This is a genomic window from Rothia sp. P5764 (assembly GCF_048512965.1).
GTDB lineage: Bacteria > Actinomycetota > Actinomycetes > Actinomycetales > Micrococcaceae > Rothia.
The window spans coordinates 460,277-517,947 of sequence record NZ_JBLXXQ010000001.1 but is presented as its reverse complement, the minus strand read 5'-3'; the positions used below and the strand labels follow the sequence as shown (position 1 = coordinate 517,947).

The window sequence follows — 57,671 nt, the reverse complement described above, 5'->3', positions numbered from 1 at the left end:
TTGACCGAAGACCCCGGAGCCAACCTTGCCACCCCGCTGAGCACACGCGAAACCGACCTGGCACCTTCGGGCTTATGCCAGTCACTCACGACAGACAGCCTGCCCAGCAGAAGAATGTCTCGGGTATCTTCCCAATCCTCCAGCGGGGCCGTGAGCCGGTTAAAGTGATCCCACCAAAACTGGCGGCGCTCGCGGCGGTGGTAGCCGGTCGCGGCGGCCACCATCGCGATAGCTTGCCTGGTGCCCTCTAACTGGGTGCCTTCTACCTGGCCCCCAGAATCAACAGCCTGTACAAACCGGCGGAGTTCGCGCTCTTCTGCGCTTTCATCTTCAGCTCGCCCAGCCTGCACCAGGAGGTCATTAACATCAACCAGGGGAGCAGGTTGGGCTAGCTCCTGATCAACGGAGCGGCCCGCCAGTCCAAGGAGCCAGGCCCGCAACTGGAGTAGAGAGAGGCCGGTGCGGTAGGAATCACGAGACAGAGCGGCCTCCATCGCTGATACCCGCTCAACCTGACCATCGGCCTGCGCCTGACAGTAGTCGGCATAGACGGTAGCGGGTATGTCGAGTTTCTCTTCTAGTCCGCTCAGGTAGAGCGGTTCCAGCGCTGCCAGGTCGGATGTCCCGGTGCTGACCCGCATAGCCCGCCGCATGACCTCGGACAGATCCACCAGCACGTTCTCCCGTTGGAGGTCGGTCAGGTAAGCCTCCCCGGAACCGTGCAGGGACACGAGTTCTTGGAGGGTAGCCAAGGTAGAAGCGCCAAAATAGTAGACCCTCAGCCCGGGGTGGAGCTGACGCTGGTGGTGAATCATGCTGAGGGCATCGGTCAGCAGACGGTTTTCCGCTGACCTGCTCTGCGCCCAGAAATGACTAAAACTGGGTTGCTCACCGGGATCTTCTGGCAGATGAACTGCCGCAAAAGAATAGGTGAGCCCCCACATCAGCACCGGGTTTGTAGCCTGCTCGTCGCGCCAGAAAGGATCGCTACGGAGGGATATAAAGAGATCTCCTGCGCTGGCACGGGGAAGCAGCCGCAGAGCCTGGCGAGGGAGAAGCTTGTAGGTGACCTCATCTTCGACACCATTACGGCGGAAAGTGGCTCGACCATCGGGTTGGGCTACCCCCGTTTGAAGAGCCGCCTGCTCCGCATAGCGGCGCACAAAGCCGGGGAGCTGCTTATTACCGGCCAAAGTCGCCAGCTCATCGATGGTGGTGATACCGCACCTTTCATAGATGACTTGCCGAGTGCGGGGGTTCATACCGGCGGTCAGGAGCATATCTCGGTGAAGACGCACCATTTCTAAGCAAATATCGCACCGCCCGCACCGGCTCAGAGCTGGCCCCAACCCTTGAGTCTGCCAGCTCACCGGAGCCTGGCCCTCTAGTCGATGGGCGGCGGTGAGGGACTGAAAGCGCTCTCGCTTCTCCTCAAAGACAGGGGTTATAGTTGCCAGCTCGTGCAGAGATTCAACACCGTTGCCCAGAATCAAGGAAACCTGAGGGTCAAGGCTTATACCCTCACGGTGGAGCTGGTCTGCATAGGCAGCTAGCTGAAGGAGGGCGGGCACACGGGCAGTACGAGCCAGTTTGCTATCAACTACACGATAGGTACCGTTTTCTTGTTTAACCAGAAAGTCTGCTCGCCCGTGGAACTCCCCATCAAAGAAAGAAGCCTGGAAGACCACATCTGCACCTGCATGCAGGGCCATGAGGGTCTCATCTCGCTTGGCCTGCAGATCTTGCCTGCTGTAGCTGGTGGGTGGCTCAACCTGGTAGACACCGCTCCCTGTCAGCTCGTTCCAGGGGCCATACTGGTTAAGGAAGTCTGCCAGCACTCTTTCTTCATGGGCTTGGCCAAGGGCGGCGGCGCGGGATCGCTGTATATTTTCGCTTATCTCTATACGGGGAAGCCGGCCAAGTGCCTGATCGAGAGCGTAGAGAGTAGCAAACTGGCATTGGGCAGATAGAACTATATCTGTGGCTGAGTAGATGAGGTCTTGCCCGACAGGTTCAAGCCGCGCCTCTTGCTCTGCATAGGTAGTTTCTGAGTCAATAAAGAACATCTTGCTCCTTGGGTTTCCTGTACCCAAGGCTAGCAAGGGTGGCTGACAGTTTAAGCGTCTGGGTGCCATCAAAAGGTTCGGACCAATGCTATAAACATGGAACACTTGTTCTAATAATTTACTAATTGGTATCGAACATAAACTTAGAGACAATAACTCCTTTTATCAAACGGGATAAACACGTAATCCCTTGAATGGCTATGTCCTGCGCCACGAATCAATGCTTTCGGGCACCCTGTGGGTTGAATTGGGGGTGCCTTTATTTTGTTAAGCAGTTGTTGAAGCGGGAAATATTGATTGTGCGGAGCTTCGATGTTCTCGCATGTCAAGGGCTTATTGGCCTGCTTGAGAGGTGCGGTTTTGTATAGTCGCCACGCGGAAGTAGCTTTAATTTTTTGGTTAATTACCGTCTGCCAGGAATATATGTATAACTGCAGATTATTAGGCCCTGAAAAGGCAAAATACTCTCCAGGAGTCTTCTTCTGCGATTGGGGAGCTCTGAATGATTATGGTTCTAGACTCAAAAAATCATGTGAAAAGAGTAAAAATCAGGTCACGATTCTATAAAGTTGTGTTCAGAAAATTTATCTGCTCACTCATTGCACAAGAAAAAGGAGCCAGCATGAAGAGTCTTCTTAAAACTGCACGCGCAGTTCGGCCCACTCGTCGACAGGCTGCAATCCTTACTCTCTCCGGCCTGGCTGCCGGCTCTGCCATGACTTCCGCCTCAGCCGCTGCTTCAGATATCCGTAGAGTATCTCACGACCGGCTTGCTGCCGATCAGCAGACCCTACTCGACCTTATTAACGCCTACCGTGCCCAGTATGGGCTAGCTCCGGTTAAGCACTCGGCGACCGTTGCAGGAGTTATGGAAGGCGAGGCAATCCGCCAGTTCAAAGCGGGTTACTTCTCCCACGGTACCGAATTTATTTACAATGCTAAGGTTCAGGGCTATAGCTTCGTTCGTGAGGTTATTGCCCTCTCCTACAATGACGACCTCAACCAGCTCCTGAACTTCTGGAAGAGCTCTCCCCCTCACCGCGCTGCCATCCTATCCCCCTACGCAAACGTCATCGGTATTGGCTTCTGCTACGGCTACGGCAGCTCACTGCCTTGGCGTGTACTGGGCAATGTGGGTATCTACCGCTACGAATCAGGCCGCGGCCCCAACGACTACGTTTCTACCATCACCGCCACTGAACCGGTAGGGCCAGTACCCGAACCGACTGAAGACAGTAGCTTGGTTAAGGGTGTCATTGGGCAGTACTACTACCAGCACGGTGGGGAAGGTGCTTTTGGGCAACCGCTAGGTGAGCAGTTCGGTTCAGTAGGTGGGGGCCTCATTCAGAACTTCTCCAAGCACCAAACCATCTACTGGTCCCCCCAATACGGAGCCCAGCACGTCTACTGGCCCGGTGCGATTGGTAATAAGTTTGCCCGGAACCGGTACGAATTTAACTGGGGCTACCCCATGAACTCTGAGTACAGCTACATGGGCAGTATGCGTCAAGATTTTGCGCGCGGAGGTTACGTGACTTCTGTCTACTGGACCCCGCGTACAGGGGCACGTGCAATTGCTGGTCGGGGGGCAATCTCTCGTCGTTGGTATGCCATGGGCGGCCCTAGCGTTTTAGGTTTCCCTGTTACCGACGAGACTCGCTGGGCCGATGGGGTAGTTCGCGTCACCTTTGAAAGTGGTACTACCATCAACTGGACCTGGCGCAGCGGAACCTGGGTGAGCTAAGACCGGAACGGCCAAGGAATAAAACCCGCACCTAGACAAGTAGGTGCGGGTTTTTGTCTAGCGGTCGGTGAGTGTAGCGGCAAATCGGTCTATCGTGCTCTTAGCGGCTCTTGTATCGTCAAGATCGTTCATGATGACGGAGAAGACCAGCACCCGCCCTGAGCCGGTGACGGTGTAACCGGTGAGTGAGAGCACGCTGTTGAGTGTGCCCGTCTTTGCTCTCACCAGGCCGCGGCCTGCGGCCTCATCGGCATCGTTGAACCGGGTAGCTAGGCCTAGCGTTCCGCTATAGCCTGCAACGGGGAGCCCTTCAAGGGCAAGGCGTTCGGAAGCGCTGCCTGTGACCGCCCGCAGGGTTAGCTGGGTGAGCAGGTCGCTGCTGACCCGGTTATTCATGGAGAGGCCACTGATATCTTTTTGGGTGTATGAGGTGGGTAAACCAGCTTCAGCCAGAATAGTTCTGACGGCATCAATGGCACCTCGGGTAGAGCCGTCACCGCCTGTGACCACCGAGAGATTACGGCCCAGGTTTTCAGCCAGGCTGTTATCCGATTCCAGCATCATATGCGCTGACTGCTCAGCTAGGGTAGCTGATTCTACCGCTGCCAATTCTGTTCCTTGAAGGTGTTCCTCGGTGGTGATCCCGGCCGTAAAGCTCAGCCCTTCTGCCTGGCCCAGCCGGTTCAGGGCTGCTATGAAGCTCTGGTGGACCTCTGCGGGGGCATTCTTGGGGCGGTTGGTGCTGGCGGCTGAGCCGTCTGCTGTGGGGGAGTAGTGGGAGTAAAAAGCCAGGGGTGTCACGGCACTGATAAAACCTGACTCAATATCCTCTTGGGCCCACTCACTGTTAAAGGAGTCCCCAGTAAAGACCCCTGTATCAAGGTTGACGGTCAAGCTCTGCTTGGTGGTTCCTTGAGCCTTGAGGGCATCGATAGTGCGCTGGGCGAGAGTCTCAATGCCGGCGTGACCGACAACAGCGGTGGGGTTTGATTCGCCGGGAACCAGGAGACTGTCACCGCCGGAGACCAGTGTTAGGGTAGCGGGGTCGTTGAGCTCAACAGAGGTTTTGAGGCGAGCTTGGGGCGCGGTTGCCAGGACGGCATAGTCCACCAGGAGCTTCATATTCGATGCGGGGATACGAGATGCCTGGGCATCGCGGCTGTAGAGTACCTGCCCACTTTCGGCATCAACTACCTGGGCTGAGACTGTTCCTTGGCCTAACGAACCCAGAACCTGGTCAATATCGGCCTTTAGAGTCGCAGTATCTACGGGGGTGCCAGCCGATACCGATTCAAGATCGGGTTGGGTGCTCTCAAGGGTGGGGGCTAGGGCCTGCTGCTGAAGACGGTCAGCCTCTTGCCAGCGGGGGAGTGCCCACATGCCCGCTGCGCTGCAACCGGCAATCAGCATACCGGTCAGTGCCCAAGCCAGAAGCGGGCGTTGGCGAGAAGCAGTCATATAACCTCCGTATGTTTCGGTCCCTTAGCGCAGATGCGTGTCCTCTATATAGGTTATATGTAGCGGGCGTAAGCTACCGGCTGGCTTGCCCGGCCTGCTATGACAAACCGTTCCCGCGTAATACGGGTGACACCAGCGCGCCTATCAGGGGAAAAACACTGAGCATGCCTGTTCTCGGATAGACTAATAAGCTGGACCGGCCGCTCTTATGCGGCCCTTTGTACACCACTCAACCAGGAGGTTCCCCTTGGAACTCGATGTCACTATTGAAATTAACCGTGGTTCCCGCGTCAAATACGAAATTGACCACGAAACCGGCCGTCTGCGTCTGGACCGCGTACTGTTCACCTCCATGCAGTACCCCACCGCCTACGGCTACTTTGAGAACACCCTCGGTGAAGACGGCGACCCGCTGGATGCCATGGTCATTCTCGATGTTGACCTTGTTCCCGGCGTGCTGGTTGAAGCACGCCCCATCGGTGTCTTCCGTATGACCGACGAGGCCGGTGGCGACGATAAGGTTCTGTGTGTACCCGCTGACAAGCGCTATGACCATATTCAGGAAGTCGGCGATGTTGCCGATCAGCTCAAGGACGAAATCAAGCACTTCTTTGAGCGCTACAAGGACCTGGAACCCGGCAAGTGGGTTAAGGGTGAGGGCTGGGAAGACCGTGCCTTTGCCGAGAAGCTGGTTGCAGAAGCCCAGGAGCGCTTCAAGCAGGAAGGCCACTAAGGCCTCTCTGTCTCTTACAGGGGAAACCCTAGAAGAGCCAAGGTTAAAGACCTAGATATTCAAGCCCATTGTGAGCCCAGGGGGACTGGCCACAATGGGCTTGATGTTTATGCGGTGAAATCAACCCGGTAAAGTGGGTTCTCATGAAGGCATCATCTAGCCCCGCTAAGCTCCCCGTCAATCTCTCTCTGGCCCACAAGGTCGCTGGTTTCCTGGCCCCGGCTGGCCCCCGTGCGGAGGCCGCGGCAAAGCGTAAGGCCGTCGAAGAAATGCGGTACGCGGCGGTAGCAGCTGTAGACCATGTGTACGCCATTACCGGCCTTGAGGCAGCCGCCAACCTGCACGATTCTGAGGTTCTGGTCCTTGACCGCCCCACCTGGGTTAAAGCTAATACCCAATCCTTTGACGTGATGCTGGGCCCGATTGCCCAGGAGGTACTGGGAGAGCGACTGTCCCGCCTATCGAGCCTTGAACAGGCCTTCACTGAGACCGGTGGAGCAGCCGAGCTAGGTGGCGTCTTGGCTTTTCTTTCGACCCGTGTGCTGGGCCAGTACGACCCCTTTGCCGCTCTTGCCGGGCACGGGCCAAGCGGCGGCCGCCTGATGATCGTAGCGCCCAACCTGATGATGCTAGAAAAAGAGCTGAACCTTGACCCGACAGATTTTAGGCTCTGGGTTGCTCTGCACGAGCAGACCCACCGGGTTCAGTTTGCCGCCGCCCCCTGGCTCCGCGACTATCTGCTCAACCTCATTCACCAGCTGGGGCATGAGCTGGGCCAAGCGACCGATAACCTGCCCGAGCGGATTGCCTCCGCCGCCACCGGCACGGTGCGTAGCATGAAAGAACACCAGGCCCCTGGGGAAGGCAAGGAACCCCGCCCCGCCGGGGCCACCCTGCTTCTGAGCGACCGGGGGCGTGAGCTCATGGAGGCAGTAACCGGTGTGATGAGCCTGATGGAAGGCCATGCCAATGTGGTGATGGACTCGGTCGATGCCAGCATCGTCCCCAGCGTCAAGACAATTCGCCGCCGCTTTGAACAGCGGAGCAATAACCAGGGTTTCTTCCCGCGTTTTATGAGCAAACTTCTGGGTATGGATGCCAAGCTGGCCCAGTACAAGAACGGGCAGAAGTTTGTGCAGGCTCTTGTTGACCGGGTGGGTATGGACAGCTTCAACCGTATCTGGGAGGGCCCCGAGAACCTGCCCACGGTCAAAGAAATTCATGAGCCTATGCTCTGGGTTGAGCGGGTCCTTGGGCAGGAGACTAAGGCTGATGGCCAAGATGCGTAAGAGCCGCCTGAACCCGGTGGTGGGGGCCGCCCGCCGCGAAGTGGCCCGCGTCCTGGACAGTATTTTTGGTGTAGGCACAGTTGCACCCACCGGTAGTGCACCGTCTACCGGCGCTGAAAACGCCCCCCTTATCCTTGCCGCTGTGAGTGGTGGCCCCGACTCCTTGGCTCTGGCTAGCCTGCTGGCGCATTTCAACCGGCGGGGCGATATCCGGGTGGGGGCTATCGTGGTAGATCACCAGCTTCAAGCCGGCTCAGCGGAGGTCGCCGCAGACACCGCCCAGACACTAACAGGTATGGGCTTGAACCCGGTACTGGTGCGTACCGTTCAGGTAGCAGAGAGTAAGGAAGGCCCCGAGATGGCCGCCCGCCTAGCCCGCTACGGCGCCTTTAAAGAGGCTGCCGCTGAAACCGGCGCTGGGGCCATAGCCCTGGGGCATACTCTCGACGATCAGGCTGAAACTGTTTTGCTGGGTCTAGCCCGGGGCTCCGGAACCCGTTCCCTGGCAGGTATGCCTGTCTGGCGGCAGGACGGAGGCACCGGCTACCTGCGCCCCCTGCTGGCCCTGCGCCGGGCAGATATCGATCAGATTTGCCGGGCTGAGGGGCTAGAACCCTGGAATGACCCCACCAACACAGACCAGAGTTTGATGCGGGCTAAGGTACGGCACAGTATTCTGCCCTACCTTGAAGAGCACCTAGGCGGTGGCGTTGCCCTTTCCCTGGCGCGAACCGCCGCAATCACCGGTGCAGATAGCAACTACCTGGACCGGGCCGCCCGCCAGGCCCTGGATAGCGTACTGGTGAGAGCAGAGGAACTAGCGCCTACCCCCCAAGAACTTGACCAACGGCTAGCACCGGCACTGGCCGTGCCCCTAGACGGCTCCCACCGGTGTGTCTTCCTTGACCGGGCTAGTCTGGCCGATCTGCACCCAGCCCTGCGTACCCGCGTCCTAGCCCTGGCTCTGGCGCAGGCTGGGGGTCAGTCCGTTAGTTTTGAGCGCTTGGCCGCCCTAGAAACCTTCACCCGGGAACATTCTGTGGCAGGGCCACTCCAGCTCCCTGGCCACGTTAAGGCTTATCGCCGCCGCCCCGGCCTTACCCTCAAGCGGGGACGACAAGAAATAAACCTCAAGAAAACCGGCCTCATCGTTTTACTCAACACCGCCCCATAAACCATACTTAAGAGTGAACGTATGCCTTACCCAATCCCCACGGTAGGGTACTTTCCTCTTTTACCCCAGCAGAAAGATCAACTGTGGACGCACTCGATGTACAGAAAGACATTAAGCACGTTCTCTTCACCAAAGAAGAGATCGACGCCAAAATCAAGGAGCTAGCCGCTCAGATTGATAAGGACTACCAAGGGCGGGACGTCCTGCTCGTTGGCGTGCTTAAGGGTGCCATTATGGTAGTTGCTGATCTTTCGCGCGCTCTCAAAGCTCACTACACCATGGACTGGATGGCAGTCTCCTCCTACGGTTCGGGCACCAAGTCCTCCGGTGTGGTCCGTATTCTCAAAGATTTGGATACCGACTTGACCGGCCGCGATGTGCTTATCGTTGAGGACATCATCGACTCCGGCCTAACCCTCAAATGGCTCCAACAGAACCTGGTCTCTCGCGGCGCTTCCTCCGTGGAAATCTGCACTCTGCTCCGCAAGCCCAAGAGCGTGAAGACCGATGTTGAGGTCAAGTACGTTGGCTGGGATATCGAACCTGAGTTCGTGGTGGGTTATGGCCTGGACTTTGCTGAGCGTTACCGCAACCTTGATTGCATCGTAACCCTGGCACCCCACGTCTACTCCTAAGAGCTAAGGGGAGCTTCAGGTCAGGGGCGGAGGCTCACACTCCGCCCCTGACCTGCACCCGGGAGCTTGCCCCCTTTAGCCCTGAGGTGAAAAATCAGAGCTAGGGAGCAAGCAGCCGGTAAGTTTAGGTACATTAGATAGGTCTGAGGCTCACTGCACCCAAAAACCGGGGTGCAGAGCAACCAAAGTTGCGGGGGGATTCAAGCAACCCCCGCACCATCATGTGTGGAAGGCGCGGCTGTGCAGAAAACGGATAACACCCCTGACCCCAAGCAAAAGGGGTTCTTCGGCAAGCTCATTTCTGGGCCCTGGTTCTGGGTTCTCATGGCTTTGCTGATCGCTGTTCCTATGCTGTTTGCCAATTCCATGGCAGCATCATCGCGCGTTGACACCAACGTTGGTATTGGCCTGCTGAACGACCACAAGGTAGTCAGTGCCAAAATTTATGACGGCGACCAGCGCGTTGACCTGGAACTCAAAGATGACTACGTCAATGCTGCTGGTGATAACCAGGGTAAGTCGGTGAGCTTCTACTATGTTGCCCCCCGAGCCGCAGATGTCATTACAGCTATGGATGATGCCTCACTTGAGTCCTACACCGACCAGCCGGTACAGACTAACTGGTTTACCTCCACACTCTACATGATTCTGCCCTTTGTCATCATGGTGGGCCTTTTCTGGCTCATCATGTCCCGTATGGGCGGCGGCAGCTCACAGATTATGAACTTCTCCAAGTCGCGCGCTAAGAAGTTCAACAAAGATAACCCCACCGTCCGCTTTGCCGATGTCGCAGGCGTGGACGAGGCCCTGGCCGAACTCGAAGAGGTCCGCGAATTCCTGGCCGAACCCGAGAAGTTTACCCGCCTGGGTGCAAAAATCCCCAAGGGCGTTCTGCTCTACGGCCCTCCCGGTACCGGTAAGACCCTGCTCGCTAAAGCAGTTGCGGGCGAAGCCGGTGTGCCCTTCTACTCCATCTCCGGCTCCGACTTCGTTGAAATGTTCGTGGGTGTGGGTGCCTCGCGTGTGCGGGACCTTTTCAAGGAAGCCAAGACCAACAAGGCCGCCATTATCTTTGTGGACGAAATCGACGCTGTAGGCCGCCAGCGCGGCATCGGCATGGGTGGCGGTAACGACGAGCGTGAGCAGACCCTCAACCAGCTCCTAGTTGAGATGGACGGTTTCGACGGTAGCTCCAACATCATCGTTATTGCGGCAACCAACCGCCCCGACGTTCTTGACCCCGCCCTGCTGCGCCCTGGCCGTTTCGACCGCCAGGTAGGGGTTGACGCCCCCGACCTTAAGGGTCGCCAACGAATCCTGGAAGTGCACGCCGCAGGTAAGCCTATCGACCGCCGCGTAGAGCTGGCCTCCGTCGCTAAGCGCACACCCGGCTTCACCGGTGCAGACCTGGCAAACGTCATGAACGAAGCCGCCCTGCTTACCGCCCGCGACGGCGGGAACGTCATTGACGAGCGCGCCATCGACGAGGCCATTGACCGTGTCATGGCTGGCCCCCAGCGATCCTCACGCATCATGAAGGAGCACGAACGCAAGGTCACCGCCTACCACGAAGGCGGCCATGCCCTGGTCGCGGCGGCCCTACGTAACTCAGCCCCGGTCACCAAGATTACGATTCTTCCCCGTGGCCGTGCCCTGGGCTACACCATGGTCATGCCCCAGGACGACAAGTACTCCACCACTCGCAACGAGCTACTGGATCAGATGGCCTACGCCATGGGTGGCCGTGCAGCCGAAGAAATTGTCTTCCACGACCCCTCCACCGGTGCCTCCAACGACATTCAGAAGGCCACCGATACCGCCCGCAAGATGGTCACCGAATACGGTATGAGCACCAAGGTAGGCTCCGTGCGCCTGGTCGCCAAGGAATCCGACCCCTTCCTGGGTGGTGGCTCCGGTGGCGGCAACCAGCACTCCGACCAGCTGGCCTTTACCGTTGACCAGGAGGTTCACGACCTGCTCTCTATGGCTCACGATGAGGCCCACGAAATCCTCATGGAGAACCGTGACGTGCTGGATACCCTGGCTTACGCCCTACTCGAGCGCGAAACCCTGCTAGAGAACGAAATCGCCGAAATCTTCAAGGATGTCCGCAAGCGCCCCGAGCGCGCCCAGTGGCTGTCCAAGGAGAACCGCGAAATCTCAACCCTCCCCCCGGTCCTGGCCCCGAGCGAACGCGAAGCCGCCGAGCAGGCTAAGGCAGAGAACACCCCTGAGCAGGGCGAAACTGCTGAGCCCGCAGACCAGCAGGGTATCGTTCAGCAGCCCGTAGTTGACCCTATGGAACCCGGCAACCCGCACCCCGGTGCCGCTGGCCCCGACGGCAACCCAGATATCGACCCCTTGGGTGGCAATCGCTCATGGCAGTAGACCAACCGCGTATTGAAGCCGCCGTCCGTGAAATCCTCCTTGCCATCGGTGAGGACCCTGAGCGTGATGGCCTGCTTGAAACCCCGGCACGCGTGGCTAGGGCCTACGAGGAAATGTTCTCTGGCCTGCACCAGGATGCCGGTCAGCTCCTGAGCACCACTTTCGATATCGACCACTCCGAGCTGGTCCTGGTCAAGGACATTCCTTTCTACTCCACCTGCGAGCACCACCTGGTTCCTTTCTACGGGACCGCCCACATCGGCTATATTCCCGGTGGCGACGGTAAAGTTACCGGCCTGTCTAAGCTGGCCCGCCTGGTCGATCTGTACGCCAAGCGCCCGCAGGTACAGGAGCGGCTGACAACTCAGGTCATTGAGGCACTGGTTGAACACCTGAACCCCGCCGGGGCTATCGTAGTTATGCAGGCTGAGCACATGTGCATGTCCATGCGTGGGGTGCGCAAGCCTGGCGCTAAGACTGTGACGAGTGCGGTGCGCGGTGCTCTACGTGACCCTGCCACTCGTGCTGAGGCGATGAGTTTAATGAACGCTTCGTAGGCTTTTATAGAGCTCAATACCGTTCCTGCCAACACCCTTAAACGCCAGCCCCGAGCCAGTTGGCGGGAACGGTATTGAGCTTGAGACGGCACCACCCCCCACACCCTTATAGACCAGCCCCGAGCCAGTTGGCGGGAACGGTATTGAGCTTGAGACGGCACCACCCCCCACACCCTTATAGACCAGCCCCGAGCCAGTTAGCGGCTATAGCAAGCCCTCATAACTTAGCCCAAGTAGCATTGAACCAGGCACCGGTGATAGAGCCGGTGCCTTTCTTTCTGTTTTTAGACCGGGCGCACAGTGTTACGCTGAAACCATGACTCTTCCCCACGCCCACGGCTCCTTTGAGAACCTGCCCACTGACCGCACCCTGATTATGGGGATTCTTAACGTAACCCCCGATTCTTTCTCGGACGGGGGGCTTTACGATGACCCTGCCGCCGCTGTTGGCCACGCCCGCAAACTGGTAGCCCAGGGGGCAGACATCATCGATATTGGCGGTGAATCGACCCGCCCCGGTGCTATTCGTGTACCTCTGGCCGAGGAACAGCGCCGCGTCCTACCTGTGGTCGAAGCCCTGGTTGCCGAGGGCATTGTCATGTCCGTGGACACCCTCAACCCCGAGACCGCACGAGCTGCCGTTGAAGCCGGTGCGCATATCATCAACGATGTTGCGGGCATGAGCCTGCGTGAGGATATGGTGTCCACCGTAGCCGAATTGGGTGTGCCCTACATTCTGATGCACGCGCGCGGCACCTCCCAGAACATGGATACCCAAGCCACCTACACCAATGTGGTTGAGGAAGTGCTGGGGGAGCTCTTCGTGCTGCGTGAGCGTCTACTAGCCGGGGGAGTAGCACCAGAGAACATCATTCTCGACCCCGGCCCTGGTTTTGCCAAGCAGGGGGATCAGAACTGGCAGGTTCTAGCGGCCACCGAGCAACTGGCCGAGCAGGGGCACAGGGTACTGGTTGCTGGTTCTCGCAAACGCTTTATCGCCCGCCTTCTGCAGGAACTCGATGCTGCCACAAACGGGATAGACCTAGAAAAAGTGACCGAACGGTCGGCTACCGAACGGGACATCGCTTCTGCCGCTCTTTCCCTCTTGGCTGCCGATGCTGGTGCCTGGGCTGTACGTGTTCATGATGTGCAGGCAACAGCCGATGCGCTGGCCGTACGAACCGCCTGGTTAGAGGCAACACGAGGTAGCTGAAAGCACAGAATAAGGCCTGACATAGAGTCGTCATATATAAAAATGTATATGTGACTTTAAGCGCTTTAGGGTGGCCTGCGCGCTGGGTGCGGTTAGGTTTATAGCCCTTGAAAAATGGGGCATCTAGCGCCTCTAGGCCTACCTTGTGCAGATCAAGCCCGTCCTCCGGTGCCCTCCCCGCAGGGTGCATAATTGCAGACAAAAGCGCCGGCGCTTTTCTGAGTCGGCGGCTACTTTCGGTGAAAGGTACCCATGCAAGATCAGAGCTCTTCGTGTGCAACTGTTCGGGACTATTCGCGCGCCGACCGTATTACCCTCACCGGCGTCGGTGGAGTGGGCTATCACGGGGTACTTGAGTCAGAGAAACAGACGGGGCAGCCCTTCTTCGTTGATGTCACCATGTTCACCGATTTCACCCGGGCAGCAGCTACCGACGATGTTGCCCACACCGTTAACTACGCAGAAGTAGCGGAGACGATTAGAGCTGTCATCACCGGTGAGTCGCTCGACTTGATTGAGACACTAGCCGAACAGCTGGCCCGAACAATCCTAGAACAGTTCCCTCTGCTCGCTGTTGAACTGACCGTACATAAACCGAAGGCTCCCATCGAAGTGACCTTCGCCGATGTTTCGGTCACGATTTTTAGGGAGAATAATGCCCGTTAAAGCTATCCTTGCCCTGGGGTCAAACCTGGGGGACAGTGAAGAAACTCTGGTGCGGGCTATTGCCGATATCTGCTCCCACGAAAAAATTACCGTTACTAAGATTTCACCTATAGCTATTACAGCGCCTGTGGGTGGGCCAGCAGACCAAGATGACTACGCAAATATGGTTGTTGAGGTTGAAACCTCACTCAGACCCTTCCAACTTTTGGAGTACGCTCAGCAGATTGAGCAGAAGCATCACCGTGTGCGCGATGTCCGCTGGGGGCCTCGCACTCTTGACATAGACATTATTGATATTGCCTCTATTCAGATGGATGATCCTGAGCTGACCTTGCCTCACCCGCGGGCTGCTGAGAGGGCTTTTGTCCTAGAACCCTGGGCTCGTATGGATCCTGATGCGCTTCTGCTGGGCGAACCTGTACGGGATCTAGCTGACCGCGCTGAGGATATTGGGGGGATCCGCGAATTCCATCCTGCACCGGTGGTGTGCCTATGAGGCTGAGGAGCCGGGCACTTGCCCTCACCTTCGCCCTAGGGGTTTTGACAGGTTCGGTTTTTAACCTCTTGAGCATCAAGATGGGGGGCCGTGAGCTATCCCTACCCGCCCTTATTGTGCTGGTTTGCCTCATTGTAGGCACGGTGGCCCTGTACTGGGGCCGCCAGGTTGCTCAATACAGCCGGGTCGAAACCCGTAATCGGGCAACTAACATGACCCCGCTCTTTGCTGCTCGGGTCGCTGTTTTCGCTCAGGCTATGGCTCTGACCGGGGCGCTCATGATGGGCTGGCAGGTAGCGATTTTGGTCTATCAGTTGGGTTTAACCGGGGCTCGTGCCACCTGGTCACCCCTGGTCGATACTCTGTGTGCCCTAGCCGGTGGGCTCATTCTCTTGGTGTGCGGAATCCTTGTTGAGAACTGGTGCAAGATTCCGCCGAACGACGACGAACCCGGAGGCGGACTAACAGAGGCTGCCCCACAGCCAGGTCCCCTGGGCCGCACTAGCGATAAAACGTAGACTGTAGGGGGAATGGGGTCGGTTTATGGCCCCTTCCGCAGGTTTGACTCTGATGCAACCGAGGGAGAAAAGGGTGGTATAAGCATGGACGATATCTCGTGGACTCAGCCTTCCCCTAACCGGGCAGAGCAAAAGCTCTTCAGCCCGACCTTGCCTCCCTTGGATCTGGACGGCGCTGGCCGGGCTGTTGGTACCCTGCCGGAGGTCTCCTGGAAAGGTGTTTCTATCCGTTATGTTCGGGTGCGTCTGATAGCCCGCCTGATATGGTCTCTTGGGCTGACAGGAGCTGCTTTCTTACCGTTAGTTTTTACCCGGTTTCTGGGCTGGTGGGACTGGCCTCTCTGGCTGTCTTACCTGCTTCCTGCTCTGGTTCTTGCCCTGAACATCTGGCTCAGTCTTCTGGTTAAAGGGCAGGTGCTGGCGCTTGGTTACAGCGAACGTCAGGACCACCTGCTGGTGCGGCGGGGTCTGATGTTCCGTTCGGTGACCGCTATACCCTATGGGCGCATCCAGTATATTGATGTGACTTCCGGCCCTATCCTCAACGCCCTGAACCTAGCAAATGTAGAGGTGCGGACTGCGGCCAACAGCACCACCGTCCCCGGGCTAGACCGTACGATTGCGGAGAACCTACGCGAGGTCCTGACCGACCTGTCCGATGCCAAGATGGTTGGTCTCTAATGGCAGAGTCGCGCACAGAGCATACAGAGCATACAGAGCATACAGAGCATACAGAGCATACAGAGCATACAGAGCATACAGAGCATACAGAGCAACAGGGGGAGCCTGAACCCGTGAAGCTGGTCTGGCAGCGTGCTCACCCGCTATCCCCTCTGGTGAAGGCCTGGCTGCTTATCTTTATCTTCTTCTTTACCATTGGGCGTCATGCGGTGGAAAGCCTGCTATCGGGGGAATTTGATGCTGACCCCAGCGCCCGCCTTAAGAGTGGGCCCCCGGACACGGCGCTTTTTGCCTGGACCGCTGTCTTTGGCACCTACTGGTATCTTGCGGCCCTGCTGGCTCTCTTTCTAATTTTCTTTATCCCCATGATGAGCCAGTGGTTCTTCTACCGTTTTGCGGTGGATGGGCAGAACCTCTATCTCAAGAGCGGGGCAATTTTCCGCACCGAACGAAAAGCACGGTTGGATAGGGTGCAGTCTATTGACGTCAACCGTCCCTTTGCGGCCCGTCTGCTGGGGCTGGCAGAGCTTAAGTTTGATGTGGCCGATGGTGATTCCTCTGCTCTCAAGGTTGAGTATCTGAGCTACCGCCGTGCCCGTCAGCTTCGCGATGAGCTCTTAGCTCAGGTTGGCTCCCTCAAAGCTCCTGCCCAGACTGTAGCCGGTGAAGCCGCTACTCTCCCTGCGCAGGGGGAGAAGCACCTTTCTGAGCCTTTAGTCCAGCACCTGACCGAGAATTTTATGGGTCTTACAGGTGAGGATGAGCGCCTTATTGTTAAAGTGCCTCTGGGCCGCCTGATTGGTTCCCTGGTTTTTAACTTTGGTTGGGGGCTGGGTCTGCTTATTGGCATAGGCCTAAGCGCATTTATGGTGTCAGCTGACTGGGGTATCGGCACTATCATCACGTCTAATCTTGCTGTGATTCTGGGCGTTTTCGCGGGAGCTTTGAAGCGGTGGAATACCGGCTTTAACTTTTCGCTGTCTACGAGTTCTAGCGGCTTGAAGACCCGTTATGGCCTGTGGGACACCACCACGCAGACCCTGCCGGCCGGTAGGGTCCAGCGCCTGCAGGTGGAGCAACCTTTCCTCTGGCGGTTTTTCGGCTGGTATCGGGTTAGGGTGACGCTGGCGGGTAAAAGCGAATTGGATGAACAGGCTACCGGTGAGCTTTTGCCGGTGGGCACCTTTGACGATGTTCTTGCTATTGTCCAGCTCATTCTGCCTGCTTTGAGCCAGGGTGGAGTATCCATTGGGCATCTGCGTGAAGGCTTGGGCGCTCTTGAGGGCCGTGCTGGTTTTACGGTTTCTCCTGCTTCGGCTCGTGTTTTTGACTGGTTTACTTACCGGTATAACGGTTTCTTGCAGACTCCTGAGTTCTTGCTGGTTCGTTCGGGTCGGTGGCATCGGCGGTTTGGCATGGTGCCTCATAGGAAAATCCAGGGGGTTGCTTTGCGGCAGGGGCCCTGGCAAAGGCGTCTAGGTCTTGCCCACCTAGAGGTGTCGGTGGCGGGGAGTGCCTTAGGGACACGCGTATCTCACCTTGATGCAGAGGTCGCGCGATCCTTGCTGGTTCGTCAATCCCAGCTTGCTGTGCTTGAGCGCATGTAGAGTGTATATTCATGAGCGAACAATCCTTACTTATGGATCGGGCGGCCAAGTCATACCGCGATAACTTCATTTTTTCGGAGATATCCGTGACCTTTGAGCCGGGTACCTACTCCACTCTGGTCGGCCCCAACGGTTCGGGTAAATCGACCTTTATGAGTTGCCTGCTTCAGCAGGAAGAATTGACTGAGGGGCATGTGGTCCTGGATGGACAGCCTATTACTTCAGCTTCTCCAGAGTTTCGCCTGCAGGTTTTTGGCATCAATGATTCTGTGGGTTGGCTACCCGGAGTGACGGTGGGCCAGCACCTTGAGATGATTGCCTCCCAGGGGCCTGCTCTTGCCCAGGAGCTGGGGTTTGACCCTGCACAACTGCTGAGCGCGCGTGATGCCCTCGAAGAGCTAGGTGTACCCCAAGCCTACGACAGGGAGGCCTTCACCCTAAGCTCTGGCCAGGAACAGCGTTCTAAACTGGCCTCCTTGCTGGTGCGTCCAGCCCGCTATTACTTCCTGGACGAGCCAGAAAAACGCCTTGATAGGCGGGGTATTGAGTGGGTGGCCGCCTGGGCACAGGAACAAACCGCCCAAGGCCGGGCTGTCTGCCTAGCTACCCACGAACCCAGCCTTAATATGCTCCCCGGAACCCGTAAGCTCACCTTCCCCCTGCTCTTAGATGAGTCCCATGAAAACTAAAATCACCGACAGGTTTGTTGATCTCTATAACCTGAGCTTTTACCTGCTGGTGATGCTAGCGCTGGTGGGCTCAATCTCGTACGCCCTCAAACAGCTCAGGGGCCACTACCTCTACTTCACGCTCGATGACGCTCAGGCTCCCGGCTTTTTCCTGGGTGCCCTGCTTATAGTGGTGGCCGCCTTCGTGACCGTTCTGGGCTTACTGGGCCCGGTAGCTTACTCACCCTCCCAGCTTTTCTGGCGCTATTCCGGTCTTATCCCTGCCAGCAAGAACCCCTGGAAACAACCTGCCATGTGGGGTGCCCTGGGGCTATGGGCGCTGGTAGTGACATCATTTGCCATCATTTTTACGCCCCTAACGCCCCCGCAGCTCTGTGCAGTGCTAACTGCGGCCTGCCTGTATGGTGCTGTGCTGGTTCACGGAGCAATCGGTGTTCAGGCCAGCGGGCACTGGCGGCTACTGGCAGGCTGGGGCGTTCTAGCTTTAGTAACCGGTCTGGGACTGGTCCTTGCGACCACCTGTGATTTACTGCCCGGCTACGACCCCACAAGTACGGCCCAGCTCTGCGCGGCGGGAATCTTGGGTAGCGGCTTTCTGGGCGCGCTGGCCTATGGTCTTGCCGGTACCAGAATGAACCTGACCTGGTACGCCCTCACCAGCGCTTACGGGCGTAGTGCTATCCTCTTTCAGGGGCTCCGCAACCTGGGCGGGGCAGACGGCTACCGCTACTACGGCTCCCAGAGTGTACGGTTCAGAAGGCGGGTGCTCTCGGCTCGCCCACTCCTGCTGTCTTTGGCTGCTCTAGCTGATAGCACCGGCCCTTTCTTCCTCATCCTTGTTCTCACCATTCCCTTCGCTATCCTGGGTGGAGTTGCCCTGGGGCAGGCTGGTGCCAGTGTGGTGATTGCAGTTGGGGCCTGGATGGTGGCAAGCCTCTACCGCTGGCTGACCCGCGAGTGGGCGGCCAACCTTCCCCTGCGCGGCTGGCTCTCAGCGCCCTACTTTTCTACCGTCCTGGGCTTTGCCGGAGGAGCCACCCTTGCGGCTTCCTGCTATGTTCTGGTGATGGCTCTGGTCTTCCAGCTGCCGCTACTTTCTGCCCTGACCGGTTTTATCTTTGGCCTAGCTACCGCACTCGGTGAACACAACCCACCCTTGACCTATAACTACGACCTGGTCATAACCCTGCCCGAGGGGCTGGTTATCCCTATTGAACCGGCCTCTGCACTTTTCTGTGTGATGCTGGAGATTCTCTCGGTAAGTCTGCTTTTAGGGATTGGTAAGCCTTGGGCTGTTCTTATCCCGCTAGGTATTCTGGGTTCTCGCCTCTACGAGCACTACCGCAAGGGCCACCCCGCACACTAGACTTCGGCAGGTAGACTGGGCAGGTCAGTGTCATCGGCAGAAAGAAAGACCATGAACAGCCCCATTAGACCGGCCCGCCTCAAGATCGGTCTTATCAGCGCCGGCAAAGTCGGTGCGGTACTGGGCGCGGCACTGCGGTCAGCCGGCCACACCATCGCCGGCCTTCACGCGGTTTCTGAAGCCTCCCGCACCCGGGCCGATGCCCTGCTTCCCGGGGTTCCCGTGCTGACCGTCCCCGAAATTATCGAGCAGAGCGAAGTAATCCTGCTAGCAGTTCCCGATGATGCCCTCCCCGGCCTTGTCACAGGAATAGCCCAGACAGACGGTTGGCGTAGCGGCCAAATCCTGATTCACACCTCGGGCCGCCACGGTACAAACGTCCTGGCCCCGGCAACAGCCCAGGGCGCTATCGGTCTTGCCATTCACCCGGCCATGACCTTTACCGGGTTTTCCCTTGACCTGGCGCGGCTGAACTCCACCAGCTTCGGGGTGACTGGCCCAGCCCCCTTCCTTCCCATTGCCCAGGCGCTCGCCGTTGAGATGGGTGGGGAACCCGTCATCATTGCTGAGGGGGACCGGCCGCTCTACCACGCGGCCTTAGCCCACGGCGCTAATCACCTGGTAACAGTCACCGGCCAGGCACTCCAAATTCTGAGTTCTATAGGTATTGAAAATCCCGCCCGCTACATTGAGCCGCTCCTGAGGGCCTCCCTGGATAACGCTCTTGCCTCGGGGGAGAACGCCCTGACTGGCCCAGTAGTTCGGGGTGACGCTCATACCGTTGCGGCACATGCCCAGACTTTGGCAAACTATGCCCTGGAAGAAGGCGCAGAAGATATTCCTACTGCCTACCTTGCCCTAGCCAAGGCGACTGCCCAGAGAGCATACACTCGCGGGGCACTAACTCAAGAGCAGTACCATAGTGTCTTGAGCGCACTTGCCGGGTAAACTGGGAGAGCGCAAAAAACCGAAAGGAAACCTCGCCACCGTGACGAGCCAAATCCCCATCGCACACACTATCTCCGATCTCGCCCGTGAAATGCTTCTTTCTATGACCACGGCAACAGCACAGGTTGAGAAAAATGGAGCCGCAAAGTCTAAGAAGAAACTCAGCGTTGGCTACGTAGCCACCATGGGGGCCCTCCATGAGGGGCACGCCACCCTGATTCGTCGTGCCCGTGAACAGAACGATCTTGTTGTTCTCTCGATTTTTGTGAACCCCCTTCAGTTCGGTCCCGGTGAAGATTTTGAGCATTACCCTAGGACCCTTCAAGCAGATGCTGAGCTAGCCGCTCAGGCAGGGGTTGACGTAATTTTCGCTCCTCAGGTAGAAGATATCTACCCCGGCGGCAATCCGAAAATTACCGTCTCGTCGGGCAAGCTGGGCACCCTCTTTGAGGGGAAAACCCGCCCCGGGCACTTCGACGGTGCCTTGACTGTTGTCAATAAGTTCTTCAATATCCTTAAGCCCATGGTGGGGCAGGCTACCCTCAACGCCTACTTTGGGCAGAAGGACGCCCAGCAGCTGGCTCTGATACAGCGCATGGTCAAAGATTTCAACCACGAGGTTGTTATTAAGCCTGTGCCGATTGTGCGTGCCGATGACGGTTTGGCGCTATCCTCCCGAAATCAGTACCTGAGCGCCGAAGAACGCGAATCTGCTCTGGTGCTCTCCCGCACTCTGGCTACCCTGCGTGAGCAGTACATCACCGGGGCTTTCTCTCCGGAGCAGGTTGAGCGGGCCCGCCAAACGATTGATAAGACCGACGGTGTCCGCCTGGACTACCTCGAAGTAGTCGATACTGACACCTTTGAGGCCCCCCTTGATGAGAGCGGACGTGTCCTAGCGCTCGTAGCTGCCTACGTAGGCAATACCCGCCTCATCGATAACATGGAAATCAACTAAGAATCTTTTATCATCAACCTCAGAACAGGTACATCATTGACTGAACAGGGCAAGACCCCCGCAGAGACCAAGGCCGTAGAGAACGCTGCCTCGGAGCAGATGCAGATCCGTCTCGACAAGCGCGCGAAGCTGCTAGAAAGTGGCCGTGAAGCCTACCCGGTAGGTGTTCCCGTTACCCACACCATTACCGAGATTCGTGAAAAGTACGATGGAACTCTTGAAGCTGACCAGACGACCGGCGATATTGTCGGTATCGCTGGGCGCGTAGTGTTCGTGCGTAATACCGGCAAGCTGTGCTTTGCTTCCCTACAGCAGGGTAACGGCACCCGTATTCAGGCCATGATTTCGCTGGCTGGTGTGGGTGAAGAAGCCCTGGCTGATTGGAAGGCTCTGGTTGACCTGGGTGACCATGTGTTTGTTCAGGGTGAAGTTATTTCATCTCGCCGTGGTGAGCTTTCGGTCATGGCCGACAGTTGGCAGATGGCTTCTAAGGCTTTGCGCCCCATGCCCAACCTGCATTCTGACCTCAACGAAGAGACTCGTGTCCGCCAGCGCTACCTGGATTTGATGGTGCGTGATGAGGCCCGCGAGCTGGTCATTAAGCGCGCCAAGATTACTCAGACTGTCCGTAACGTGCTGAATAACCACGGCTATATTGAGCTGGAAACTCCGATCCTGCAGCTGATTCACGGTGGTGCGGCAGCGCGTCCCTTTGAGACTCATCTGAATGCTTTTGATCAGCCCATGACCCTGCGTATTGCTACCGAACTCTTCCTCAAGCGCGCCGAAGTCGGTGGCCTAGAACGTGTCTACGAGATTGGCCGTGTATTCCGCAACGAGGGCGTGGACTCCACTCACAGCCCTGAGTTCACCACCCTGGAATGCTATGAGGCTTATGCTGACCAGTTCGTTATGGCCAAGCGTATGCAGGAAATTATTATGGCCTGCGCTGATGCTGTGGGTGTGCACCAGATTGAGACTGAAGCTGGAACCATTGACCTGACCGCTGAGTGGAAGTGGCTGGGTGTCTACCCCGGTCTGTCCGAGGCAGTGGGGGTTGAGATTACTCCTGCAACGAGCGCTGAGGAACTGCGCGCAATCGCGGAGAAGCACTCCGTTGCGGTTGATCCTAAGTGGGATGCCGAGAAGTTAGTCGTGGAGCTCTTCGGTGAGATCGTTGAACCCACCCTGCTGAACCCCACCTTTGTCTATGACTACCCGCCCAGCGCACAGCCTCTAGCCCGTCAGCATCGCTCTGAAAGCAACCTGATTGAAGCGTGGGATCTCATTATCGGTGGCATGGAGCGCGGCACGGCCTTCTCTGAGCTCATTGACCCCGTGATTCAGCGTGAACGGCTCACTGAGCAGTCTAAGCTGGCCGCTGGCGGAGATGACGAAGCCATGCAGCTTGATGAGGACTTCCTGCGTGCCCTGGAGTACGGTGCCCCTCCCATGGGTGGCCTAGGCTTGGGCATTGATCGTTTGATTATGCTCTTTACCGGTGTTGGTATTCGTGAAACTATTCTCTTCCCTTTGATGAAACCCGAAGCTGAATAAGTGAAAAGTAGCCTCTGATTTTTGGCCCGCTCAGCAAAGGCTGGGCGGGCTTTACTCTTGGGTTCTAGGGTAGAGTTCTAGGGTAGATTACCGGGGCTTAAAGAGAGCGAAAGGTTAGAACAGTGGATTTTCTTATTGGGCTAGTGCCCTCCACCTGTGCTGGGGTAGCGCTTTATTTTATTTTGCGGTGGATGAGCCGAGCTGACCGAACAGAAAGAGCCGCGCAGCGTGATATTCAAAAGGATGCTGAGCAGTGGTATCAGTCAGTAAAAAGCTCTGATGGGGCTAGGAATCCTTTTGGCTCCGAAGATTCTTAATAATTTTTTTGAGGGAAACCCGAGATAAGAATCTGGGCTTTATTTCCTATTTGGTGCAATGATATGTATTATTTATTATTAGTCATCGAGGGTGGCTAACTTCGTTACACACCCCACAGCCCAACCAAAGATTTATTAGTCTTTACTTAGGTACCCGAAGTAGCGGAGTGTATATTCCCTTCATCACCTCATCAAAAGGAGAAAACAATGGCTCAGAAGGTCAAGATTATTCTTGAAGACGATCTCGACGGTGGCCCCGCAGACGAAACCGTACGTTTCGGTCTTGACGGTGGTCAGTTCGAAATTGACCTTTCCAGCGCTAACGCTGCCCGCCTGCGCGATGCCATCCGTCCGTTCGCCGCTAAGGCCCGCCGTGCAAATGGTGCTCAGCGCACCGCTGGCCGTCCGGCTGGTTCACGTACCACCCCCAAGCGCAATCCCGAAATTGCTGAGATTCGCAAGTGGGCGCAGGAGAACGGTCATAACGTTTCTAGCCGTGGACGTATTCACCAGGATATCCAGGATGCTTACTACGCTGCTAAGGGTAAAGAAAACAAGTAAATAGTTTCTTTCCCGTTTTTATGGGGCGGAATACCTTAAGGTATTCCGCCCCATTTCTTTACGGGATTCATTGTGTTTACCCATATCAACGCATCTAAATTGGCGACAGGTGTTCATTATTTGTGGGCCTAATGGGGGAGGAGTTTTTTACTTGAAACTTCCTGGGAGTTCTGAGGGAATGTTTTGTGTAACTCCCTGAGGCCGTGAAAGTGCCATTATTATTTTCTAGCGCCCGATACCGCGCAGGGTTTTTGCTCTCTGATTTTTGACGGGTGGGTGTGGGCTTTCGTTCCCTTGTAGGCGAACACCATTCATTCCGTGGCGAACAGGCCCCCACGGGCTAGAGAACACGCGTAATCTTTTGGGTAATAGTAAGTTTCCAAGGAGTGTTCAATGTTTGAACGGTTTACCGACCGCGCCCGTCGAGTGATTGTGCTTGCCCAAGAAGAGGCACGCATGCTCAACCACAATTACATCGGCACCGAACACATTTTGCTCGGTCTGATCCACGAGGGTGAAGGTATCGCTGCCCGTGCTCTTGAATCGCTCGGGGTGAGCCTCGCCGCTGTCCGTGATCAGGTGCAGGACATCATCGGTTCTGGCGCTCAGGCCTCTAGCGGCCACATCCCTTTTACCCCTCGCGCCAAGAAGGTTCTTGAACTCTCCATGCGTGAGGCTATTCAGCTTAACCACGGCTACATCGGCACCGAACACATTCTGCTCGGTATGGTGCGCGCTAATGAGGGTGTAGGCAACCAGATCCTGACCCAGCTTGGGGCTGAGCCTGCCAAGGTTCGTCAGACCGTGATGGACCTGATTGCCGGCTACCCCGGTAACAACAATGGTGAGGGTGGCAAGGAGACCGCTGGCGTTGGTGCCGGTAATTCCCGTGAGGGCACCCCCGCGGGCTCAGCCATCCTTGACCAGTTCGGTCGTAACCTGACTGCCGCTGCTCGTGAGGGCAAGCTTGACCCCGTGATTGGTCGTCATCAGGAGATGGAGAGGGTTATGCAGGTCCTCTCTCGCCGCACCAAGAACAACCCTGTGCTCATTGGTGAGCCGGGTGTAGGCAAGACCGCTGTGGCTGAGGGCCTTGCCCAGGCTATCGTTCACGGTGATGTTCCTGAAACCCTTAAAGACAAACACCTTTATACCCTGGATTTGGGTTCTATGGTTGCGGGTTCACGCTACCGCGGTGACTTTGAAGAGCGCATGAAGAAGGTGCTCAAGGAGATCCGCAACCGTGGTGACATCATTCTCTTTATCGACGAGATTCACACCCTGGTTGGTGCCGGTGCAGCTGAGGGCGCCATAGACGCGGCCTCTATTCTCAAGCCCATGCTGGCCCGAGGTGAGCTACAGACCATCGGTGCTACCACCCTGGATGAGTACCGTAAGCACATTGAGAAGGACCCCGCTCTGGAGCGCCGTTTCCAGCCGATTCAGGTGGATGAACCGTCACCCGAACTGGCTGTGGAAATCCTTAAGGGCCTGCGCGATAAGTACGAGGCTCACCACCGCGTCACCATTTCCGATGAGGCTATCGAGACCGCTGTTAACCTGGCCCACCGCTATATCTCAGACCGGTTCCTGCCCGATAAGGCTGTTGACCTGATTGACGAGGCCGGCGCCCGCCTGCGTATTAAGCGTATGACCGCACCCCCGGAAATCAAGATCTTGGAAGAGCGTGTTGCTAAGCTCCGTGGCGAGAAGGAAGAGGCTATCTCGGCTAACGAGTTCGAGAAGGCCGCTGACCTGCGTGATCAAGAGCAGAAGCTGATTGCCGAGAAGGACGAGAAAGAAAAGGAATGGCGTAATGCTGGTGATGCCTTTGGTGAGGTAACCCCCGAGGTTATTGCCGATGTCCTAGCCGCCTCAACTGGCGTTCCTGTCTACAAGATTACTGAAGAAGAGTCCGGTCGTCTGCTCAAGATGGAAGACGAGCTACACAAGCGCGTGATTGGCCAGGAGAACGCTATCAAGGCTCTCTCCCGCTCTATCCGCCGTACCCGCGCCGGTCTGAAAGACCCCAAGCGTCCTGGTGGCTCCTTCATTTTTGCAGGCCCCACCGGTGTCGGTAAGACTGAGCTTGCTAAGGCTCTAGCCGAGTTCCTCTTCGGCGACGAGGATGCCCTTATCACTTTGGACATGTCGGAGTACCAGGAAAAGCACACCGTTTCCCGTCTCTTCGGCGCCCCTCCCGGCTATGTAGGCTACGAGGAAGGCGGCCAGCTGACCGAGAAGGTCCGCCGCAAGCCTTTCTCTGTTGTGCTCTTTGATGAGGTGGAGAAGGCTCACGCTGACCTCTTTAACTCCCTGCTCCAGATTCTTGAGGACGGCCGCCTGACTGACTCACAAGGCCGCGTGGTGGACTTTAAGAACACTGTCATCATCATGACCACCAACCTTGGTTCTCGTGAGATGGCCCGCCGTGTTCCTGTTGGCTTCCAGCAGGTGGGCGACGACGCAGGCACCTACGAGCGTATGCAGGGTCGGGTCATGGAGTCCCTCAAGGAGCACTTCCGCCCCGAGTTCCTGAACCGCGTCGATGACATCATTGTCTTCCCGCAGCTGTCTGAGTCTGAGATTCTGCAGATTGTGGATTTGTTTGTTGCCCGCCTGGCCGTGCGCCTGCGCGAGCAGGATATGTCTATTGAACTGACCGATCAGGCTAAGGCTTTGATGGCCGCTAAGGGCTATGATCCCTCGATGGGTGCCCGCCCCTTGCGTCGTGAGATGCAACGCAACCTGGAGGACCCGCTCTCCGAAAAGATTCTCTTTGGTGAGATCAAGCCCGGTGAGAAGATTACCGTGGACACTGAAGGCGAGGGCGACCTGGCTAAGTTCACCTTTAGCTCTGCCCCTTTGGGTGAGCTGGATAGCGACAGCTTTGACCGTGTCTTTAGCGAAGGTGATCAGAAGGCTGACCAGCCTGCCGCTGCCGAGAGCACGGTGGAAGGTGACAGCCAGCTCTAGACTCTCACCTAAGAAACCGCCCTGCGACCCCGAGAGGGGAGCCGCAGGGCGGTTTTCGGTCTTGACAGGGAAAAATATATCGAAATATGGCCTAGTGTTGGAGCTGTAACCAAAGCTTGACCAACCTTTCAGCTAGCGCCCAGGTCTTTAAGGACTTGGCCCAAGGCTAGTGGTCAATACTTAAGTCATGCGGTTCGACAGAGCCCCTGAAGCAAATGGTCTTAGTGTGTAGGACCGTTCAGGACAAGAAAACTCTTGTGTGTATGTGTGTGTAATGATGTAAATCAGCCCCCTCACCAATAGGTGGAACGGGGGCTGATTTATTTTTAACCTGGCTCATGGGGGCAGTAGCCTGGGGGTATGACTTCTTTCCGTGTACGCCGGGCTACCGTGGACGATGTGGCAAATATTCAGGCGCTTGTACGCCCCCTAGCTCTTGAGGGTATCCTCCTTGATAAGGAGGACGTTGCCTACTACGAGGCAATCCAGGAGTTTGTGGTGGCTGAGACCGAAGACGGGCAGATGCTCGGCTGCGGTGCGCTCCATGTGATCTGGCGAAACCTTGCTGAAGTGAGGACTTTAGCTACCGACCCCGCTGCCCGGGGCAGGGGAGTGGGTGCTGCTTTGGTCTCAAATCTGCTAGAGCGTGCCCGGGATTTGGGCGTGGAGAGTGTCTTCTGTTTGACCTTTGAGGTGGACTTCTTTGGGCGATTGGGCTTTAGGGTGATGGAGAACCAGGAAGAGCTTGATCCAGAAACCTACATGCAGCTCCTGCGTTCACACGATGAGGGTGTGGCTGAGTTCTTGGACCTGGCTCGGGTCAAGCCCAATACTCTGGGCAATACCCGCATGATTATCTCCCTCTGAGCCAAGACCTATCAAAATGTTGGCCGCAGCAGTCAGCAAATGACTCGAAGGTATAGAAAGTTTCTTCTGACTTTTGTACTCAACTGCTAGTACTGGCAGGGGTGGCTGTCTCTGTTCCCGGTTCATAGCAACCTAGAGCGACACCAAGCCGCCGCTGTGCTCCTTGGCGAGACCATCAGCGACTAGCCCCAAGTAGCACCGTTCTATCTGCTCAGAGGTGGGGGAGAGCTTCTGTAATTTTTCTACGGCAGGAACCAGCTCGGTGGGCACCACAAAATCAAGCTGGCCCGGTGCAGTGAGTAAACGCGAAGGAACCGGGGCTAGCGCCGCACGGAGTACACCCAGCATGGCACCCCGCAACTGGCGGTCGGTCCCAGCCCAGGCCTGACCCTTAGGCTGGTAGTCAGCCTCCGGTTTTCCTGCGCCCACCCAGGCACAAGCATCAGCCACGGGGCAGGAAGCGCAAGCCGGTGACTTAGCAGTGCAGATAAGAGCACCCAGCTCCATCACCGATACATTCCACAGGCAAGAAGTAGGGGTATCAGCGGGCATGAGCTCGTCGGCTAGCCGGGTTTCAGCTGCCGTGAGAGAAGGCCCCGGTAAAGCTCTACCCGAGACCAAGCGGGCGTGAACCCTGCGGATATTGGTGTCAATCACCGTAGCCCGGTTGCCAAAAGCAAACACAGAAATAGCCGCCGCCGTATAGGAACCCACACCGGGAAGGTCAAGCAGCTCATCATAGGTGCTGGGTACCTGACCTCCGTGGCGCTCAACAATAGCCTGAGCGGCAGCGTGCAGACGCAAAGCGCGGCGCGGGTAGCCCAGACGCCCCCAAGCGCGTACTGCCTCCGCGGAATCCTCAGCCGCCAAATCAGCAGGGGTGGGCCAGCGATCCAGCCATACTTCCCAGACCGGCAGTACCCGCTTGACAGGGGTCTGCTGCAGCATAAATTCGCTGACCATGACCTCCCAGGAAGAGTTCTCACCGGTGCGCCAGGGCAAATCACGCCGGTTCTCTAAGTACCAGGAATTGATGCGGGCATGAAGAGCGTTGAGGTCCTGTGGAGCTAAACCGCTCAGAGGCAGAGTAAAAGACACCCCAACACTCTAAAACACGATTGACTTAACCCCCTAATAGGGGCTTAAAAGCTCCTATCTTGGCGTAGAAGACGGTAGTCTAGAGGTATGTCTGAAAACCTTGATTCACCGGTAGAAGAGGTTTCACCCGAAATCTACCGCCGCCGCCGCATTGTCGCCCTGCTCGTTCTTGTTTTTATCCTGCTCCTGATTATCGGGCTCATCAGCCTGCTGGCCGGTCGCGGAAAGAACACCGGGAGCGCCTCAACCGCCGCTAGCGCTTCTACCAGCGCCGCAGCCTTTAGCGATTTTAGCGAGCGTCCTAGCGAATCAGCATCTGCTTCTGAGAGCGCAAAATCGGACGAAAGCTCCGCTTCTGAAAGCGCCAAAGCCGATGACAGCTCAGCATCAGATGAAGCCAGCAAGAAGGCAGAGGAAGAGTCTGATCAGGAGTCAGCTAAGCCCTCTGATGAAGCCAGTGAGGACGCTGAAGCCACACCTTCTGCTGAACCCAGCGAGGCCCCCGCTGTAGTAGCTGCCTGCACCGCAGCAGACCTACAGGTCAGCATCACCTCTGATAGCCCAACCTACGCCGCAGGCCAGAACCCCGCACTCGCTGTAACCTACACCAACACATCAGGTAACCCCTGCATCGTTACCGGTGGCGCTAACAACGTAGATGTCAACATCACCTCCGGCCCCGCCCAGGTCTACAACTACGCTCAGTGCTACGCTAACCCCGTTGCAGACGCCGAAGTCGCGGCCGGTGCCACCAACACCACCCCGCTGACCTGGAACCGCTCACTGAATGTCCTCGGCTGCAACACCACCGCAACCATCCAGCCCGGCCACTACTGGGCAACCGCAAGTGTCAACGGTGTAGCCTCACAGCCCATCCGCATCATCGTCACCGGCTAAACCCTAAGGGTTTTCTCTTCCGGTGCCCCGGCATACTCTGCCGGGGCACCGGTCTTTAAGGCAGGAAACAGTCGGGTGCACTAAAATAGGTGGGGTGCTAACGGTTTATAGTGATTCCCTGCTGAAAACAATTGCCCAGATTGCCCCCGGTACGGAGCTACGCGAGGGGCTCGAACGTATCCTACGCGGTCGTACCGGTGCCCTCATCGTGCTGGGCAATGACAAGACCGTTGCCCACATGTCCTCAGGCGGCTTCGCCATCAACACCGAATTCTCGGCAACCCGCGTGCGCGAACTCGCCAAAATGGACGGTGCCATCATCTGCGACCGCGATGCCTCAACCCTATTAGCAGCAGGGGTCCAGCTCCTACCCGACCCCTCTATCGACACCCACGAATCCGGCACCCGCCACCGCACCGCCGAACGAGTCGCCAAACAAACAGGATTCCCCGTTATCGCAGTCAGCGCCTCCATGTCACTGATCTCGGTCTACACCGAAGGAATCCGCTACACGGTCGAAGACGCCCAATCTCTGATGAGCCGCGCCAACCAGGCCATCAGAACCCTCGACAGCTACACCGAACGCCTAGAACAGGTGCTCCACCAGCTTTCCTCCCTCGAAATCGAAGCCAACGTAACCCTGCGCGACGTAGCCAGCACCCTCCAGCGTATGGAAATGGTGCGACGCATCGCAGTAGAAGCCGGGCACTATGTTGTAGAACTGGGCGATGTAGGCCGACTGGTCGCCCTCCAGCTCGAAGAACTAGCCACCCACGACCTGCCCGAAAGCTGGGTCGTGCTCCGTGACTACCTGCCCGCAGACATCACCCCCGAAGAGCTCCAAAAAGCCGTAGCTGCCCTGCAAGAGCTCAACGACAAAGAAATCGTTGACTTACTCGTTATCGCCCGCACCGTGGGACTTGGCGAAGAACTCAGCGCCTCCCTACATCCCCACGGACACCGCCTACTAGCAGGCATCAAAACAATGCCCGGAGCAGTCGCAGACCGCCTAGTAGACCGCTTTGACGGCCTCCAATCCCTCATGGCCGCCAGCCTCGATGACCTACGCGCCGTAGAAGGAATCGGGGAACAAAGAGCACGCGTCATCCGCGAATCACTCTCCCGCATGGCAGAAAGCTCCCTGCTCGAACGGTTCATGTAGGTCTCCACCCCGCACCGGTCAGCCGGTAGCTAAGTCACACCTAAAATGTCAGCCCCCGGCTTTATGCTGTGACTATGGCTACCCGAAAAAACACCCGCTCCCGCTCCACCAATGCCTACCGGTGCACCGAATGCGGCTGGACCACCGCTAAATGGGTAGGCCGCTGCGGCGAATGCCAGTCCTGGGGCACCGTCGAAGAAGCCGCCACCGGTGCCATCGCCGCCAAAACCACCGTAGCCTCCAGCGTCCAAACCCCCGCACAACCCATCGGGGCAGTCGACTCCACCGTCGCCCAATATATGAGCACCTGCAACCCCGAATTCGACAGGGTCCTCGGCGGCGGGCTCGTCCCCGGCGCAGTCATCCTCATGGCTGGTGAACCCGGCGTCGGTAAATCCACCCTCCTACTCGATGTAGCTGCCACCTTCGCCCGCGGCAAAGCCACCGGCAAAGCACACAACGTCCTCTACATCACCGGCGAAGAATCCGCCGCCCAGGTCAAACTCCGCGCCGACCGCATCGGCGCACTCGCCGACACCCTCTACCTCACCAGCGAAACAGACCTCGGCACAGCCCTCGCCCACATCGAACAGGTTAGCCCTGACCTGCTCATCATTGACTCCGTGCAAACCCTAGCCTCCACAGACGTTGAGGGGAGCGCAGGCGGCGTAACCCAGGTGCGAGAAGTCGCCGCCAGCATCATCGCCGCCGCCAAACGCCGCAACATGTGCACTCTCCTGGTCGGGCACGTCACCAAAGAAGGCACCATCGCCGGCCCCCGCCTCCTAGAACACCTGGTCGATGTCGTCTGCCAATTCGAAGGCGACAAACACTCCCACATCCGCATGCTCCGCGCCATCAAAAACCGCTTCGGCCCCACCGACGAAGTCGGCTGCTTCGACATGCACGAAGACGGCATAGCACCCGTCACCGATCCCTCCGGCCTCTTCGTCTCCCGCACCCCCCACCCGGTGGCCGGAACCTGCGTCACTGTCACCATGGAAGGCCGCCGCCCCCTCCTAGCAGAAGTCCAAGCCCTCCTCGACCAAAGCGCAACACCCCAGCCCCGCCGAGCAACCAGCGGCCTAGATAGCTCCCGCATCTCTATGCTGCTCGCCGTCCTCCAAAAACGAGCCGGCTTCAACGTGGGAAAACTCGACTGCTACATCTCAACCGTCGGCGGCGCCAAAATATCTGAGCCCTCCGCAGACCTCGCCTGCGTCATAGCCCTCGCCTCAGCCGCCCAAGACAAACCACTCCCACGCAAACTCGCCGTCTTCGGAGAAGTGGGCCTAGCCGGTGAAGTCAGAGCCGTACCGGGCATCCGCCAGCGCATTGCCGAAGTAGGACGCCTGGGCTTCACCCACGTCATCGTTCCTGCATCCCCGGCAGGTGTGGGCGACGTCCCCGCCGGTGTATCGGTGCGCGAAGTGGCATCGCTGGGGGAGGCTCTAGCCCTGCTCTTTCCCAACGCTGGGAATTAGTTATCGTGATATTCTGCCCAGTACTGGTGCCTGCCAAGATCCCTTAAACGCCAGCCCCGAGCCAGTTGGCAGGGACTTACACTGGGCTTTGCTCGGTATCATGCCCGCTAACTTCCCTTAAACGCCAGCCCCGAGCCAGTTAGCGGGCACGATACCGAGCTGGGCAACTGCCCTAGAAGACCAGCCCCGCATCAGCTAGCGGGCACGATACCGAGCTGGGGAACCTACTTCTCAGTCTCAATATTCTGCTCAATAAGGGCTAGCTGCTGGGTATTTAGCTCCTGCTGTTTCTCCGCGCGGGCAAGGCCAGCCGTCAGCTCTGGAGCCACCTTCACAGTTGCCTGTGGCCCCGTAGGCTCCTGCCCACCAGACCGTGCAGAAGCCCGGTCCTTAGCCCGCAAAACAATAGTAAGCTGTTGCGTATCGGCCCGGTGCTTTTCCTCAACCAAGGGCTGCTGAGCCGATTTCAAGGGGCTAGGCTGAACCGGAATCATACTGGTAGTCGGAGCGTGCTCAGTCATAGAATCACCCAGCGGAACCAGCATAGACTCCGCCTCCGCATGAGTCAGCCCCGAGGCCTCCAAAAGATCCACCACCAGCGGGCGCAACATTAAAACCAGGGCTTCCGCCTCCATACTCTGAACACCCATCATGTGGGGCTCTAACCGCCCCGCTAAGAGCGACAAATTCTGGCGTGCCTGCATCATGCAGGCTGAACGGGTTTTAGCCTCGGGCGCAGACATACCTTCACCCAAAATCCCGATAGCATCACCAATGTGGGTAAGGGCCTGGGCAATTGAGCTAATTGCCCGGTGCGAAATCTGCACGTTATTAATGGTCGAAGCCATACGACGATTAAGCACCCGGGTATTACGGATCGCATAGTCAATCTTGCTTAGAACCTGACTATAGCGTTCCAGCTCTTTCATGTGTGAGCGACCGGTCCAGGCCAACTGAGCCATCCCCTTAGAGGTAATAATGTCCTTCTCACAGGTGGTATAGAGAGGCTGAAGCCTACGGGCACTACCCAGTGCATACCAGGCCTCCTTACCGTCATAATGCTCCATTGCCGTCCCAGCATCACGGAAAACAGAGGCAAAAGCACTCATCAACTTGCGGGCGTTCTCACGCGGAGTTCTGCGCGGATCCTTAGGGAAGAGAAACATCAACAAGAAAGCGCACAAGCCACCCACAATCCCGTCAAGACTGCGGCCAAAAGGCCCCTCCGCATTAGGTGGTAGCAAGACAACCAGGCAAGACTGCAAACCCATCTGAATAGTAAAAAGAATCCCGTTATCCAAGAACCGGGCCAACATAATCGACAGGAACATCACTAAGCCAGCCTGCCAAATCCCTTGACCCAGAACTATCATCATGAGGTCACCCATCAAAATACCCAGCGTCACCCCAAAAGAAACCTCAAGGATACGGCGGGCATGAGTAGCACCCGTGATATAGCCCAGCGACACAATTGCAGCGGTCGCGGCAAAAATTGGTTGCCTATGGCCCAGAACTTGCTCAGCAAAGAGATAAGCGCCAATACCAGAGACCACAATCTGAAGGGACTGGAAGAACCCCTCCCTCATACGAATCACACCCAGGCGACCCCGGTGCGCTGCCTTCTTCCTGATGACACTAACCTGCTGACCAAAACACATGCCTACCATTCTAGTAGGAGCCCATCACCACCCCACCTTCCCAGTCTTAACGCCCACTGTGCGCCCTCTGTTCACCCACCGTTTACTCAGTGCTAGCCCACCTGCTACCTAAGCTCCCTAAAGTCATAGACGTTAGATACCTGACCAACTGTTCAACGGTTGTCGGCCCCACCCAAACACGGTCGGCACAAGAGAGCACACAAACAAAGGATCCTCATACCGTGAAGGCTAAGTCACTCGCTCGCTGGAGCTCACTTGCATTTGTTGGCGCACTCGCCCTCACCGCTTGCGGCTCAGATAACGCAACCGGAACCGGCTCCAGCGCCGGTGGTAGCTCGTCCTCCCTCCCCTCAAGCGCCCTGACCGGTGTTGGCGCATCCTCACAGCAGGCAGCCATCACAGCCTGGGAAACCGGCTTCGCCAACATCGGCGGTACCGTCCAGTACTCACCCGATGGCTCCGGTGCTGGCCGCGAGGCCTTTCTGGCTGGTGGCGCCGCTTTCGCAGGCTCCGACCGCGCCCTCAAGACCGAAGAGTGGGAAAAATCCAAGGAAGTCTGCGGCCCCGACGGCGCAATCAACATCCCGGTCTACATCTCACCCGTTGCTATTGCCTTCAACCTGCCCGGCATTGACTCCCTCAACCTCGATGGCGAAACCATGGCCAAAATTTTCAAGGGTGAAATCACCACCTGGAAGGATGCAGCTATCGCCTCCCAGAACGAGGGCGTCACCCTGCCCGACACCAAGATCACCGTGGTACACCGCTCCGATGACTCCGGTACCACCGAGAACTTCACCGAATACCTGCAAGCCGCCTCCAACGGCGCCTGGGACGTAGAAGCAGACGGTAACTGGCCCTCCCAGTACTCCGGTGAATCTAACAAGGGCACCTCCGGTGTTGTCTCCACCACCTCATCTACCGAGGGCGCTATCACCTACGCTGATGCCTCCGCTATCGGCAACCTCGGCAAGGTAAACGTCAAGGTCGGTGATGATTACGTTGAGCTCTCCGCAGAGACTGCCGCAAAAGCCGTTGAACTTTCAGAGCGGGTAGGCGGCATGAACAAGAACGACATGGCAATCCAGGTCAACCGCACCCCCGAAGACCCCACGGCCTACCCCGTAGTCCTGGTCTCCTACCATATCGTCTGCTCCGGCTACTCAGATGAGGACAAGGCAAGCCTAGTCAAGGCCTACGAGAGCTACGTCGTCAGCGAGCAGGGCCAGAAGGACGCTGCAGACGCAGCCTCATCTGCCCCTCTGACATCGGCACTGAGCACTGATGCCCAGAAGGCAGTCGAATCCATCACCGTTACTAAGTAACTCTCACCCCGCCAACGGTGCGGCTAGTTGTGATAACTAGCCGCACCGTCTCGAGTAAGACAAGGCCAAAGGCTCAAATCAATTACTATGTCAACTACCGAAGTATCGCAGCATGGCCCAGCAGGTGGCCGCGCGAAAACTCAAGACCTGCCCGCTGTCGGCAACCCAGCGGCCGACAAAATTTTCTCGGGTATTTCCCTGGGTGCGGGTGTCCTAATCCTAGTCGTTCTTGCAGCTGTTGCTATCTTCCTGGTGGCTCAGGCTCTACCGGTCTTCACCTCTGACCCGGCTGAACTGCCCAGCGGTAGTTTTGTTCAGTACATCGGGCCGCTGGCCATCGGTACACTGATTGCCTCGGCTATCGCCCTACTCCTTGCCACCCCTATCGGTATTGGTGTAGCGCTCTTTATCTCCCATTATGCCCCGCGTAAGCTGGCCCAGAGCATCGGCTACGTCACTGACCTGCTAGCAGCTATCCCCTCCGTTATCTTCGGTGCCTGGGGCGCCTCGGTGCTAGCGCCCAAGATTGTTCCTTTCTACGACTGGCTAGCAACCTACTGTGGTTTCCTGCCCATCTTTGCCGGTCCCGCCTCACAGACCGGTAAAACCATCCTGACCGCGGGCATCGTGCTGGGCATCATGATTCTGCCCATCATCACCTCCATGTGCCGTGAGATTTTTGTTCAGACCCCGCTCCTGCAACAGGAAGCCGCCCTGGGGCTAGGTGCAACTCGCTGGGAAATGATACGGATGACGGTCCTTCCTTTTGCCCGCGGCGGCATCATCTCATCGGTCATGCTAGCCCTAGGCCGCGCCCTGGGCGAAACCATGGCTGTGACCCTGGTACTAGCCTCCGGCCCACTGACCGCTTCACTCATCACCTCAGGTAACCAAACCTTCGCCTCGGAAATCGCCCTGAACTTCCCCGAAGCCTACGGGCTACGCATGTCAGAGCTGATTGCCGCCGGTATGGTGCTCTTCGTCATCACCCTCATGGTCAATATCATGGCCCGCATGATTGTGTCCCGCTACAAGGACTTCTCAGGAGCTAACTAATGTCTGTAGCTAGCAGCAAATCCCGCTTTACCAGCCGCCAGGCCCCCCGCTGGCTTGCTCCGGCTGTTGGTCTGGGCGCTCTTATCCTGGGCGCTGCAGCCAGCTCCCTCATGGGTTTCTCCATAGCAACCTTCGCTGTTTTCTCCGCGCTCATCTTTGTCCTGGCCGGGCCACTAGCCCTAGGCTCCATTGAAGGCAAACGAAAGGGGCAGGACGCCTTTGCCAGCTACCTGGTCTATGGCACCTTCCTTCTAGCTCTGCTACCCCTGGTGTCGGTTCTCTACACCGTACTCGCCCGGGGCATCCCCGGCCTCTCCGGTAACTTCCTGAGTACATCCATGAAGGGCGTCACCGGCGTCCACGACAACGCGGCAGCCGAGGGCACCGGACCGGTACTGGGCGGTATCTACCACGCCATCCTTGGCACCTTAGAGATCACCCTGCTTGCCACCGTGATCTCTGTGCCGATTGGCCTACTAACCGCTATCTACCTGGTTGAATACGGCCAGGGTAAATGGTTGTCCAAAGCAATTACCTTCTTCGTGGACGTTATGACGGGTATCCCCTCAATCGTGGCCGGTCTTTTTGCCGCCTCTTTCTTCGCCCTTATCTCGGGTGACCCTATGAACCGTATGGGTCTGGTCGCTGCGGTAGCGCTATCGGTGCTCATGATTCCCACCGTAGTTCGTAACGCCGAAGAAATGCTCCGAATCGTGCCCAACGAACTGCGTGAAGCGGCCTACGCGCTGGGCGTGCGTAAATGGCGAACCATCATGAAAGTCGTCATCCCTACCGCAATCTCAGGTATCGCATCCGGTGTCACCCTGGCTATCGCCCGAGTTATCGGTGAAACCGCCCCGATTCTGGTAACCGCAGGCTTCGTCACCTCCATCAACTGGAACGCCCTGGGCGGCTGGATGGCCACACTACCCACCTATATCTACTACCAGATCATGTCACCGACCAGCCCCACCGCAGCCGGAGTTTCCGAGACCCGCGCCTGGGCGGCGGCACTGATTCTGATTCTGATTGTGATGATCCTGAACCTAACAGCCCGCCTTATCGCCAAATTCTTCGCCCCCAAGACCGGGCGCTAAGCACCCGGCCCGAGCGGCCTCCCTCTTTAGAGACTTCATCTTGAAAAAGGAAAACACATGTCAAAGCGTATCGACGTTGAAAACCTGAACGTGTACTACGGTGACTTTCTCGCGGTAGAAGATATCACCATGGCCATTGAGCCACGAACAGTGACCGCCTTCATCGGCCCCTCCGGCTGTGGCAAGTCAACCTTCCTGCGTACCCTCAACCGCATGCACGAAGTTATCCCCGGCGCCCGGGTCGAAGGCAAGGTCCTGCTCGACGGGGACGACCTCTACGGCAAGGGAGTAGACCCCGTGACCGTGCGCTCGCAGATCGGCATGGTTTTCCAGCGGCCTAACCCCTTCCCCACCATGTCAATCCGTGAAAACGTCTTAGCAGGGGTCAGGCTCAACAACCGCAAAATTTCTAGGAGTGACGCCGATGAGCTGGTTGAGAGCTCGTTGCGCGGTGCTAACCTCTGGAAGGAGGTTAAGGATCGTCTAGATAAGCCGGGTTCCGGCCTGTCGGGCGGTCAGCAGCAGCGCCTGTGCATTGCCCGCTCCATAGCGGTCAAACCTGATGTAATCCTGATGGACGAGCCCTGCTCCGCCCTGGACCCTATCTCTACACTGGCCGTGGAGGATCTTATCAATGAGCTGAAAGAAGAGTTCACCGTGGTGATCGTGACCCACAATATGCAGCAGGCCGCTCGCGTCTCAGACAAGACCGCCTTCTTCAACATTGCGGGAACGGGTAAACCGGGCAAGCTCATTGAATATGCCCCCACCCAGGAAATCTTCAACAACCCCCGAGAAAAGTCCACCGAGGATTACGTCTCAGGCCGTTTCGGCTAAAAAATAAAAGAAGCCCAGCTCCCAGACGGGAGCTGGGTTCCTTTTTACTCTCCGCGCATCTTGCGGCGTACCCAGCCGCGTAGAGTGGCGTTTTCTTCTGCCTCAATCAGAGAATCAGCCAGCTCCGCGTTCCTACGCTCGAGTTCATCGGCGCGGGCTTGGGCACGGTCGCGCTGGAGCAGACGCTGGTAGTCCCAGGAAAGCGCTCGGTCACTTTCAGCGCGAGCTAGGGAGGCTGCCAGCGAAATCTCGGCAATATCGTCACGAACCAGCAGATTAGTGAGATTCCATTCACCGGTAAAAAGCGTGGGAGTACTGTCTAGATTTTGGATAGTTGGGGCCAGATGGCTGCTCTTGTGGGTTAAGACAGTGGATACGGCATCCCACCACTGAGCTGAGAAAGCACTCAGGCGGTTTGTGCGTGCTTGCAGGCTTGCAGAAAGCTCAGGGCGTAGCTGAACTACCTCGTGCAGTGCCTCAAGGGGGGCTGCTGAGTTTAAGAGGGCCAGGGGTATAGCGTAGTTCTCTGCACCGTACTGGCTCATCATTCCTCGTACCCGCATGTCGGTAAAAGCATCGGGTAGCAGGGCTACGAAAGGAATACCCGCTGAGAGGGAAAATACCCCGGGGTGGTAGCGGGTCGAAAAACCGATGTAAGCTCCCCTGTGTACCTGGACGGCGTCGTCTGCATGGACGACCGGTAGCTCAATGGGGTTCGAGAACATGTGTGAGGCAATCTCTCGGTGAACCGCTACATCGCCCTGTTGCTCCTGCTGGGGCTGGCCCATATGGGGCAGGAAGACGGTGCCTAGGCCGTACTGGCGGTGCATATCGTCCAGAATCTGACCGATTATCCGGGACTGCCCGGAGTTCAAGCCGTTGAAGGTGGCACAGATATAGTTCTCGGGTAAATCAACAATCGGGCGTCCGGGTAGGGAGCGGTGCTTATGCTGGTAGAAAGTAGCGTCATCTGCAATGAGGTTAGCTTTAAGACCGCGGGACAGGGCCCAGCTGTAGGAGCTAGATTCGCGCAGGCCAACGAGCTGGGCTATATCGAGCATCTCGTGCAGAACCTTTGCATCGGCTTCGGTAAGAACCGGTCCCAGAGACTGACCCGAAATAACCAGGGGTATTTGATAGGCCTGAGCGATCAGAGCATAGGCAACCCGCTCGTAGAGTAGCCAGCCATAGGTGGAGTTCATATTGCCGCCACCAGCTATAACTATGCCGTCTACTGCTGATACATTGTGCACAAAATCTGTGATTTCTGACCGTGCTGGTGCACCTGCTAAATGAGCGCGGAGCTCAGCAATATAAAGCTCACGTTCAGCAGGGGGCCAGGGTACCTGCAGGGTTGCCATATAGTCGCTTGCGGACCCAATATATTGCCTGGAATGTTCGACGTCACGGGTTGCGATGACGACATCGAACCCCCGCCGGGTAAGTTCCGCGGACACTGTAATGCCCATAGCCTCGTCGCCCACATGGTACTGAACCTGCCCTAGATCGGCGAGCACAAGAATACGTGGCATGGTTAACGGTTTCCTTTCACCAGACGAGCCAGGCGTGATTTGAGGGAGAGCGCCCGCTCGATGCGGTTAAGCTGCTCTGCGGTGGCACGACTTGTTTCTTCTAACCGGTCCAGCTTGCTGTTGATAGCTGCCAGCTCGTCAAGGACGCTGTTGGTCAAGTCAATGTTATGCCCTACTCTGCCATCGACTTGATTTGCTAGGTGTGCCTGGAAGAGATAGGAGCCTAGCCGACCCTGCTGTGAGAGGTCTTCGCGGATAGCCCGCGCACGTACCCGTCCGTCGAAAATGTTATGGAGTATCTGGCCTGCGTAGACACTGTTGGCGTTAGAACCGTCTGCTTGGGGCCTTTTGGACCAGTGAGCGAGGTTCTGGTCGATAAAGTGTACCGGGTAGCGGGAGGCTACCCGGATATTGAACTCCCAGTCTCCGGTCACGGGTAAGGATTCGTCGTAGTAGCCTAGCTCTTCGTGCAGACTCCGGCGGTAGAGGATAGAGATGGGGACAGCTCGGTTGATACGCATGAGGTCTTGAATCGTGATGTCGTTGAGGAAGCCCCAGAAAGGTCTTGACTCGATGAATTCTAAGGTGCCCTGATCGGTGATACGTTCAAAATATTCATCAGTGCGTACGGTGACTAACTGCCCGTCGGTTTCTTCCAGGGCCGCTACGGTAGTTTCCAGGAAAGTTGGTTCCCAGAGGTCATCATCGTCATGAATGGCTATATAGGTCGATTCTGTGGCTTTGATGCCCAGGTTTGATGCAGCCTCCATGCCCTTTGATGAGCCTGTATGAAGGATCTGGATTCCTGAGAGGCCCTGAGCTTGTGCTACCAGTTGTTCTACGACTTCACGGTCACCACCGTCGTTAACGATAGCTACCGTGTAGTCCGTGTAGGTTTGTTCGGCGATGTTGGCTAGAGCTCTCCTCAGAAAGAGAGGTCGATCTTTGGTGCGAACGATAATTGCAACTTTTGGCATGGCACTTTCAGACTGTTTGGGGCGAGGTTCTCTTCCCAATATAGCGAATGGTGGCTGACTCCGCGATGTCGGGGTTTGCCCCTGTTTGTGGGGAAAGACCCTGAGCTAAAGCAGGGGCGAGAGAGCCAGGAGCAAAACTGCTGAGAGTATGAAGCAGGCCGGCAGAGTGATGACCCATGTGAAAATAATGCGCACAACAATTTTGAGACGCACTGCTGCGAACCGCTGGTTAACCCCGGAGCCCAGAACTGCCGATGCTGATAGGTGGGAGGACGATACCGGAGTGTTCAGGAAGAACTGCAGAAGCACGAGCGCTAAAGCGGTGGAGCTTTGGGCGATAGCCCCTCGCAGGGGGTCGACTCTGACCATCTGGTGAGCGAAGGTGTAGCCGATACGGGAGCTTCCGCGGGCCGTGCCCAGGCCCAACACCATGGCCAGGAAAATCGCCGATATAACGTAGGTCGTCGGAGCGACATCCAGCCCTGCCGAGAGGAGTAGAACCGCATATATCACCACAGCTCGCTGCCCTGTTTGCACGCCGTGCACCAGGGATATAAGGGAGTTCGCCAGGGACAGGATAATACGGGAGAATCTGTTGACGGTGGCGGGGTAGGTGCCTTGAAGTAACCCGTAGAAAGGGAAAACAGCGGCCCAGGAGAAACAGAAAAGGACAAGGGGAACCAGGATCAGGGGAATGATGAGGAAGGTGGTGAGCGGTTCAGAAAAGGGGTTAAAACGGCCAAGCCCTACTGTTTGTGCCGCCCAGGCAGCTCCCGCAAGGCCACTGATGAGTGCGTGGGTTGAGGACGAGGGCATACGGAACCACCAGGTGATGAGCCCCCACATGACTGCGGCGGTGAGGGTTGCCAGGATCATGCCCAGGCCGGTCTTGCCCTGGGGAACAGTAAGCCAGTGTGTTGTCACCGATCCCAGAGCAAGTCCGGTGAGGGCCATGCCCAGAAAGTTAAAGAGGGCGCTAGTGCGTAAAGCTACCTTGGGTGTGAGTGCTCGTGTCTTGACGGGGATCGCTGTTGCGTTGGGAGCATCGTGAAAACCTGTCACAAAGGTGAAGCCGATGAGGGCTATACAGCTAAGGGCGAAGAGAAGCAGGGTCACTAGGATTCCTGAACGATGATACGACCGATTTCTGTGGCGACGGTGCGCATGGCTTCGGAGGCTTCAACCAATTTATGGATAAACCGCCTGGTTTGCAGATAGCGACTCTGCTTGTAGCGGCCCTGGATATCGGCATCGTACTCCTCTGCGATTCTTACGGCCTGTTTGGTGATGCGGAGCATGGTTATCCAGTAGTTGTCCATATCGCGCAGGGTGCTGAGTTTGGGGATGATGCCTGTGGTGAGTACGGCCTGACGCTGAATGAGGTCAAGAAGGGTCGCGGCCTTAGGAGAGAACCTGACAATGCCGTAGAGGTGAAGAATATTTGCGGCGGAGGTGAGCTTTTCAACGGCGGTGTTGAGAGAAACAGCGAGTGCGTAGATATCTTCGCGGGCAATAGGTGTGGAGAAGGAGCTACGGACCGCTGTCATGGTTGCTAGAAGCATGTCGAGTGTTTCAGCTTCGTGGGTGAGTGTTCTTTCGAGCAGTTCGGGGTAGCGGTCTTCGGGGGAACCCACCATTTCGGAGAGCAGGGCAGCGGAAGCTGAGACCTGTTCGGAGAGGCCGGCAAGGGCTTTTAGCGAAGTGTTTTCTTGGGGGAACATGCGCTGGAGCATTTGCCGTTTCTCCTGATGATGCTGTCTGGTCTGCTTGTGCTTATGGTACCGCCAGAAAGTTAACAAATGCTGGGGTGGCGCTACCCTTGGGCACGCAAAAGCCGGACAGCCAGCCCAAGAGGGTGGTGCCCGGCCTAAGCCGTATGAAAGTTGAGGGATGCCAGGCTGGGAGCGCCTCTCGGCGGTAGGCCGCTCGAAGCGGCTAAAGATTTGGAGCCCGGGGCTACCTTAGCAGCCTGACATCTTGTAATACATCTTTCTCCTCTGCGGTGCCTCTGTCAAGCTGTGTACGGGGTCTTTGTGGGGCCTCTAGTGAAAGCAGAAGCGGCCGCTTAGTGCAAGTTCTTCTCTGCTGTGTCACCAGTGTGTGGCGGGGGCTAAATATTTGGGTAATAAGCTGGGTTACTATTGACTAAGAATGTGATGTACGACATTGTTATTGTACGCTCGCACTTTTACACACCGTGAATCACTGATTCAAAGGAATCCTTCAATGAATGAAAAATACACACCCAAGAAGGTAGCTCGCGCCAGCGTGGCATCTGTCCTGGGCTTGGGTATGGCCCTAACTTTGGGTCTGCCCGCAGCAAGTGCCCTAGAAGATGCCCGGCTCTTCCAGGGCTCGGTAGACGATATGGTGCAATCTGGCCATCAGATTGGCGACCAGGTTATTAGTCCCTCCATGCAGGCCGCTGAAGGCCAGGTGAGCGTCTTCGTCCAGTTCCGCGGTAAGGGAGCTTACGAGAGTACTCAGCCGGACTCTGTTCTGCAGGGTGGGCAGGCAACTGCCGTTGATGCTCAGGCGCAGGTGCAGGCTATTGCCGCAGCTGTTGAAAAGCAGGGGCAGTCAGCTGCAGCTGCCGCAGGTGCAGATGTTATTTACACTGCCCACAACACCGTACGCGGTGTTGCCTTGCGCGGTGACGCCGCTAAGATTCGTGAGCTTGCCTCGCGTAGTGATGTAGTTAAGATTTCCCCCATCGTTGCCAAGTACCCTTCAAATGCCGGCTCAGCCATTGATACCAAGGCCATTGCCTCCTGGCAACAGACCGGTTTCACCGGTGAAGGTGTCAAGATCGCTGTGATCGATACCGGTATCGATTACACCCACACCCAGTTTGGTGGTCCCGGTACCAGCGAGGCTTACGCTAAGGCTTCAGCTTCGAGCGAGATGCCAGCGGCAGATTCTGGCCTCTACGACCCCGAGAAATTTATTGGCGGTTATGACCTAGCTGGTGATGACTACGGCAGTAAAACTCGCGTCCCTCAGCCAGACGGTAACCCCCTAGACTGCAAGGCCGCCGGTCACGGTACCCACGTTGCTGGCACTGCAGCTGGTTACGCGGTCAACCCCGACGGTAGCACCTTCAAGGGTGACTACACCAAGATCACAGAAGACCAGATGCGCGATATGAAGATCGGTGCTGGCACCGCTCCCGGTGCTCAACTTGTTGGGCTGCGTGTCTTTGGCTGTGAGGGCTCAACCGATCTGACGGGCCTGGCTCTTGACCGAGCATTGGACCCTAACGGCGACGGTAAATACGATGACCGTGTTGATGTGGTCAACATGTCACTGGGCTCCGACTTTGGTGCCATTGATGACCCTGAGAACGCCATGGTTGATGCTCTGACCCGCTATGGAATTCTAAGCGTTGTCGCCGCCGGTAACTCTTCAGCAGCTAAGGGTAATGGGGACACCTACTCTGTCTCCGGTAACCCAGCAAACGCTGTATCCGCCCTGGCGGTAGCCAACTCGATTGGTTCGACTACCTATGTGGATAAGGCAGAGGTAACGGCTCCTAGTGACCTTGCTGGCCAGGTAAAGGGCTCCTACTCGGTTAGTTTCGATTATGCCGCTGCTTCTGAGGAAGAGCTTAGCGGCACCGTTGTCGCAGCGCCTGAGAATAACAAGTTTGCCTGTGACGCATTCCCCGCAGGCACTGATTTTGGTGGCAAGTGGGTCTTTATTGATTGGACCGATAACTTCGAGACCTTCCCCTGCGGTTCTAAGGTCCGTTTCGACAACCTAGAGAAGGCAGGAGCCAAGGGCGTTGTCCTGGCTTCTAACCTGGAGATCGAAAATATCGGCATCGCCGGTAACGCAACAATCCCCGGTATCCGCCTCAGCAAGAGTGATGCCGAGAAAGTTCGCCCGGCAGCCCAGGCCGGCAACCTAAAAATTAAGCTCCAAAGCGACTGGGTGGGTTCTCTGGTTGTAGACTCAGAGCAGTTTGACCGGGTCAATGAATCCTCAGGTAGGGGCGTTCACGGCTCCCAGGGCTTCACCAAGCCCGATGTTGCCGCCCCCGGTACCAACATTGGCTCAGCAGCCGTGGGTAGCGGTAACGGTAAGGCTATTTTCACCGGAACTTCAATGGCTAGCCCCCACGTAGCCGGTATCGCCGCTCTGGTCTACCAGGCTCACCAGAACTACTCAGCTCCCCAGGTAAAGGCCGCGATCATGAACTCTGCTGTTCACGACCTGAAAACCGCTGACGGTGCTGTCCAGTCCGTTGAGCGTGTAGGCTCCGGCCGCGTTGATGCTCTCCAGGCCGTCAACCAGAATGTGCTGGTCTATAACTCAGACACCCCCGCGCAGGTTTCCGAGAGCTTTGGTGTGGTTGAGGTCCTCCCCACGGCCGGTGTTCAGAGCTACACCCGCGACCTGACCGTAGAAAACTACGACTCAGTAGCTCACACCTACGCACTGTCCTTCGAGGCTTCCTCAAAGACTCCCGGTGTCACTGTCTCTACCCCCGGTAACGTCACCGTCCAGCCCGGCCAGAAGGCACAGGTAACTGTGACTGTGACTGTTGATCCTGCTCAGCTGGCTAAGACACTGGACCCGGCAAGTAGAGCTGAACAGCTTGATTTTGCCCGCCAGTATCTGAGCATTGAGTCAGGTCGCCTGCTCCTGACTGAAGGTGATCAGCAGACCCGTCTGCCTATTCAGATCGCTCCTAAGCCTGTTGCTGATATGAAGGCTGCATCCTCAAGCATTGAATTTGCTAACGATGCAAGCCAAGCAAAGATCGACCTTGAAGGTAGCCCTGTAGATCAGGGCGGTTACACCTCCCTGGTTGGTGCCTATCAGCTGGGCGCTAAGAGCGACCGTATTCAGAGCTCACGTCTTGGTGCTCTGACCAGCCAGCGCGTTGACCTGCAGTACGTGGGCGCTTACAGCAACGTTCCTGCGCTCGAGGCCTCCGGCGGAGATGTAGCCAAGGACGGCATCATGACCATCGGCCTTTCAACCTGGGCTAACTGGGAAAATCTCACTCCGACTACAGCAGTAGAAGTGGGAATCGATCTGGACGGTGATAACCGTGCTGACTACGTTGTGATGACACAGCGCCTCCCCGGCCTGGACTATCCGCTGGTTTACACCACCGGCTACGATAAGGGTCAGCTGACTCTGCTGGATGTTCAGCCCCTTAACGGAGCCTTAGGTGATGTTGACACCAACACCTTCGATAGCAACGTCATGGCGCTACCTGTTAAACTGTCGGCTATTGGTTTGGATGAAGCTAAGGCCAAGAACCTGCGCTACTCTGTCTCTACCTACTCCTGGTACGAACCATCCACCGTGGACCAGACCGACTGGATTAGCTACAACCCCTACTCACCTGAGCTCACTTTCTCTGGTAAGAGCTCAGATGCTCAGGGCCTGTTTGTCGATGCACCCGATGCCGACATCACCGTAGACCGCCAGGGTCCCGGTAGCGCTACAAACAATGAGGCCTTGCTCCTGCACTTCCACAACGCCAGCGGTGACCTAACCGGCACCAAGAGCGGTGAAGATGGCGCTAAGGCTGAGGTCCTCAACGTCACCGAGACTAGCCCCTCCGTTGTTGAGGGCAAGCCCCGTTTCACCGATGTGAAGCCCGGCGACCAGTTCTACAAGGAAATCTCTTGGCTGGCTGACCAGAAGATCACCACCGGTTACCCCGATGGCACTTTCCGCCCGCTGAACAAGGTTGAGCGCGGCGCTATGGCAGCCTTCTTCTACCGTATGGCTGGTTCACCCCAGTACACCGCACCCAGCGAATCACCTTTCTCTGATGTACCTACCAGCCATCAGTTCTACAAGGAAATTGCCTGGATGCACGATATGGGTATCACCACCGGTTACCCCGATGGCACCTTCCGCCCCCAGGCTAACGTCAACCGTGACGCTATGGCAGCCTTCTTCTACCGCATGGCCGGGGAACCTGCCTACGCGGCACCGGCTGATTCTAAGTTCAGCGATGTGAAGCCCGGTGACCAGTTCTACAAGGAAATCTCCTGGCTGAACTCGGTTGGCATCACCACCGGCTGGGAGGACGGTAGCTTCCGCCCCGTCACCCCGATTGCCCGTGATGCTATGGCAGCCTTCATCTACCGTTACGACCAGAACGTAGTAAGCCGCTAAGGCCGCCTAGGGGCTAGCCGGTAAAACTTTTACCGGCACCCCAGCAGGTAGATAGGTGAGGGGTCCCGGCCCGCTAGAAATAGTGGACCGGGGCCCTTTGCCGTGCCCAGAAAGTAAGCCAGGCAGAAGCTATTGCCAGCAAGGTAGGGCGAACGGCTAGTCGAGGGTGCCCGCCCGCCAGAGCGCAGCGGCTTCTTCAAGTTCCCCTGCCGTACCCAGGAGCTTGCGGGCCGCGGTGCGGAGCCGCTGAGCTCGGCTTGCCCCTTCGGCTTTGACCTCGGGGGAGGGCAGATGGAGAGGATCTGCGCTGTGTCTGTGACCGTGGTCGGTAAGCGACTGTCCGTGCCTTAGTTCTAGGGCAATATCGTCCTGCCCCAAGGAGAGTACCCGGCAAAAAGCGGCAAAGCGTTCCAGCGCTATATCAAAATCACCGGTATAGGCACCGGCCAGAATGGCATCAACGGTGGAGCAGATTTCTTCGGCAGTCGGAGGTGAGGGCACACCAGCGAGGGCCTGGGCCAGGTAGTTGGAGTGCATACCGCGCTCGTAGTAGTAGCTCATGAGCTGAGCGTTTGCGCGGATGATGCCGCGTAGGGCGTAGATACGCCAGAGGGCCCCTGCCACCGTCACGGGTGCAGCTTGTGCCCAGAGCTGGGCGACCGCTTCGATGCCGAACTCGTCGGTAAAGTGCACCAGCCGTTTGGTGACGGAGGGGTCTTCGTTAGCCCGGCCGCGGGCAAGAAGAGCGCGGGCGGAGGCTTGGGCGGCGGCTGTGAGGTCTTCTGGGCTGGTGTCGCCTTGGAAGCGCTCGAATTTTTCGGTGGAGAACTTGACGGGGCGGTGAAAGCGGGCGGCTGACATAGCTGCTAGTTTAGCCCTAGTTGCTGGGTGCCTGCCGAGCGGATGGCCCAGCAGGTGAATAAGGTTTTGTGGGTACGGTGCTCAGCGTGTATAGTGGTAAGCGCTGAGTTCGTCTCAGTGGAGCGCCTTTAGCTCAGTTGGTAGAGCATCGGACTTTTAATCCGTGGGTCGTGGGTTCGAGCCCCACAGGGCGCACATCTTCATCAGATTCACCCCGTTCCGGCGATGCCGGAGCGGGGTTTTCTGTATCTTCACCGGTGAGAGGTGCATCAACTACAGGACCAAGAAGCTGTCCGAGGGTGATTCCCATATGTGCCGCAATCACACCTAAGTCGTTGATGGTAAACGCGCTTACTCCTCGAAGTCTCTTTGACAAAGCAGAGTGGGCCATGCCTATTTTGTCTGCCAGTTGACGGGCACTTAGTCCACGTCTTCCCATCCAGGCCTTTACCTCCCCTGCAACAGCTAGTTCAAATTCAGAAACAGGGCCACTTGTCCATGTCTTAGGCATCATGCCTCCCTACGGCGCACTGGCCAAACGACCCGGCTAGGATAAAGCACTGACCGCACTGCATCCGGGTGACACGCTCGTGATCACCACTTTGGACAGGCTCGGGCGCTCCACCCAGAAAATACTCGAACTCGCCGAGGAACTACGAGATCGCAATACCGGTTTGCGCGTGCTCAACCTGGGTGGTGGTGATGTGGATACTAAAACACCCATGGGCGCCATGGTCTTCACCGTCATGGCAGCCCTGGCCCAAATGGAACTAGAGATCAAACGCGAACGCATCACCGACTCCGTCACCAAACGCCGCACCACCGGCGGCGACCCCGGTGGCCGACGCTCCACCTTCACCGAATCCCAAATCCGCACCGCATTCAAACTCATCCAAGCCGGCGAACCTGCAACCCAAGTCGCCAAGGATATGGGGATGTCCCGTGCGACGCTTTACCGAAGAATCAAAGACGCGGATTCTTCTTTATAGTCCTATCTCATTTGGACACGTTCGACATTGAAGTGCTCTGATCGCTCTCAGTCTTGTGCAGCCTGAGATTATGGCTGCCTCTATCCTTTGCGGGCCTCCAATTCCCGTCTCTTCTGATGTTTCTCAAGACCATGCGACGCCGTATCGGTAATACTTGAGATACCGCGCTCAATGCACTCGCCCTACATTGGCAGACACCGCTCCGAAATAGTCTGCTCTCGCACGATATGTCCGGGAACATGATGCTGATTTCCGTCGAGCTTCGATTGTCATCAAAGATTCGGCAGGGCAACTGTTAGCAATTCAACTTTCCGGACAGAGCGATGACCGGCTGGAACTTCGGCTCGCTGAATCAACGTCCAAAGAGAGCATGAAACAAGTATTCCGCGAAGTCGGAGGAACTTACTAACATTCCCGAAGGAGTCATCCCGCAACGAACGGTCCAAAAAGGTCCACCATAGGGTTTTGGGCTATAAGCTAACGAAACAGAGTTATGAGAAACCAGCACCAGTAAAATCTCGCCATTCGAGCATCCAGCTCGAATGGCGAGATTATTCATCCCCAAAACCATCAATTTTGGGCGCTGCCACTAGTACAGCAAGTGCTGTATAGTACATCGCATGATGAACATTGAGTCGCGGATCGATGCGATGAACCGGCTTGGCCGCGCCATGGCCGACCCCACCCGGTCACGCATCCTCCTGTCCTTGCTGCACGAACCCGGATACCCAGCGGAACTTGCCCAGGCCCTGGGACTGAGCCGCGCCAACGTTTCCAACCATCTGACCTGCCTGCGCGGGTGCGGGATTGTCGTGGCGAAAATGGAAGGCCGCAAAACCCGGTACGAAATCACCGATCCTCACCTCACCACCGCCCTGAGCGCCCTGGTTGAGGTGACGTTGGCCGTCGATGATCAAGTACCTTGCCTGGACTCTTCCTGCCCTGACTGCGCCACCAGCGCCGATCGAGAACACAAGGAGCAAGCATGAGTTCCGCCTGCGGTTGCGATTCACCGGAACCCACCGAAGAATTCGAAGAGGAACTGCCCTGGTGGCGGGATTGGCATGTGCTCGTCCCCATAGCCTCAGGCGTTTTCTTCCTCACTGGGCTCGTCCTTGAATGGAGCACCCACGGCGAAAGCACCGCCATCGTGGCCTTGGTGCTGTTTTGGATCGGCCTGCTACTAGGCGCTTTTACCTTTGTGCCCGGTGCCCTGCGAAACCTGTTCACGAAACGGAAACTCGGCATTGGGCTGCTAATGACCATCAGCGCCACCGGTGCGGTCATCCTCGGCTATGTCGAGGAAGCCGCAGCCCTGGCGTTCCTGTATTCCATTGCCGAAGCCCTGGAAGACAAAGCCATGGACAGGGCACGCTCGGGCCTGCGCTCTTTGTTGAAGCTCGTCCCTGAAACGGCCACCGTCATCCGTGACGGCGCACCGGTCGCGGTCAGTGCAGCAGAGATCAAGATTGGCGATTCATTGCGCGTGAAGCCTGGTGAACGCTTGGCAACCGATGGCGTGGTCAGCCAAGGATCAAGCAGCTTAGACACCTCCGCTATCACGGGGGAATCAATTCCCGTGGAAGTAACCGTGGGTGACCAGGTTGCTGCTGGTTCCATCAATTCATCCGGCGCTCTAGTAGTCACTGCAACGGCGAACGGCACGGACAACTCCCTGACCACGTTGGTGAGCCTAGTCGAGCAAGCCCAGTCGGAACGTGGCGAACGGGCACGGCTCGCTGACCGCATTGCCCGCCCGCTGGTTCCCGGTGTCATCGTCCTGGCAGTACTGGTCGCTGTGCTTGGAGCGATCTTCGGCGATCCCGAAACATGGATCACACGCGCACTGATCGTGCTGGTCGCAGCCTCGCCTTGCGCGATGGCCATCGCCGTTCCTGTCGCCGTTGTTTCCGCCATCGGAGCTGCCAGCAAATTCGGTGTCATCATCAAAAGCGGAGCAGCCTTCGAACGGCTTGGTTCCCTGCGCCGCATCGCGGTAGATAAAACTGGAACACTCACACGCAATCAGCCAGTGGTCACGCAAGTCCAGACTGTTGATGCTGCGACCCGCGAAGAGGTGCTCGCCGTTGCCGCCGCCCTGGAACAGCACAGCACCCACCCTCTAGCTACGGCCATCACCTCAGCAGTACCCGCGATCCCGGAGGCAACGGCGGTTAACGAAGAGCCAGGACACGGCATTACCGGCGTCCTGGATGGTGTTCAGGTCGGGGTAGGTAGTCCTCGATGGATTGCCCCAGAATCGCTTGCTTCCGCTGTTGAATCTATGGAAGCCTCCGGGCAAACCTGCGTCATGGTCACTCGTGCAGAGCAGGTCATTGGCGTGATCGGCGTGCGCGATGAACTACGCCCTGAAGCGGCCGAGGCGATTCGAGACCTGCATAACCAGGGAATCGACGTGGTGATGCTCACCGGCGATAACTCCCGTACTGCCCACGCGCTGGCTTCAATCGCCGGTATAGGCACCGTTCATGCCGAACTGCGACCTGAAGACAAGGCCCGTGAAATCGCTTCGTCGGTGCAGCAGGTTCCTACAGGGATGATCGGTGACGGGATCAACGATGCCCCTGCCTTGGCTAGCGCTACCGTGGGGATTGCGATGGGCGCTACCGGTGCCGATGCCGCCATAGAATCAGCCGACGTAGCCTTCACCGGCCATGATTTGAGACTGATTCCGCAAGCCTTGTCCCATGCCCGACGGGGCCGGGCGATAATGAATCAGAACATCGTCCTGTCAATGGCGATCATCGTTGTCCTGTTGCCCTTGGCTATTACCGGAGTGCTGGGATTGGCCGCGGTAGTGCTGGTTCACGAGGTCGCAGAAGTCATCGTGATTGCCAACGGACTTCGTATTTCCCGCGTCCACCGCAAGCAGCTCACACAGCAGCCTGGCAACGTCCTACATTAGCGCTGGTTTCGTTGCTGTTGAAGGTAACGGGCACTATTTCCACCAGGAAATTAGCACCCCGCCTTCAACCATTTAGAACTAAAGTGAATCGTGCTGTGCGATGCGCCATTTTTAACGGTGATGAACCGTCAATTGAAACTAACAGTCATATGCCGGGGATTCCTGGTTTTTGGTTGTTTGGTCAAGAACGGTCGTTTTTGACATATTGAGCGACGGTGCTCAAAAGTAGGCTTATGGAGCTGACTTTATGTGTCAAAAGTCTGTTTCAATACTAGATTGTCTCACAGCCTATAAGACGCGGGCGGATGAGGCTATGAGGAAAAGCCCGGCGGGACAACCCCCGGGCACATCTACTAGCCAGGACCATCACGATGGTCGCCGAGAAGAGCGGAAAAGGCCGCCTGGGAGTCAAAGCGCGGCAGACACAACCAATCAATGTTGCCCTGCCGGCAGACCAGGGCGGCCGTGTGAGTATCGGACAATAATGCGTAGTCCTCCAAGGGTCTGGACACAGGAGCTTACCCCTTTCCTCAGTGGTGCGACCAGAGGGAGAAGAAACATCCACCCCGGTGCACCTGCTGCGGTGACAACGACCCATCGCCCGCAGCAGGTGGCAATCGTCACGGTTATCCCTCTTTTTCAGATTCCTGTCCTCGGAATCAGAAAAAGACGGGCACCTGTCATAGGTCAGTGAGCATCTGCTGCATCTGGGCGATCTCGGCCTCCTGGTCGCTGATAACTTGTTCGGCCAGGGTGATCGCATGGGGATTCTGGCCGTCAGCAACCTCGTCACGGGCCATGTCGACCGCACCTTCGTGGTGGGCGGTCATCTGCTCCAGGTAGAGGCGGGCAGCCTCGGTGCCTTGGGCTTCCTCAAGGGCTGTCATGTCCTCCTGGCTCATCATCCCGCTCATGCCACCCATCTTGCCATGATCCATGCCACCAGAGTCGGTGACCGGCTGCTGGTCCCAGGCCTCGAGCATGGCGTTCATCCGGTCAATCTCCGGTCCCTGGGCGTCAATAACCCCCTGGGCAAACTCCACGACCTGGGCGGGGATACCCTCCTTGGCCAGGAGCATCTCACTCATCTCCACGGCCTGCTGGTGATGGGGGATCATCATCTGGGCAAACATGATGTCCGCGTCGTTGTGATCGGCGGAGATCTCCCCGTCCGCCTCAGTCGTCGCCGTGGTGGTCTCGGTCGTCTCAGGTGTAGTCGTTGCAGTGCTGGTAGCAGAGGTGGTGGTGTCGGTGGTGGCGTCGGTGGCCTCACCGCAGGCGGCCAGCGCCAGGGTGGAGGCCACGGCGAGAGTGGAAAGAACAAGGGTGCGCTTCATGGTGGAGCCTTTCAGTGTCATATGGGGCAGTGGAGAGAAGTGGTGAATCAGTGGACGGCAGTGGATGCCGGAGTAGGCGTGGTGTGTTCCTCCTTCGGACTGGTGGGAGCCAGGTGGGCCGGGTCCAGATCAATCCGGCGCAACAGCTGGGCGTTCAGGGCCACCACGATGGTCGAGGCAGACATCAAGATCGCGCCCATGGCCGGGGACAGCACGAACCCGATCGAGGCGAGCACTCCGGCGGCCAGCGGCACGGCGAGGATGTTGTAGCCAGAGGCCCAGATCAGGTTCTGGATCATCTTGCGGTAGCTGGCCCGCGAGAGCTCAATCATTGACAACACTGCCCGGGGATCGTCACTGGCCAGGACCACTCCGGCGGATTCCATCGCCACATCCGTACCGGCCCCGATGGCGATGCCGACCTCGGCGCGGGCCAGGGCCGGGGCGTCGTTGACACCGTCGCCGACCATGGCCACGCTCAGGCCACGCTCCTGTAACTGGGTGACCTTGGTGTCCTTGTCCTGGGGCAGGACCTCGGCGAAGACCTCATCGATCCCCAGGTCCTGGCCAACCGCCTGGGCCACCTGCTGCGCGTCACCGGTGATCATCGCGACCTTCACCCCGCGGTCCTGCAGGGCTTTCACGGCGGCGCGGGATTCGGGGCGGATCTTGTCCTCGACGGCCACCGCGCCGATGATCTGACCGTCGCGGACAATATGGAGCACACCGGCCCCGCGCCCGGTCCAGGCGCTGGTGGTGTCGGTGAGCTCGGCCGGGGTGGTGAGGTTGAACTCGCGCAGCATGTTCGGCCCGCCCACGCGAATCTCAGCGCCATCGACAGTGGCCCGGACCCCCCGGCCGGAGGCGGCGCTGAAACCAGTTGCACGGATTTGCCGACGGGAGGCCTCGGGATGGGTGGCCGCGGCCGCCACGATGGCGCGGGCCACGGGGTGCTCGCTGTCGGCCTCCGCGGCGGCGGCCAGGGCCAGCAGCTCGCCCTCGGTAACGCCGACAGCTGCCGCGACACCGGTGACCGCGTGCGCACCCTCGGTCAGGGTGCCGGTTTTGTCGAAGAGCACCACGTCGATGGTGCGCATCCGCTCGAGCGCCATCCGGTCCTTGATGAGCACCCCGGATTTCGCGGCCCGCTCGCTGGAGATCGCAATGACCAGCGGAATCGCCAGGCCCAGGGCGTGCGGACAGGCGATGACCAGCACCGTGACTGTGCGCACCACGGCATCGTCCGGGCTGCCGATGATGGTCCACACCACCGCGGTGATCAGAGCGGAGATCAGCGCGAACCAGAACAACAACGCCGCCGCCCGATCCGCCAGGGCCTGGGCCCGGGATGAGGACTCCTGGGCGTCGGCAACCATGCGTTGGATCCCGGCCAGGGTGGTGTCCCCGCCGGTAGCCTCCACACGGATGCGGACGGTGTTGTCGGTGGCCACGGTACCGGCGACCACCTTGTCACCGGTGTCGCGGAAGACGGGGCGGGATTCGCCGGTGATCATCGCCTCATCGAATTCGGCGGCTCCGTCGAGGATGGTTCCGTCGGCCGGCACCCGGGCACCGGCCCTCACCAGCACGACGTCGTCGACGACCAGCTCGGAGATGGCCACGGTGCGGGTGGTCCCGTCGATGACTTTCTCGGCCTCATCCGGCAGCAGGGCAGCCAGCGCGTCAAGCGCGGAGGACGCGGCCCCGAGAGCGCGCATCTCCAGCCAGTGGCCCAGCAGCATGATGGTCACCAGCAGGGCCAGCTCCCACCAGAAGTCCATGTCAAAACCGCCCAGCCCCAGAGTGGTGACCCAGGAGGCGACAAACGCCACGGTGATGGCCATGGCAATCAGGAGCATCATCCCGGGTTGGCGGGATTTCAGTTCCGTCCATCCGCCCTTGAGGAAAGGCGTTCCGCCGTAGACGAAGATAATCGTGCCCAGTACCGGGGGGATCCAGGCGGATCCGGGGAATGCCGGGAGGTGGTAGCCGAGCAGGTGGGCGACCATGGGGCTGAAAATAACGACGGGAATGGACAGAATCAGTGACCACCAGAAGCGGTCCCGAAACATTGCGGTGCTGTGCCCGGCGTGTTCGCCGTGACCATGAACGTGGTGGTCTTCGTCCAGGACGGAGTGCGGGTGATCGTGGGGCATCGCCTGGCCATGGGTGTCGGCATCTGCGTGGTGTTCGTGGCTGGCATAATCCGGGTGGTGGGTGTGGTCTGTTTCCGGAGCGGGGTGATCACCATGGTGATTACCGGAATGGTGGGGGGTGCTCATTAGGTTCCTTCCGCTCAACCCGGTCGGGGTTGAGGTGATGGGTAAAACTGATCAGGATAAGACGGTGTAGCCGGCCTCCTTGATGGCCCGGCGAACCATCTCCGGAGGTGCGACACCGGTGACCGTGACGGTGGAAACACTACCAGTAGCGAGATCAACCTGGACGTCGTCGACCTGGGGAAGGGCCTGAAGGGCCTGAGTCACGCTTTTCGCGCAGTGCCCGCAGGTCAGACCGGTGACCTGGTAGCTAGGGGAGGACCCTCCTGCTGACGAGTCGCTGGCGGCAGGGATGGAGGCGGTGCCGGTACGTGAGGCAGGTCCGCAACAGCTGCAGCCGTGGGAGGCCATCGGCAAGAGGCGGGGCGGGGAGGTGATCATGGGAAAGCTCCTACGGGTTGGCGGGATGCGGCGATGCTACTCTCTAGCATATACCCCAGGGGGGTATATTTGGAAGGGGGGGGGAGGGCACGGCCCTCACGCGGGGCAGGATGCGGTCACCGAGCAGCCTCCTCACTGTCGGGAGGGGACAGCGGGAGGAGGAGGGTAAACACCGCTCCGCGACCGGGTCCGGGGGAGGTAGCGGTGAGAGTACCGCCGTGGGCCTCGATCAATGCCTTGGAGATGGTCAGACCGATACCGGCCCCGCCGTTGTCCCGGCTACGGGCGGCATCCCCCCGGTAGAAGCGTTCGAAGATGTGTCCGAGCTGGCCAGGTGGGATGCCCTCGCCGTCATCGGCGACGTGGATGAGCGCGGTGGACGCCCCCTGTCGGTGGACGCTGATCCGGACCTGCCCGCCGGCCGGGGTGTGCCGTAGTGCGTTCGACAGGAGATTGCTCATCACCTGGCCGAAGCGTTGCCGGTCCACGAGCACCCGGGCGGTGTCCGTAATGGTCTCGACCTGTAAATCGACGCCTTTGTCAGCATAAGCTTCCCCCGCGGCAGCAGCGGCGGTATGGAGCAGATCCCCGAGCCCTTCCTCCGCCAGGTCCAAATCGATCCGGTGTTCCTGGGCCCGGGAGACATCGTCGATGTCCTCCATCAACCGGGTCAGGCGGGCGAGTTGATCAGCCATGATCGTGTGGGTGGCATTATTCCAGTCCACAACCCCGTCCTGGAGACCATCGAGGTAGACCGTGAGCACCGATAAGGGGGTGCCCATTTCGTGGGCCAGATCAGAGAGCATCTGGCGGCGGACCTGTTCGGTGTGTTCCAGCCGGTCGGCCATGGTGTTAAAGGCATGCGCCAGGGTGGTGACCTCGGGGCCTGCTTCTCCGGCGGGCACGCGGATACGGTAGTTGCCGGCCGTCAGGCTGGTAGCGGCGCGGGTGAGATTCTGCAGGGGGGTGCGCAGGCGACACGACAACCACAGGCTGGCCAGCAGGGCGCTAATCAAGGCGGTGGGCAGGGCGACGGCCAGGGTGATCAGGCTGGCGTCCCGGTAGGCCTGCTCGGCATGGAACAACTCCAGCGAGGGGTCCTCCTGGTCGGTCATCAACATATGATCATGGAACAGGGTCGGGCCCACCATCGTGGCCACGGCCGCAGCCACCAGCAGACTAATCACCACGACCAACACCTGGGCGGCCAGGAAGCGGAAGGTCAGGCCGGGTCCGTGATTCATGGCTGCCCCACCCGGTAGCCCACGCCACGCACGGTGTCGATAAACCCCCGGCCCCGGGTGTCGGTGCCGAGCTTGCGACGCAAGTTGCCGATGTGGACATCGACGATGCGTTCATCACCGACCCAGGTGGTGTCCCAGACCTCGGTGACCAGGTCGTGGCGGGTCAGCACCTGGCCGGGGCGCAGAGCCAGGGCAACCAGCAGCTCGAACTCCGTGCGGGTGAGCTCCACGGTCGTCTCCCCCACCCGCACCTGATGGGCGACGGGGTCAAGGATGAGGTCACCAACGATCAAGGGGGTGGTCACCTGCGGTGGGGTGGTGCTGGTGCGCGGGCGGCGCAGCACCGCATGCACCCGGGTCACCAGTTCCCGGATGCTAAAAGGTTTGGTGATGTAGTCATCTGCCCCCAGGGTCAAACCGCTGATCTTGTCGTCCTCGCTGCCACGCGCGGTGAGCATGAGGATGTAGCAGTCCGAGAAGGCGCGAATCCGTCGGCACACCTCCAGGCCGTCGAGTTCGGGTAGCCCCAGATCCAGCACCACAACATCGGGGGAAAAGCGACGGGCCTCATCCACGGCCTGGGTGCCGGTGTGAGCCTGGCGGGTATCGAAGCCGGCCCGGATGAGGTAGGAGGCCACCATCTGAGCCAGGGGTTGTTCATCATCGACGACCAGCACCCGCCCCGGGGGCGTGGCGGTGGTCGGTGTGTAGTCAGCCATAGACCCCAGTATCGCTCCGGCCAGGGGGGAATACCACCCTCGCTCAGTGCCCGGCGGGGAAATCTTCATCAAATCTTCAAACATCACCCTTCGACCGCCGTCACCCCTGTGCCCCACCCCGGGCCGGCGGCATCGCCTCCACTGGCCGGTTCAGCAGGTGCCACCAGGGATTTCACTGCCTGCACCGCATACCCGGGGCGGGTA

At 58.0% G+C, this 57,671-nt stretch carries 45 protein-coding genes, 1 tRNA gene and 3 pseudogenes (1 of these 49 cut by a window edge); 33 read left to right on the top strand and 16 right to left on the bottom strand.

Annotated elements, in window-relative coordinates; genetic code table 11:
• Positions 1-2,066, bottom strand: the 5' portion of a protein-coding gene (locus ACN08Y_RS02375; RefSeq protein WP_419111728.1) for an AAA domain-containing protein. Its footprint begins 1,744 nt before the window's first position; the window shows 2,066 of its 3,810 coding nt (coding positions 1-2,066); the start codon lies at positions 2,064-2,066; its stop codon lies beyond the left edge, outside the window.
• 622 nt (positions 2,067-2,688) lie between these two features.
• Between ACN08Y_RS02375 and ACN08Y_RS02370 the strand changes: the two genes are divergently transcribed.
• The gene (locus ACN08Y_RS02370) at positions 2,689-3,810 is read left to right on the top strand and encodes a CAP domain-containing protein (RefSeq protein ID WP_419111727.1); all 1,122 of its coding nucleotides are present in this window, start codon (positions 2,689-2,691) and stop codon (positions 3,808-3,810) included.
• A gap of 57 nt (positions 3,811-3,867) precedes the next feature.
• Here ACN08Y_RS02370 and dacB read toward each other — a convergent pair whose 3' ends face one another.
• Positions 3,868-5,268: a D-alanyl-D-alanine carboxypeptidase/D-alanyl-D-alanine-endopeptidase gene (gene dacB, locus ACN08Y_RS02365; RefSeq protein WP_419111726.1), complete on the bottom strand. Its 1,401-nt coding sequence runs from the start codon at positions 5,266-5,268 to the stop codon at positions 3,868-3,870.
• 247 nt (positions 5,269-5,515) lie between these two features.
• On the opposite strand from dacB, the gene ACN08Y_RS02360 reads away from it, so the two are divergent.
• The 20 genes from ACN08Y_RS02360 to ACN08Y_RS02265 all read left to right on the top strand — a co-directional run bounded on the left by ACN08Y_RS02360 (position 5,516) and on the right by ACN08Y_RS02265 (position 27,464).
• A complete protein-coding gene (locus ACN08Y_RS02360; RefSeq protein WP_419111725.1) occupies positions 5,516-6,001 on the top strand; it encodes an inorganic diphosphatase in 486 nt (161 codons plus the stop codon).
• 143 nt (positions 6,002-6,144) lie between these two features.
• Positions 6,145-7,290, top strand: a complete 1,146-nt coding sequence (locus ACN08Y_RS02355; RefSeq protein ID WP_419111724.1) for a zinc-dependent metalloprotease — start codon at positions 6,145-6,147, stop codon at positions 7,288-7,290.
• Positions 7,274-8,464, top strand: coding sequence for a tRNA lysidine(34) synthetase TilS (gene tilS / locus ACN08Y_RS02350; RefSeq protein ID WP_419111723.1), 1,191 nt, complete (start codon positions 7,274-7,276; stop codon positions 8,462-8,464). Before ACN08Y_RS02355 ends, tilS begins: the two co-directional genes overlap by 17 nt.
• A gap of 83 nt (positions 8,465-8,547) precedes the next feature.
• Positions 8,548-9,099 carry a hypoxanthine phosphoribosyltransferase gene (gene hpt, locus ACN08Y_RS02345; RefSeq protein WP_419099011.1) on the top strand — a complete coding sequence of 184 codons (552 nt, stop codon included), beginning with the start codon at positions 8,548-8,550 and terminating at the stop codon, positions 9,097-9,099.
• 324 nt (positions 9,100-9,423) lie between these two features.
• The gene (ftsH, locus tag ACN08Y_RS02340; RefSeq protein ID WP_419111866.1) at positions 9,424-11,487 is read left to right on the top strand and encodes an ATP-dependent zinc metalloprotease FtsH; all 2,064 of its coding nucleotides are present in this window, start codon (positions 9,424-9,426) and stop codon (positions 11,485-11,487) included.
• On the top strand, positions 11,478-12,044 hold the full coding sequence (folE, locus tag ACN08Y_RS02335; protein ID WP_419099012.1) for a GTP cyclohydrolase I FolE: 567 nt from the start codon (positions 11,478-11,480) through the stop codon (positions 12,042-12,044). The genes ftsH and folE overlap by 10 nt, the downstream gene beginning before the upstream one ends.
• Positions 12,045-12,360: 316 nt before the next feature.
• Positions 12,361-13,257, top strand: a complete 897-nt coding sequence (gene folP / locus ACN08Y_RS02330) for a dihydropteroate synthase (RefSeq protein WP_419111722.1) — start codon at positions 12,361-12,363, stop codon at positions 13,255-13,257.
• Positions 13,258-13,509: 252 nt separating this feature from the next.
• Positions 13,510-13,923, top strand: a complete 414-nt coding sequence (gene folB / locus ACN08Y_RS02325; RefSeq protein ID WP_419110942.1) for a dihydroneopterin aldolase — start codon at positions 13,510-13,512, stop codon at positions 13,921-13,923.
• On the top strand, positions 13,913-14,419 hold the full coding sequence (gene folK / locus ACN08Y_RS02320; protein WP_419099015.1) for a 2-amino-4-hydroxy-6-hydroxymethyldihydropteridine diphosphokinase: 507 nt from the start codon (positions 13,913-13,915) through the stop codon (positions 14,417-14,419). Before folB ends, folK begins: the two co-directional genes overlap by 11 nt.
• A 44-nt stretch (positions 14,420-14,463) precedes the next feature.
• The gene (locus tag ACN08Y_RS02315; protein WP_419111721.1) at positions 14,464-14,937 is read left to right on the top strand and encodes a DUF3180 domain-containing protein; all 474 of its coding nucleotides are present in this window, start codon (positions 14,464-14,466) and stop codon (positions 14,935-14,937) included.
• A 12-nt stretch (positions 14,938-14,949) separates the two neighbouring features.
• Complete coding sequence (locus ACN08Y_RS02310; RefSeq protein WP_419111720.1) at positions 14,950-15,618, top strand: PH domain-containing protein; 669 nt, start codon at positions 14,950-14,952, stop codon at positions 15,616-15,618.
• The gene (locus tag ACN08Y_RS02305; protein WP_419111719.1) at positions 15,618-17,225 is read left to right on the top strand and encodes a PH domain-containing protein; all 1,608 of its coding nucleotides are present in this window, start codon (positions 15,618-15,620) and stop codon (positions 17,223-17,225) included. The genes ACN08Y_RS02310 and ACN08Y_RS02305 overlap by 1 nt, the downstream gene beginning before the upstream one ends.
• A gap of 11 nt (positions 17,226-17,236) precedes the next feature.
• Positions 17,237-17,914: an ABC transporter ATP-binding protein gene (locus ACN08Y_RS02300; RefSeq protein WP_419104166.1), complete on the top strand. Its 678-nt coding sequence runs from the start codon at positions 17,237-17,239 to the stop codon at positions 17,912-17,914.
• A complete protein-coding gene (locus ACN08Y_RS02295; protein WP_419111718.1) occupies positions 17,904-19,280 on the top strand; it encodes a hypothetical protein in 1,377 nt (458 codons plus the stop codon). The genes ACN08Y_RS02300 and ACN08Y_RS02295 overlap by 11 nt, the downstream gene beginning before the upstream one ends.
• Positions 19,281-19,331: 51 nt before the next feature.
• Positions 19,332-20,228, top strand: coding sequence for a Rossmann-like and DUF2520 domain-containing protein (locus tag ACN08Y_RS02290; RefSeq protein WP_419111717.1), 897 nt, complete (start codon positions 19,332-19,334; stop codon positions 20,226-20,228).
• 91 nt (positions 20,229-20,319) lie between these two features.
• Positions 20,320-21,186 carry a pantoate--beta-alanine ligase gene (gene panC / locus ACN08Y_RS02285; protein WP_419099441.1) on the top strand — a complete coding sequence of 289 codons (867 nt, stop codon included), beginning with the start codon at positions 20,320-20,322 and terminating at the stop codon, positions 21,184-21,186.
• A 99-nt stretch (positions 21,187-21,285) separates the two neighbouring features.
• The gene (gene lysS / locus ACN08Y_RS02280; protein ID WP_419099442.1) at positions 21,286-22,743 is read left to right on the top strand and encodes a lysine--tRNA ligase; all 1,458 of its coding nucleotides are present in this window, start codon (positions 21,286-21,288) and stop codon (positions 22,741-22,743) included.
• Between the two features lie 524 nt (positions 22,744-23,267).
• Complete coding sequence (locus ACN08Y_RS02275; protein WP_419099022.1) at positions 23,268-23,621, top strand: histone-like nucleoid-structuring protein Lsr2; 354 nt, start codon at positions 23,268-23,270, stop codon at positions 23,619-23,621.
• A 393-nt stretch (positions 23,622-24,014) separates the two neighbouring features.
• Positions 24,015-26,597, top strand: coding sequence for an ATP-dependent Clp protease ATP-binding subunit (locus tag ACN08Y_RS02270; protein WP_419111716.1), 2,583 nt, complete (start codon positions 24,015-24,017; stop codon positions 26,595-26,597).
• A gap of 360 nt (positions 26,598-26,957) precedes the next feature.
• Positions 26,958-27,464: an amino-acid N-acetyltransferase gene (locus tag ACN08Y_RS02265; protein ID WP_419099024.1), complete on the top strand. Its 507-nt coding sequence runs from the start codon at positions 26,958-26,960 to the stop codon at positions 27,462-27,464.
• 132 nt (positions 27,465-27,596) lie between these two features.
• On the opposite strand, the gene ACN08Y_RS02260 is transcribed toward ACN08Y_RS02265, so the two are convergent.
• A complete protein-coding gene (locus tag ACN08Y_RS02260; protein WP_419111715.1) occupies positions 27,597-28,562 on the bottom strand; it encodes an A/G-specific adenine glycosylase in 966 nt (321 codons plus the stop codon).
• Positions 28,563-28,649: 87 nt separating this feature from the next.
• On the opposite strand from ACN08Y_RS02260, the gene ACN08Y_RS02255 reads away from it, so the two are divergent.
• From ACN08Y_RS02255 to radA, 3 genes are all read left to right on the top strand, one after another.
• Positions 28,650-29,459, top strand: a complete 810-nt coding sequence (locus ACN08Y_RS02255; protein WP_419111714.1) for a hypothetical protein — start codon at positions 28,650-28,652, stop codon at positions 29,457-29,459.
• A 94-nt stretch (positions 29,460-29,553) separates the two neighbouring features.
• Positions 29,554-30,621 (top strand): DNA integrity scanning diadenylate cyclase DisA, encoded by a 1,068-nt coding sequence (gene disA / locus ACN08Y_RS02250; protein WP_419111713.1) that lies wholly within the window; start codon positions 29,554-29,556, stop codon positions 30,619-30,621.
• A gap of 74 nt (positions 30,622-30,695) precedes the next feature.
• The gene (radA, locus tag ACN08Y_RS02245) at positions 30,696-32,105 is read left to right on the top strand and encodes a DNA repair protein RadA (RefSeq protein ID WP_419111712.1); all 1,410 of its coding nucleotides are present in this window, start codon (positions 30,696-30,698) and stop codon (positions 32,103-32,105) included.
• A 224-nt stretch (positions 32,106-32,329) separates the two neighbouring features.
• Here the strand turns inward: radA and ACN08Y_RS02240 are convergent, their stop codons facing one another.
• The gene (locus tag ACN08Y_RS02240) at positions 32,330-33,763 is read right to left on the bottom strand and encodes an FUSC family protein (RefSeq protein ID WP_419111711.1); all 1,434 of its coding nucleotides are present in this window, start codon (positions 33,761-33,763) and stop codon (positions 32,330-32,332) included.
• 221 nt (positions 33,764-33,984) lie between these two features.
• Here ACN08Y_RS02240 and pstS point away from each other — a divergent pair, with 221 nt between their 5' ends.
• The 4 genes from pstS to pstB all read left to right on the top strand — a co-directional run bounded on the left by pstS (position 33,985) and on the right by pstB (position 38,078).
• Positions 33,985-35,088, top strand: a complete 1,104-nt coding sequence (pstS, locus tag ACN08Y_RS02235) for a phosphate ABC transporter substrate-binding protein PstS (RefSeq protein ID WP_419111710.1) — start codon at positions 33,985-33,987, stop codon at positions 35,086-35,088.
• Positions 35,089-35,175: 87 nt separating this feature from the next.
• A complete protein-coding gene (pstC, locus tag ACN08Y_RS02230) occupies positions 35,176-36,144 on the top strand; it encodes a phosphate ABC transporter permease subunit PstC (protein ID WP_419111709.1) in 969 nt (322 codons plus the stop codon).
• The gene (pstA, locus tag ACN08Y_RS02225) at positions 36,144-37,241 is read left to right on the top strand and encodes a phosphate ABC transporter permease PstA (protein ID WP_419110927.1); all 1,098 of its coding nucleotides are present in this window, start codon (positions 36,144-36,146) and stop codon (positions 37,239-37,241) included. The genes pstC and pstA overlap by 1 nt, the downstream gene beginning before the upstream one ends.
• Positions 37,242-37,298: 57 nt before the next feature.
• Complete coding sequence (gene pstB, locus ACN08Y_RS02220) at positions 37,299-38,078, top strand: phosphate ABC transporter ATP-binding protein PstB (RefSeq protein ID WP_419099033.1); 780 nt, start codon at positions 37,299-37,301, stop codon at positions 38,076-38,078.
• 44 nt (positions 38,079-38,122) lie between these two features.
• On the opposite strand, the gene ACN08Y_RS02215 is transcribed toward pstB, so the two are convergent.
• The 4 genes from ACN08Y_RS02215 to ACN08Y_RS02200 all read right to left on the bottom strand — a co-directional run bounded on the left by ACN08Y_RS02215 (position 38,123) and on the right by ACN08Y_RS02200 (position 42,320).
• On the bottom strand, positions 38,123-39,610 hold the full coding sequence (locus ACN08Y_RS02215; protein WP_419111708.1) for a polysaccharide pyruvyl transferase family protein: 1,488 nt from the start codon (positions 39,608-39,610) through the stop codon (positions 38,123-38,125).
• Positions 39,611-39,612: 2 nt separating this feature from the next.
• On the bottom strand, positions 39,613-40,587 hold the full coding sequence (locus ACN08Y_RS02210) for a glycosyltransferase family 2 protein (RefSeq protein WP_419111707.1): 975 nt from the start codon (positions 40,585-40,587) through the stop codon (positions 39,613-39,615).
• Between the two features lie 105 nt (positions 40,588-40,692).
• Complete coding sequence (locus ACN08Y_RS02205; protein WP_419111706.1) at positions 40,693-41,703, bottom strand: inorganic phosphate transporter; 1,011 nt, start codon at positions 41,701-41,703, stop codon at positions 40,693-40,695.
• The gene (locus ACN08Y_RS02200; RefSeq protein ID WP_419099037.1) at positions 41,703-42,320 is read right to left on the bottom strand and encodes a DUF47 domain-containing protein; all 618 of its coding nucleotides are present in this window, start codon (positions 42,318-42,320) and stop codon (positions 41,703-41,705) included. The genes ACN08Y_RS02205 and ACN08Y_RS02200 overlap by 1 nt, the downstream gene beginning before the upstream one ends.
• A gap of 493 nt (positions 42,321-42,813) precedes the next feature.
• On the opposite strand from ACN08Y_RS02200, the gene ACN08Y_RS02195 reads away from it, so the two are divergent.
• The gene (locus ACN08Y_RS02195; protein WP_419111705.1) at positions 42,814-46,731 is read left to right on the top strand and encodes a S8 family serine peptidase; all 3,918 of its coding nucleotides are present in this window, start codon (positions 42,814-42,816) and stop codon (positions 46,729-46,731) included.
• A gap of 156 nt (positions 46,732-46,887) precedes the next feature.
• Here the strand turns inward: ACN08Y_RS02195 and ACN08Y_RS02190 are convergent, their stop codons facing one another.
• The gene (locus ACN08Y_RS02190; RefSeq protein ID WP_419099039.1) at positions 46,888-47,592 is read right to left on the bottom strand and encodes a histone acetyltransferase; all 705 of its coding nucleotides are present in this window, start codon (positions 47,590-47,592) and stop codon (positions 46,888-46,890) included.
• 122 nt (positions 47,593-47,714) lie between these two features.
• Between ACN08Y_RS02190 and ACN08Y_RS02185 the strand changes: the two genes are divergently transcribed.
• Positions 47,715-47,787 (top strand) — tRNA-Lys (locus tag ACN08Y_RS02185).
• A gap of 91 nt (positions 47,788-47,878) precedes the next feature.
• Here the strand turns inward: ACN08Y_RS02185 and ACN08Y_RS02180 are convergent.
• Positions 47,879-48,031 (bottom strand): annotated as a pseudogene (locus tag ACN08Y_RS02180) (helix-turn-helix domain-containing protein); the annotation flags it as partial.
• 112 nt (positions 48,032-48,143) lie between these two features.
• Here ACN08Y_RS02180 and ACN08Y_RS02175 point away from each other — a divergent pair.
• From ACN08Y_RS02175 to ACN08Y_RS02165, 3 genes and pseudogenes are all read left to right on the top strand, one after another.
• Positions 48,144-48,581 (top strand): annotated as a pseudogene (locus ACN08Y_RS02175) (recombinase family protein); the annotation flags it as partial.
• Positions 48,582-49,201: 620 nt separating this feature from the next.
• Positions 49,202-49,570 (top strand): Cd(II)/Pb(II)-sensing metalloregulatory transcriptional regulator CmtR, encoded by a 369-nt coding sequence (gene cmtR / locus ACN08Y_RS02170; RefSeq protein WP_083092137.1) that lies wholly within the window; start codon positions 49,202-49,204, stop codon positions 49,568-49,570.
• Positions 49,567-51,507, top strand: a complete 1,941-nt coding sequence (locus ACN08Y_RS02165; RefSeq protein ID WP_419111704.1) for a heavy metal translocating P-type ATPase — start codon at positions 49,567-49,569, stop codon at positions 51,505-51,507. Before cmtR ends, ACN08Y_RS02165 begins: the two co-directional genes overlap by 4 nt.
• 362 nt (positions 51,508-51,869) lie before the next feature.
• Here the strand turns inward: ACN08Y_RS02165 and ACN08Y_RS02160 are convergent.
• From ACN08Y_RS02160 to ACN08Y_RS02135, 6 genes and pseudogenes are all read right to left on the bottom strand, one after another.
• A pseudogene (locus ACN08Y_RS02160) lies at positions 51,870-52,019 on the bottom strand (trehalase-like domain-containing protein); the annotation flags it as partial.
• Between the two features lie 168 nt (positions 52,020-52,187).
• Positions 52,188-52,844 (bottom strand): DUF305 domain-containing protein, encoded by a 657-nt coding sequence (locus ACN08Y_RS02155; RefSeq protein WP_419111703.1) that lies wholly within the window; start codon positions 52,842-52,844, stop codon positions 52,188-52,190.
• 47 nt (positions 52,845-52,891) lie between these two features.
• Positions 52,892-55,126, bottom strand: a complete 2,235-nt coding sequence (locus ACN08Y_RS02150) for a copper-translocating P-type ATPase (RefSeq protein ID WP_419111702.1) — start codon at positions 55,124-55,126, stop codon at positions 52,892-52,894.
• Positions 55,127-55,177: 51 nt separating this feature from the next.
• Complete coding sequence (locus tag ACN08Y_RS02145) at positions 55,178-55,504, bottom strand: heavy-metal-associated domain-containing protein (protein ID WP_419111701.1); 327 nt, start codon at positions 55,502-55,504, stop codon at positions 55,178-55,180.
• A gap of 116 nt (positions 55,505-55,620) precedes the next feature.
• Positions 55,621-56,748 carry a sensor histidine kinase gene (locus tag ACN08Y_RS02140; RefSeq protein ID WP_419111700.1) on the bottom strand — a complete coding sequence of 376 codons (1,128 nt, stop codon included), beginning with the start codon at positions 56,746-56,748 and terminating at the stop codon, positions 55,621-55,623.
• Entirely contained in the window at positions 56,745-57,467 is a 723-nt protein-coding gene (locus ACN08Y_RS02135) for a response regulator transcription factor (protein ID WP_419111865.1), read from the bottom strand. Before ACN08Y_RS02135 ends, ACN08Y_RS02140 begins: the two co-directional genes overlap by 4 nt.
• Positions 57,468-57,671: the final 204 nt, after the last annotated feature.

Coding starts and splice junctions, on each gene's coding strand:
- ACN08Y_RS02255 (WP_419111714.1), top strand. CDS start 28,650: ATGTCTGAAAACCTTGATTCACCGGTAGAAGAGGTTTCACCCGAAATC.
- lysS (WP_419099442.1), top strand. CDS start 21,286: ATGCAGATCCGTCTCGACAAGCGCGCGAAGCTGCTAGAAAGTGGCCGT.
- ACN08Y_RS02155 (WP_419111703.1), bottom strand. CDS start 52,844: ATGAAGCGCACCCTTGTTCTTTCCACTCTCGCCGTGGCCTCCACCCTG.
- folB (WP_419110942.1), top strand. CDS start 13,510: ATGCAAGATCAGAGCTCTTCGTGTGCAACTGTTCGGGACTATTCGCGC.
- ftsH (WP_419111866.1), top strand. CDS start 9,424: ATGGCTTTGCTGATCGCTGTTCCTATGCTGTTTGCCAATTCCATGGCA.
- pstB (WP_419099033.1), top strand. CDS start 37,299: ATGTCAAAGCGTATCGACGTTGAAAACCTGAACGTGTACTACGGTGAC.
- cmtR (WP_083092137.1), top strand. CDS start 49,202: ATGATGAACATTGAGTCGCGGATCGATGCGATGAACCGGCTTGGCCGC.
- ACN08Y_RS02300 (WP_419104166.1), top strand. CDS start 17,237: ATGAGCGAACAATCCTTACTTATGGATCGGGCGGCCAAGTCATACCGC.
- ACN08Y_RS02200 (WP_419099037.1), bottom strand. CDS start 42,320: ATGCTCCAGCGCATGTTCCCCCAAGAAAACACTTCGCTAAAAGCCCTT.
- pstC (WP_419111709.1), top strand. CDS start 35,176: ATGTCAACTACCGAAGTATCGCAGCATGGCCCAGCAGGTGGCCGCGCG.
- folE (WP_419099012.1), top strand. CDS start 11,478: ATGGCAGTAGACCAACCGCGTATTGAAGCCGCCGTCCGTGAAATCCTC.
- pstA (WP_419110927.1), top strand. CDS start 36,144: ATGTCTGTAGCTAGCAGCAAATCCCGCTTTACCAGCCGCCAGGCCCCC.
- ACN08Y_RS02290 (WP_419111717.1), top strand. CDS start 19,332: ATGAACAGCCCCATTAGACCGGCCCGCCTCAAGATCGGTCTTATCAGC.
- ACN08Y_RS02275 (WP_419099022.1), top strand. CDS start 23,268: ATGGCTCAGAAGGTCAAGATTATTCTTGAAGACGATCTCGACGGTGGC.
- tilS (WP_419111723.1), top strand. CDS start 7,274: ATGGCCAAGATGCGTAAGAGCCGCCTGAACCCGGTGGTGGGGGCCGCC.
- ACN08Y_RS02310 (WP_419111720.1), top strand. CDS start 14,950: ATGGGGTCGGTTTATGGCCCCTTCCGCAGGTTTGACTCTGATGCAACC.
- ACN08Y_RS02190 (WP_419099039.1), bottom strand. CDS start 47,592: ATGTCAGCCGCCCGCTTTCACCGCCCCGTCAAGTTCTCCACCGAAAAA.
- ACN08Y_RS02165 (WP_419111704.1), top strand. CDS start 49,567: ATGAGTTCCGCCTGCGGTTGCGATTCACCGGAACCCACCGAAGAATTC.
- ACN08Y_RS02215 (WP_419111708.1), bottom strand. CDS start 39,610: ATGCCACGTATTCTTGTGCTCGCCGATCTAGGGCAGGTTCAGTACCAT.
- panC (WP_419099441.1), top strand. CDS start 20,320: ATGCTTCTTTCTATGACCACGGCAACAGCACAGGTTGAGAAAAATGGA.
- ACN08Y_RS02265 (WP_419099024.1), top strand. CDS start 26,958: ATGACTTCTTTCCGTGTACGCCGGGCTACCGTGGACGATGTGGCAAAT.
- ACN08Y_RS02135 (WP_419111865.1), bottom strand. CDS start 57,467: ATGGCTGACTACACACCGACCACCGCCACGCCCCCGGGGCGGGTGCTG.
- folP (WP_419111722.1), top strand. CDS start 12,361: ATGACTCTTCCCCACGCCCACGGCTCCTTTGAGAACCTGCCCACTGAC.
- ACN08Y_RS02305 (WP_419111719.1), top strand. CDS start 15,618: ATGGCAGAGTCGCGCACAGAGCATACAGAGCATACAGAGCATACAGAG.
- ACN08Y_RS02355 (WP_419111724.1), top strand. CDS start 6,145: ATGAAGGCATCATCTAGCCCCGCTAAGCTCCCCGTCAATCTCTCTCTG.
- ACN08Y_RS02140 (WP_419111700.1), bottom strand. CDS start 56,748: ATGAATCACGGACCCGGCCTGACCTTCCGCTTCCTGGCCGCCCAGGTG.
- ACN08Y_RS02210 (WP_419111707.1), bottom strand. CDS start 40,587: ATGCCAAAAGTTGCAATTATCGTTCGCACCAAAGATCGACCTCTCTTT.
- ACN08Y_RS02295 (WP_419111718.1), top strand. CDS start 17,904: ATGAAAACTAAAATCACCGACAGGTTTGTTGATCTCTATAACCTGAGC.
- ACN08Y_RS02150 (WP_419111702.1), bottom strand. CDS start 55,126: ATGAGCACCCCCCACCATTCCGGTAATCACCATGGTGATCACCCCGCT.
- ACN08Y_RS02270 (WP_419111716.1), top strand. CDS start 24,015: ATGTTTGAACGGTTTACCGACCGCGCCCGTCGAGTGATTGTGCTTGCC.
- ACN08Y_RS02145 (WP_419111701.1), bottom strand. CDS start 55,504: ATGATCACCTCCCCGCCCCGCCTCTTGCCGATGGCCTCCCACGGCTGC.
- ACN08Y_RS02195 (WP_419111705.1), top strand. CDS start 42,814: ATGAATGAAAAATACACACCCAAGAAGGTAGCTCGCGCCAGCGTGGCA.
- ACN08Y_RS02370 (WP_419111727.1), top strand. CDS start 2,689: ATGAAGAGTCTTCTTAAAACTGCACGCGCAGTTCGGCCCACTCGTCGA.
- radA (WP_419111712.1), top strand. CDS start 30,696: ATGGCTACCCGAAAAAACACCCGCTCCCGCTCCACCAATGCCTACCGG.
- dacB (WP_419111726.1), bottom strand. CDS start 5,268: ATGACTGCTTCTCGCCAACGCCCGCTTCTGGCTTGGGCACTGACCGGT.
- folK (WP_419099015.1), top strand. CDS start 13,913: ATGCCCGTTAAAGCTATCCTTGCCCTGGGGTCAAACCTGGGGGACAGT.
- ACN08Y_RS02240 (WP_419111711.1), bottom strand. CDS start 33,763: ATGTGTTTTGGTCAGCAGGTTAGTGTCATCAGGAAGAAGGCAGCGCAC.